The sequence below is a fragment of the Exiguobacterium sp. TDN 0502 genome (assembly GCF_050846835.1).
Taxonomy (GTDB): domain Bacteria; phylum Bacillota; class Bacilli; order Exiguobacteriales; family Exiguobacteriaceae; genus Exiguobacterium_A.
The window spans coordinates 115,344-159,672 of sequence record NZ_JBOZGJ010000008.1 but is presented as its reverse complement, the minus strand read 5'-3'; the positions used below and the strand labels follow the sequence as shown (position 1 = coordinate 159,672).

Sequence of the window (44,329 nt, the reverse complement as noted above, 5' to 3'; positions counted from 1 at the left end):
TCCGTTAGAATACAGAGCTCAAGCCGTTTAAAGAATTTTTATTATTTGTCCTGTCTACTTGACAGGGAGCAGTTCAGTCCGCTACCTTGTTCGTCGTGGTCTTATTTCGTCGAAACGGCGCAATTCGTTGCCTTCGCAATGATCTTTGAGTAGGCACGGGCACCCTTGATGTTCAAATGAACGCCGTCCGCTTCAAAGTAGGACGGATGTTTGACAGCAACAGCATGCCAGTCGATCAGTTCGACTCGTTTTCGTTTCGATGCCTCCTGTAACATCTGATTGACTTCCGTTTCCCACGGACGCGGAACACGTGTTGTGACGAGATAAATACGATCGGCATTTGCAAATTGATCGAGTAAGCTATTCAACTGATCTTTGCGGAAGCTACCATTCGTTCCGAGATGGAGAATGACTTGGCGTCCATGCTGATTGTACGCGGCATACTGCTCACTCAGCGGAATCGCCTCCCGGAGCTGTCGACCGAGTTTTGCGTCAATCGTCAATTGCTTGAGCGTACTGCCAAGGTAATCCTCGACACCGAGTAAGACCGAGTCCCCGATCGCGAGCGTCGGTCGACAGATTTTTCGTTGACCAGTTTTTGCTTTTGGTGTCGTCGGTTTAAGGATTGGCTTCGGTTTTTCTTTTGGCGCTGCTACCTTATGAAAGGCAGGTTCTGGCTTCGGATTATCGGAAACAGCAAGAATCGATAAGTTGCCGATGAAGCTGACGACGAGAACCGTCAACACGGCAACACTTGTCCATTGAACCAGTGAGAACTGTCGTAACTGTCGCGGATGTAACGATAAACGCTTCAAGTAACCAGACAGCCCATGCTGACGGATCGGACGTTCGATGAAGCGATACGATCCTTCGGTCAAGGCAACAAGCACGACGACGATCAGCACGGTCCGCAGCAACGAGAACGTACCGATCTGCTCGACCGGCGTCATCAACGTGATGACGGGAAAATGCCAGAGATATAGACCGTATGATCGTTTACCGATCGCAACAAGTGCCGGATGCGCAAACCACCGACTCCAGATCGATGCCGGATGGGCGATCGTAGCAATCAATAGTGCAACAAGGACGGCGACGAGGAAAAAGCCACCCCGGTACAAGAAGCTTCCGAACTCACTCGTGACGATCATCAGTATAAGCAAGAGTGGCAAAGTAACAGCACCGGTTTGATTCAGTAACCGGACACCGCGTTTCGGGATATCGAGTTTAAAGCGATTCGGCTGCCACGCGAAAGCGAGCAGACTACCGATCAACAAGGTGAATAACCGAGTATCCGTACCGTAGTAGACACGACTTGGATCTTCACCGGGTGTGAACTGAATCGCCATCGCGAGTACGGATGCACCAATCGCAACACCGATCAATTGCAAAAACAAACGACGATTTTTCATTCCGAACCAGAGTAAGATCGGGAACAGTAGATAGAACTGTTCTTCGATCGCGAGCGACCAAAGATTTTGGATTGGTGACGGCTTACCGAACGATTCGAAATACGAGACATCATGGAAGATATACCACCAGTTCGTCCCGTAAATGAGCGCAAAGGCACTATCTTGGCGAACCGTGTGCAACAGCTCGCGTTCAAAGACGGTCACGTACCCGAGAACGAGTAACAGCATGACGAATAGGGCTGGGAACAGGCGACGGAAGCGATGAATCCAAAATCGTTTTAAGTCGAGGCGTCCGGTCGTTTGCCACTCGCGCAACAAGAGACCGGTAATCAGGTAACCGGATAGGACGAAAAAGAGATCGACACCGAGGAAACCACCGGAGAAGAATGAAACGGATAAGTGGTAGAGAATGACAGATAGGACGGCGAAGGCACGTAAGCCATCAAGCCCTGGCATATATGTAATCGAACGAGACGAGGATTTCATAAGACACGAACAACTCCTTTAAAACGACAACTAATTTCTAACAGTCTTTAGTGTATCGAATTCCATTTTCAAAGAAGTGTCTAAGAAGTAACAACCTGACCAAAAAAGCACCCGATGCGCACATCGGATGCAGGCTTACGAAACATGTGGAAAACGACAGGTCACGATGAAGCGGTTGTCTTGTGAACTCAACACGACGCTCCCCCCATGACGTGCCATGATTTGTTGAACAATCGATAAACCGATACCAGAACCGCCGGAAGAACGCGATGCGTCAGATGTTCCGAACGGTGTCAGCCATTCGTTTAGTTCCTCTAGCGTATAGGTCGACTTAATCGCATTCGAGCAGATTAGCTGGATGCCTTCTGTTTCGTCTTTGATCGTAATCCGAAGATCACCCGTTCCGTGAAGTGTTGCATTACGAATCAGATTTTCGAGCAAGCGCCGTAAGAGCATCGGATCGGCGAAGAGAGTCGCGTGTGCAGGACCATTAACAGTAGAGGAAGTGCCAGGAAACAGCTCTAGGACTTGTTCCGTCAGTGTGACAAGATCAAGCGATCTTCGTTCGACCGGGTAATCGGTGTTCGATAATTTAGCGAGCGTGAACAGTTCATCGATCCGGGCAGCGAGCGTTTCCGACTGGCGGGTGACGATCGCTAGGAGCTCCGTCCGTTCGGTCGCAGATAACGTCTCGTGTTTTTCCGTCAGCCACTGGATGAAACCTTGGATCGAGGTCAAGGGTGTCCGTAAGTCATGCGATAGACTCGTGATCAAGCGCAACTGCTGAACGAACCGCTCCTGATCACGCATCCGTAACGTTCGAAGTTCTTGTTCGATTCGTTCGATCGATTGAGCGAACAATTTGAACTCCTTTGGTCCTTTGACGGGAGGTAACGGTGCTGTTGGCGCTGGTTCGACCGTCAATCGCTCAAGCCGTCGCTCGAGTTCGCGGAACAATCTGGCAATCCAACGCGTCAACAGTAGTAAAAAGAGGATGAACAAGACGACCTGCAAGATGAAGAACGCATTCGGATTACCGACTTGATATTCGTTCAATGTTGGCTTTTCGCTTTGTACGGTCAGGAAAAATCCAGACTCATCGTTTGGTAGGGAGATGGCTTCGATATGATGAAGAGTACGAATCGTTCCTGTATCAGAAGGATCTCGCTCCGTCGGTGTTTGCGCAGCGAGCAACCGGCTCGGCGTCAAGTCTTTCGGATACTTGTCGGATGCAGCGATGCGACGACTATCCGCTCCATAGACTGCCCATTCGTATGGGCCGTTCGGTGTTTGCCCTTTTTGATAGCGGGTGATGTCCTGTTTGACGTCCTGAATCGTTTGCGCTTCTGTCGTATAGTAATAACGAGGAATCGTGGTTGTGCCAATCGGTAATTGGCTAGACAACAACCAAGATAATGCAGTACTGAGGAGCGCAGCAAGCAGTAGCAAAACGAGCATCCAGACCGTCAGTTTGATTCGTCTCATGGCTCAACCTTATAACCGACGCCCCAGACGGTCTGGAGGTAGCGCGGTTCTTTCGGGACATCCTCAATCTTGTCGCGAAGCTTATGGATCAACACCATGACGGCGTTCGATGCGGAACCAAGTGCTTCTTCTTGCCAAACCCGCTCATAGAGATCGTCAGCCGAGAAGACACGACGGGGATGATTCAAGAAGAGTGCCAGGCAATCAAATTCACGGCGGGTCAGGGCGAGTGGCACATCGTATTTAAAGATGACGCGTTCGTCTTCTTTGAGCGTGAATGGACCGACCTGAATCGCTGAAGCCGTAGTCGGGACATGATACTGGCTGACGCGGCGCAGTAGCGCCTTAATGCGGGCGACGACTTCGAGCGGATTGAACGGTTTACCGATGTAATCGTCCGCCCCGAAGGTCAAGCCTTGAATCTTATCCATGTCTTCGCGTTTCGCTGTCAGCATCAAGACGGGTAACGTGTGACCGGCAGCACGTGCCGCTTGAACGGTCGAGAAGCCATCGCGGACGGGCATCATCACGTCGAGCAACATCGCATCGACCGGACGCGTTGCAAGAGTCGCTAATGCCTCCTCACCGTTTTCGGCTTCGAGGATCTCGTACCCCTCATTGGTTAAATACAGTCGAAGCAATTGACGGATGTCTGCTTCATCATCAACGATCAAGAGCGTGGGCATGTGTAGATTCCTCCTGTTGCACCCCCTCGAAAACATAAGCCGGGGGCAGATTGTAGAGCGTGTGCGAATAACTGTGTTCTTGAAAATAATCCCGGAACATCTTGAACCGGAACCGAGTATATTGAAAGGCGATGAAGTGACCGCCTGGTCGTAGTAATGTTTGGAACTGTGCCAATAAATCATGCCGTAACGCTGCCGGGAACGACGCGAACGGAAGACCACTGACGATGATGTCGATCTGTCCGCTCCATGAATCGGATAATCCTTGAACGTCACCAATGACGAGGGTGACATTCGTTTCTTGAGCCAGCAATTGCTCGAGTGCCGGGCGGAACGTTTCGCTCCGTTCACAAATCAAGAGATGTGTTTCCGGCGAACGAGCGGCCAGTAAAGCTTTTGTGATTGCCCCGTCACCCACTCCGACTTCAAGAATCTGGCGTGGACGATCGGCGACGGCGCGTCGTGCCATCATTTCGGCCAGGCGTGGACTGCTCGGTGCGACGGCTCCGACATGCAGTGGTGCGTGAAGTGCTGCTTTTAAAAAATCAAACATGAAAACCCTACTTTCCGTTGAGTATAGCATGTAGTATGCACGTCGTCCCTTTCGAAAACAGGTGGAGAATTCTTAACTGAATCTTAAACATATCGATGCCTGATTTTCGGCGACATGATGACCGGACAAGCCGGTATACTAAGGACAAAGGAGGGGAAGGCGATGGAACACCACACGTATTATGAAGCACTTGTTCGCCGGGACGCGACGTATGAAGGGACGTTTTTCGTCGGCGTCAAGACGACCGGCATCTTTTGCCGTCCGACGTGCCCAGCGCGAAAACCAAAAGCAGAGAATTGTGAGTTTTTCGAGACGGCGCAAGAGGCATTACTTGCCTCTTATCGACCGTGCCGTCGTTGTCATCCGCTTGCTTATCCCGGGGATCATGGTACGATTCAGCGCTTGATCGAAGCGGTCGAGGCAGAACCAGACAAACGGTTCAAGGAAGCCGACTTTCGAGCACTTGGTCTCGACGAATCAACGGCACGCCGTCAGTTCAAGAAGCGTTTCGGGATGACGTTCGTCGCCTATGCTCGGGCACGACGGATGGGGCTTGCGATGAAGGAGATCCGGACCGGTAAGCCGATCATCGAAGGACAGTTAGCTGGAGGTTATGAATCGAGTAGTGGTTTTCGTGAGGCGTCAGCACGGATTCTCGGACAGGCACCGTCGCGCTTTGACGGACAAGTCTTACGTGCGAAATGGCTTGATACACCACTCGGGTCGATGCTAGCGATTGCTGACGATCAACTCTTACATCTGCTCGAGTTCGTCGACCGACGCGGACTCGAACGGGAAATCGAACGGATGCGGCTGAAGGCGCGTGCCGTCATCGTGCCCGGGGAGTCACCGGTCTTTGAACAGATTGAAGCGGAGCTCCGTCGTTACTTCAAAGGAGAGCCGGTATCGTTTCAGACGCCACTAATGCGATACGGGACACCATTTCAACGTCGCGTCTGGGAAGAACTCGAGCGGATTCCGAGTGGAGAGACGATCTCGTACCAAGAGCTGGCGATCCGGATCGGTCAGCCGACTGCCGTTCGCGCCGTCGCACGAGCGAATGGAGCGAACCAACTGGCAATCGTCATTCCGTGCCACCGGGTCATTCGGACGAATGGCGATTTAGGTGGATACGCGGGTGGACTCGCACGCAAGGAAACATTGCTCAAACTGGAGCGCACACAGAGGGGACTGGATGAAGGATGAGTTTGATTAAAGATGTGTTTTCACCGAGTTGGCTCGACCGCTTAGGAGCAGCGGTCGACGTACCGGATTTTCGAAGGCGAGTCGAGCAGAGGGACTGGGAAGAACTCGCGTTTAAGCAACGTGTCCGTCGTGTGGCTGAGACACTCGAGACAATCTTGCCGCCGTTTCCGGACGCAGCGGGAGAACTAGAGCGGCTCGCACCGAAGTTTACCGGGCTACCGGGAATTGTTTTTCCAGAGTATGTCGAACGGACGGCAGACCTTGCTGATTGGACGCTTGCGTTAGCGACACTTGCCAAGTTGACGCCGCATTCGACGTCGGAGTTCGCCGTTCGCCGCTTTTTACTTGCTGATCAAGAACGTTATCTCGAGCAGGCGCTCCAATGGACAAGATCAGACGATGAACACGTCCGTCGTTTAGCGTCCGAAGGGACACGACCGCGTTTACCATGGGGACAAGCGATTCCGCGTCTGATTGCTGATCCGCGTCCAGCATTACCGATTCTTGACGCCTTACTACAGGATCCGTCACTCTACGTCCGAAAAAGTGTCGCCAATCATTTGAACGATATTTCAAAGACACATCCGGAATACTTGATCGAGCGAATCGAACGTCACTTAGGAACAGATTCGAACACGGACTGGATTTTACGCCATGCTTCGCGGACGTTACTGAAGCGCGGAAATCCAGAAGTGTTGCAGTTGTTCGGACACGTCACGCAAGGTGAGGTAGAGGTGACGGATTTAGTCGTCTCACCGGTGACGATTGGTCAAGAGCTACAGTTTTCGTTTCAAGTGCATAGTTCCGTTGAGCAACGTCTGCGTCTTGAATATGCGATCGATTACGTCAAACAACGCGGAACGAGTCGGAAGGTGTTTCAACTGCGGGAGCGGGAAGTTAAAGGTGTCCTGCACATTGAACGACGCCAATCATTTCGGAACATGACGACACGTGTCCATTATCCGGGAACACATACACTGACGATTTTGATTAACGGAGAGGCTTACGCGACAGCAACGTTTGAGGTCGAGGAGGGGAGCTGAATGCAAGGACGACATCCGGATTTTACGACGTCACGGCTGTTGGTCGAAGCAATGGATGAAGCATCGGGTTGTAAGTGGACGCTGCATGCGTTGCGTGAAAAAACGATCGTCGGAACGATTACCTTTACATGGAATGGATCGATCGGAACCTTACGTTATACAACGACGGATGAGGACGATCAGCACGGATACATCACAGAAGCACTGACATCGATTCTATCGTATCTCGCGCGGACGTTATTACTGACGCGTGTCTACGGCGAAGCAGGCAGTGAGACGGTCTGGCGTCGAAACGGATTTCAGTTGCAGGCGAATCGATCTGCACGCGAACTCCATCACTAAAGCCCCGCCTGCTTGAGCAGGACGGGGCTTTAGTGATTAGACCGTTGTTTTAGACCAGTTGAAATGGTCGCAAATCGCTTCAGCGCTTTCACGTGCACTTAATTGTTCCGTATCGAGGAAGAGGTAGTTGACGTCCGGTAGTTCGCCCGGCAGCGAACGTGTCCGGTATCCGTCTGCCGTCTCGCGTAAGTCTTGTTCAGAAGCAGCGAGATCACGTTTCGTTACTTTATGCGTCAATCGGTTTTCGGTCGTGTTCCGGTGCAGGCGGGTTGCGACCGGCGCATCCAGTTCAACGATATAGACGTCGGCACCTGCTTGTTCGAATAATTCGACTGTCTCTTCAATGAACTCGAGACCGCCGCCGTCGACACCGAATAGACAGAGAAATGTAAACAGGACACCTTCGAGGGAGCTGTTCGCCATTTCTTTGAACATCTCGCGCCGAATCGTATCCTTTAAGCGGTGATGTGCAGGTTCGGAGAAATCAAAATAAGGCAATAACAGATCGATCGTCTGGTGGTTATGAAAAACTTTCATCTCCGTCAACCGTTCGATTTCCTGACCAATCGTCATCTTTCCGACCGCTTGCGGACCAAGTAACAAGACAAATTTCATGAGTAGGCCTCATTTCCTTTTTCTGCTAAGAATAGCACATTCCGATGAGCGACATCACTAGAACGTTTGTTCGTAATTTGATATAATTCAAATATGAAGTCCCGTCGTGTCCTTGTCTGAAGGAGGACAACCATGCAAGAACAATGGAAAGCCGTCATCGGCTATGTAGGTATATATGAAGTCTCATCGCTTGGTCGCATAAGATCGCTCGACCGGACGATCGTGACGTGTCGCGGCGTCCGGCAACGTCGAAAAGGTGTCCTGCTCCGTCCACGGCTCAATCGGGAAGGGTATCGCAAAGTCACGCTCTATCAACGTGGTCGAGGAGAACGGATACAGGTCGGTCTACTCGTTGCGCAAGCCTTTCTGACGACAGACGTCACGGAAGCGCGACTCGTCAGGCGCAACGGCAAACGGGCTGACGATCAGTTGTCGAATTTAGAAATTCTGCCTTCAATCGATCAGCAGTATAACGAACTACTGGGTGAGTTCGATCTCTTGTTAGGTCAACATGTGACGCTGTCGCCATTTCAGATTCGAACGATTCGCGCGCAGTATGAAAAAGGGAAGACGATTCGTCAATTGGCAGAGCAGTATCAGGTGACGGAAAACCGGATCCGCAACATCATCGATAAGAAGGAAGCACGTTATATCGGCTGAGAACAGAGGAAAGGAGCGCTTACCAGAGATGGGAGGCGCTCCTTTTGTTAAGATGGCGATTCACTCGAGCGAACGGTCTGTTGCAACGAACTGATGCGAGACTCGAGTACGGCGCTATGTGTCTTCAGTTCTGTTTGCTGAATGACGTGGTGTTGCATCTGTTCCCCGAGCACCTGGCTGTAAGACGAGAGTTCTGACATCAACTGCTGAACCGACTGTAGATGTTCCTGCATGCTCAATTGGACGTCTGCGACGATCTGACGCTGGTGTTCGACAGTACCCAGTGTCGTTTCGATCGTCGTCGCTTCAGTCAGCATCTGTTTCAAGTGCCCTGTTGCCGTCATGAGCTGTTGCGATGTTGAGAGAAAACGTTCCGTCATCTGCGAGAGGGCTTGTTCAACTTGATCGAGTCCTGTCGTCCAGGTCTGATTGACCTGCCGGATATGATCTGTACTCGTTCGGATATCGATTGCGAGTTTTTCGACTTCCTTAGCGACGACCGTGAAGCCACGACCGGCTTCTCCGGCACGCGTTGCCTCGATCAGCGCGTTCAGCGACAAGCGGCGTGTCTCTTCAGCAACGCGCTGGATGTGCGAAATTGAGGTTTCCATCTGTTGCTGTAGATGTGAGGTCTGTTGCAAGATTTGTTCCGTCGTCGCGGCTTGTTCCTTTAGCAAGTGGCCTTCTTGTTGCAGTGTCTCGAGGGTCGTATGATTCGTCTCGACGGTCTGTTGAAAGCGGGTCACGGCATGTTGGCTGTTCAGAAGTGTCGTTTGCATTTCGCTTAACGCATCGTGTCCTTGTGCCGTCAAACGTGCTGATGCAACGATCGTCTGGTCCATCTGTGTTGATTGCGCAAGTAAGGAACCGGCGACTTCGTCGACGGCTTGCACCGATTGATCCATCGCGGATAACCGCGAGGAGAAGTGGGGCTGGACGGACTCGAGTTCCTGACTGGCTTGTTGCATCTCGGTCGTTAAATCTCCAATCTGTTGCATCAATTGATTGTATTGAAAAGTCAGTTGTTGTAATTCAAAAGTTGTCGTCTTGAGCGTTAACGGACGATACGAGCGCTTCGCATGCGCTTCTTCAATCTGTAGAGCGAGTTTCGATAACGGTGCCAGTTGATGTTGAATTCGCCAGCGGATTAAGAGGCTGATACTGACAAGCGTGACTACGCTCACCCAGACGAGTGTCCAAGCTAAATCTCGAGCAGGGGCGATTAATTTATCGCGATCGGTCGTCAGCAAGATGACGTCATCGAGTTCTGGAATCGTCATCGCGACAAGAAAGCGATTTTGATTGGAAAAAGCATATGTACGGGCTGTTTTTAAGTGCTCTAGTAGTTGTTTTCGTTTTGCTGGTTCGAGTGTCAACGGTCGGAACGTCGCACTCGTGTTCAGGCTTTGAAAGCGAATCGTGTAGTCGTCACGTGATAAGTCAGTTCGCTGTTGCTGTTGCAATCGTTTAATGGCACGCGAGCGGTCTGTTGCGTCATCCGGATACGCGAGAAAAGTTGCCCGGACGTTCGCGTCGAACATCGTCAATTCACGCATCAGCCGTTCCTCGGTCGCTGCGACGGACTGTCTGTAGGATGCGTAAACACTGAGTGCACTGATCACGATCAGCCCGATGGCGACGATCGGAATCAACCATCCATTCAGTTGTTGTGCCAGTAGGCGTTTTTTCGTAAGCATAAAACATCTCCTCCCGTGTACCTATCGGAAGGAGAAGAGTCAAGATGTATGAAGGTGTTGTACGGCTTCTGTAAAGGTCTTGTGAATCTACTTCACGTGAATCGGAAGGACGGTCGCAAGATGCGTCATAAGTGCTTGTGTCTCTTCTTTTGGTTCAGACGTGACGTAAATGATCAACGCAGCAGCGACGATGATAAAGATGACAATTACTAAAATAATAAAGAACGGCATCTTGCTTTTTCGTTTTTCAGCTTGACGATCCACAGCGGTTCCCCCTTTTTGATGTATACGATAGACATATTTTTAGATTCCCTTTCGAAGTATTTGAAAACCTTGGAAAAAGAGGAGAATGTGCAATCGAGAGGGAATACAGGTGATAAAAGAGTGAAAGAAAGGGGACGAAAGCATGCTCGAATTGTTCAATGCCTTATTGCTCAATTTTTCCTTGTTGATTGCCACGCTGCTGTTTGCTTTTTTGCCGTTACGGCGGATTGAAAACATCTCACCGGTCTCTCCGATACGAGTTCGTCTACTCGTCGGATGTATCGCCGGCATCATCGGGGCATTGCTTGTCTTCAACAGCATCTCGTACGATGTCGCAAAGATTGATTTGCGGCTGCCAGCGCTCGTGACGGCCTATCTCTATGGAGGGTGGGTCAGTGGGGGGATCACGGTTCTGTTTGTCATCGGGGCACGTTTTATTGTCACGCCACCCGGTGGTTACGAAGGACTCGTCTTAGCCACGTTAATCTGTGTCGCGTTACTCGTCACAGCGGAAGTCTACCGACGCTTTGCCGCCCGGCGCCTGAAGGATTATTTGATTTTGCTCGGTGTCGGAATCGCCTATAGCTTACCCGCACTGTATTTGCTGACTGATACGGTCGAACGATTTTTGAGCATGGCCTTCGTTTACATCATCGTCAACTTGGTCGGTGGATATGTGACCTATCGTTTCCTGCAGGAGTTACGGAAGCATTTCGTCTTTGTCCAAACCCAGCAGGAACTCGCCTTGACGGATAGCCTGACGCAGCTTGGCAATCGTCGGAAACTGGATGAGACATTGGCTGAATACGCCCAGCACGGAACCGCCTTTTCTGTTCTCATTCTTGATCTCGATCATTTTAAAGCGATTAACGATACATACGGACATGAAGGAGGGGATGTCGTCTTACGGCAACTGAGCCACCTGTTGGAGTCGTATCTTCCGGACAAGGGGCTCATCGGTCGATACGGGGGTGAGGAGTTCGTCTTCTTGTTACCAGATGTACCACTGAAACGGGCGGAGCGAATCGGCGAAAGGATTCGTTCTGCTTGTGCCGATCAGCATTTCGTTTATAAGGATCATCCCGTGTTTCATGTGACGTTATCACTTGGTGTCGCTTCTTCTGATCAAGCATCGACCGTCTTTGAGACCGTTCAGAAAGCGGATTTAGCTTTATACGAGGCGAAACAAAATGGGCGGAATCGTGTCGTCTGTTACCGTGATCCATCTCTCCGATGAAAAATACCCCGCTCGACCGACTGGTCTGGCGGGGTATTTTTTCATAACAAGGAAAAGACATCGTACTGTTCAAAATCAGCAAGAATGTTCGGCGCGATCAGTTGCCGGATCATTGTTTCATCCGCCCATAAATAGTCATCGTGTTCTGCCGATAACTGAACGTCTGTCTGATTCGTCGAACAGACGTACATCAAGAGGATGATTTGCCGATCGGGATGCGTCAGAAAGCCCGAGGCATAGAGCAGACGCTCCGGTGAAACCGTCAACTGTGTCTCTTCTTTAATCTCGCGGATGAGGCTGTCGAGCGGCAGTTCACCGAAATCGATCTTACCACCCGGACATTCCCATGTCCCGCCACCGAAGTCAGCAGCCGCCCGGCGGACGATCAGGAGACGTTGCTTGTGAATGATGATACCTTTGACGGCAGGAACGATTGCTGTCATACGACGGGACTCCGCAACAATACGACAGGGTCGGTTCCCTCTGTTTCAATCAGCTGCTGATTCTCGAGGTAGATCCCGCTCTCATCAGCGAGACCGAAGGCACGGCTCGTCACTTCTTCCGTAAAGGATTGCGTGAGATGAGCAGCTTCGCCCCACGTCTCGTAATGGACACAGATGACCGCGTCTTTCAGTAAGGCAAGACCAGGCAAACGAAGACGTTGATTGTCGCGTTGGTCGATCTCCGGAATCACACACCGTTCAGGCGAAACGAGGGCACCGGCTGAAAAGCTGGCGACCGGAACACCATCTGCGAAACGCGACTGAATAATGTCACCGATCGGTGTAGCGACCAAGTATTGCTGATACAATTCGGTCTCGCCACCGGAGATGATGATGCCCTGACACTGCTGTAGTTGTGCAAGTTGTTCGTCCGTTGGTGCGTCAGACAGTGGCAGATGGACGAACGACGAGATGCCATCTTCCTCTAACGGCTTCGTATAGATTGAGGAGTAGCTTGTCCAGTCCTTACCGGTCCGCGGAACGTATAAAATCGCGACCGGTCCATCATTCGTTAATGTAGCAAATCGTGTTCGTAAGTTCGGTGTAAAAGGAGGACCGCCTCCGAATAAGAATAAATGAGTACGCATGAAGTCATCCCTCCAACCAATGTAATAGAAAAAGTATAGCAGAAATCAATCAATTGGAAATGTGCTGGTAGAATGATTGTCTGCGGAACCATGTATGATGTTGTTTCCGTTCTTGAAAGAGAACAAACAGGACGAAAGCGAAAACGAGTCCGCGTCCGATCCATGGTAAAACGAGAAGACCGTAGTTCATCGCAGCAAACAGCTGGAGTAAGAAACGGCGCTTGCTCGGATCCCGCAGATACGTGATCAGCGGGAGTTGCTGGTGCGTCTGCTTGAATAATCGCAAATGAAGGAACGGACGCTTCCGGTGAGACGGCTTCGGTAAGGCACCATTCAATTCAAGGACGGTCGCCGATAAACTCGACTGTCGTTTCGTTGACAACAGGATATCCTCCGTTAATCCGTCCTCACGCCGTGACCAGTGCCGGACATGAAGAGATCCGAACAGCAACACACACAGTGCAAAGACGAAGAGGACAGGGTGTGGTTGAAGCCAAAGCAGGAGCAGGAGAGTGATGCGCCCTGCTGACAGTAAGAGGTGACCGCTCCATTTCCGTAAGAACCATTGACCAGATAACCGGTATGTCCAAAAGCTAAAGAACGGTTGGAGCAAAGAGAGCGCGAGACTAATCAGCAGTACTGTGATACTAGATTCGTCAAATCGGATGCGATGTAACGGAAAACAGAGGAGATGTAAGCCGGCAGTCATTAGAAAAATCCGCACGAAGTGATACCGAACGGAATACCACTTCATTCGAACGATCGCTCCAGGAACCGGTTTGAAGAAGAGGCGATCTGCCGGTTCGAACCAAGCGTAAAAGGCAGGCAGGAATCCATACAAGATCCAACCGAGTAAAATCCAAGTGACCGGAACCGTTTGAACCCAGTCCGCTTGACCACTTAAGATCTGAACCATCTCATAGATGATGAACAGACCGACGGGAACAACGAGATACAGCAAAATCGTCCAGTCGAAGATTTCTCGAAAGAAGCGCCGCTGTTCCGCGTGCTGTCGACGGATCCGTTGCTTCAGAAAGGTTTCAATCATGCTCGAGCACCATCGCTTCCATGATGTCAAACAAGCGGGCACCGGACTGACCAGCGGCTTCACCGATTTGAGCGAGTGTTCCTTGATGTTTGATGCGCCCCTGATCAATCCAGACGAAATCATCACACAGACGTTCTGCGGAATCGAGGACATGGGTGACAAGCAAAATCGCCACACCACGCGTTCGTTCTGATTCGAGTAAATGCAACAACCGAATCGTCGCGACCGCGTCGAGACCGACGAACGGTTCATCGATAATCAGACAGTCCGCACGTTGCATCAAGGCGCAGACAAGCATCACTTTCTGTTTCATTCCTTTAGAGAAAGAGGATACATAGTCACCTGTGACGGTATGCAGTTCGAACGTCTTTAGAAGTCGTTCCGTATAGGCATGATCCGTCTCGTGGAGCGAGGCGACCAGTTCAAGGTGCTCAGCGAGTGTCAAATATTCGTAATAGGTCGGCTGTTCCGGAATATAGGCGAGGGATACCGGTAAATCAATCTCTCCTTCGACCCAAGGTAGCGTACCGAACATCGCTTGAATCGTCGTACTTTTTCCTGCACCATTCGTACCGATCAAACCGGTGATGAATCCAGGGTGTAAAGCAAACGTAATCTCTTGCAAGACAGGCTGATCGACGTCATAACCAGCTTGGTGAATGGATACATGCATGTGAAACATCTCCTTTCACTACATCTACTGATAGAAGGAGAAAAATGTTTCACAGTCACAGAAATCAGCAGAACCGTAGTGAAAAATGTAACGGGTCAAAAATAACAAATGGGCTATAATGGAAATATCAATTTTAGAGGATGAGCGTGATGCAGACAGTCGAACGAATTTATTTTCGGGAATCCGGCATGGGCAGAGGACAGACGTTTTGGTGGGACCGTGCAAGTCGGACGGTTCGAGCGGAAGATGAGGAAGAAATATTAGCTCCATGGTTTCCATGTGGATTAATTTTACCCGACGAAATGGATCCGTTACTTATAAAACTGACGGAAGAGGATATCTATCTGATCGACATGTGGTCGGATTGGTTCGATGCCGAGAAATGGCGGAAGTACTTGAATCCTGAAAGTCTTACTATGAGGGACGGAACAGATTGGGAGATTCATGTGTCGACAGAACACGGTACAGAAAAAGTATCACGCTCAAACGTCTTTCCACCAGGGTGGGAGATGATTCGGGAACTGTTATACGGTTACTACCGTGCGGGGAGTAATCGAGAACATGAAGAAGGGGAGGATGAACAATGAAACGAGCACTATTGTATCTGATTCCGTTTGCGTGGCTCGGACCGTACCTCGATTGGAAAGAGGGTTCGATACTGGGGTATGCCTTATTTTTGTTTGGACTCGGTGTTCTATCGTATTCACTTGCGCGGAGTGGGAAACCGAAACACATCGTCATCGGCAACATAGTTACGTTTTCGATTTCCTACGGGATTGCGCTCAGCTTAGGGCAAGGGTATGGAGAAGGTTACTTCAAGCCATTGACAGCCAGTCAACTGGTGCTTGGATTGAGTGTCTTGAATCTCGTCGTGCAAATACCGATTGTGATGAATGCAATTCAAAACAAAGTGATGAAAAAGGAGTTAGAAGGACATGACGGATGAGAGCCAACAGTTACTTGATGTAATTCAGCGAATCCTAGAACGACAATCGCCACTCGACTTAATCGATATCTACCAGCGCGTAAGACAAGCAGAACATCTGGATCTATCACGCTTTACATCAGAAGCAGGACTCGAGGCACGTATTCGAAAATTGATCTACCTGCATGCGAGTGAGTGTGAATTGTACCGGGGAGAGCAGGATCTCTTTTACAGCGAGACGGGGAAAGGAACAGGACGTTGGGGATTGCGATGAAAAAAAGCTACGCAACGAGTGCGTAGCGATCAGGTCAAACGAGCCCTAAGATCTCGACTTCGACCAATGCACCTTTTGGCAGTTCCTTCACGGCGATACAAGACCGAGCTGGGAAGTGATCGTGTGGTGCGAAGTAGTCGGAGTAGATTGTATTAAAAGAAGCGAAGTGTTCCATGCTCGTTAAGTAGCATGTCGTCTTGACGACGCGGTCCGGTGTTAGTCCTGCTTCTTTCAGGATGGCATCAACGTTCCGCATGACTTGTTCCGTTTGCTCCGTGATGCCGCCTGGTACGAGTTCACCTGTTGTCGGATCAATCGGGATTTGACCGGAAGCGTAGAGTGTACCATTCGCGATGAAGCCTTGCGAGTAAGGACCGATTGCAGCAGGGGCGTTCGTTGTATCGATCTGTTTGAATGTAGACATGAAAAGAACCTCCTCTTGTAAAATACATATGTACGACACCGAGTGATTCGACTCGGAGATCCCTCAACCCTTCAAAGGAGTGAATTGATATGCCACTTTATCATAAATTAGTTCGAGACGCGATTCCAACCATCATCGACCAAAATGGGAAAAAAGCGACGTTCCGAACGTTGGATGAGAATGAATTCCTAGTGGAAGCGAAAAAGAAATTACATGAAGAACTCGCTGAATACGAGGAAGCAACGACGGACGCAGAAGCTGTCGAGGAATTAGCTGATTTACTGGAACTCATCCAAGTGTTAGCGAAGACTCATGGCGTGACAGTCAAGGAACTGGAAGCCGTCCGAGCGAAGAAACAGCAACAACGCGGCGGCTTCGAAGAACGCCTCTACCTGATCGAGGTCGAGGATTGATCCCGGAAGCGAAGCTGACGACGCATCATTTATATGACTCACTCGTCGAGGCCATTAATCAGGCAGAGGAAGTCTATATCGTCGCAGCATTTGCTCAGAAGTCAGGTGTCACCTTGCTCGTTCCAGCATTTCGTCGTGCCTTACAACGAGGAGCCGAGATTCGGCTGTTGATTGGCGACTATCTACACATCACCGATCCAGAAGCACTGGCGCAGTTGCTTGCGCTGGATGGGTTGTCAGTTCGCTTTTATCGATCAGGCGGACGCTCGTTCCATCCGAAAGCGTATCTGTTTCGAAACGCAGAGACTGGCTTATCAATCGTCGGTTCGTCGAACATCTCGAACAGTGCGCTTCGGTCCGGTATCGAATGGAACGTTCATCTACCGCAAGCTGTCGCACCACAAATCCTTGATGATGCGATTGATGCCTTCATGGATCTTTATCTCAGTGAATCGGCAGAAGAACTGAACCCAGTTGTTTTAGAGGCCTACCGTCAAGAGTACGCGGCGCGTCAATATGTGGCGGAACCAGAAGTCGAGTATGACGAAGGGAAAGTCGTCGTTGCACCAGAAATCCTGCCACACCGGGTGCAGGAAGAAGCGCTGCAAGCGTTACGGGAAACGATGGAAGAAGGACGGACACGGGCGTTGGCAGTGCTTGCGACTGGACTAGGGAAGACCTACCTGAGTGCGTTCTTTGCGGGAGACTTCACACGAGTCCTGTTCCTGGCACATCAAAAAGAACTATTACTGCAAGCGGAGCGTTCGTTTCAAAAAGTCAATCCGGCGTGGCAGACCGGCTTTTATATCGGCAGTGACCGGACCGTCACGGAGACGACGGAGATTGTTTTCGCTTCCGTCCAGACGCTGGCGCAAAAGCGTCACTTGGACCGTTTTACAACTGACCAGTTTGATCTCATCATTGTCGACGAGTTCCATCACGCGGCAGCGACGAGTTATCGGAAGATCATCGATCATTTCACGCCTCGTTTCTTACTTGGTCTGACGGCGACACCAGACCGGATGGACGGCGCCGATGTCTATGCGATTTGTCATCATAACGTTGCGTTCCAGATGCACTTCACGGCAGCGATTGCTGAAGGCTTTTTGACGCCGTTTCATTATTACGGTATTCATGACACGATCGACTATTCCCAGATTCGACGAATCGGTCGGACCTATGATGCGACGCAGCTCGAGCATCGACAACTTGATCGAGACGTCGCAGAAAATATCTATCATTCGTGGGAGAAACATCGTCAAACAAAGACAATCGGTTTTTGTTCGTCGATCAAGCAGGCGGAATATCTGGCGCAAGTATTCCGGGATAAAGGAACGACAGCATTTGCACTGACAGGGCAGACGACGAATCGTGCACAATACATGCAAGCATTCGTGCAAGGCGAAATCGACGTTCTCTTTACCGTCGATTTATTCAATGAAGGTGTCGATATTCCGAAAGTGGACACACTGCTGTTCTGTCGTCCAACCGAATCGATCGCCATCTATACGCAACAAATCGGACGTGGCTTACGTTTAGCACAAAATAAATCGCATTGCGTCATCATTGACTTGATTGGGAACTATCGCAACGTCGAGACGAAACTGAAACTGCTCGGGACAATGAAAGAATCGTTCAAGCGTGGGGAGACAAAACCGATTACGCCACCGCCAGGCTGTGTGATTCAGTTCGATACGCAAGCACTAGAATTGATTCATCGACTACGACAACCAAGTCAGCGGAAGTTACGACTGATTGAACAATATGAGCAAATCAAATACGAACTCGGTCGTCGACCATCCTATGTTGAAATCGGTGAGTATGCAGCAGTTCCACAAGGTTATAAACAAGAGTGGGGCTCTTATGTTGGTTTCTTGAAGGAGCAACAGGAGTTATCTAACGAAGAGGTCGAAGCGTACGATGCAAATCGTGAGTTGATTGAGCAGGTCGAAAAGACGATCATGAACCGGAGCTATAAGATGGTCGTCTTGTTAGCGATGCTTGAGCGGGGAGAAGAGCGCTGGATGGAACCGATTACTGCAGAAGAAGTCGCACCGTTCTTTTATGAGTATCTGCATGCGGAAAAGTATCGAGAGTTGAAGGATGCGCAAACATCAGAGTTAAAAGGACCGTTTGATTCTGCAAAAGTAGAGAAGTTATTGAAGAAGATGCCATTTCCGAAGATGGGGAAGCCATTTATATTTAGTGATAATATTCTTTCTGTGAAAATAGGAAAACGATTTCGGATGTTACACGAAATGATTAAAAGTATTATATTATTTAGGATTTATTTATATTTTTATAGCAATGACTAAATTTGTTGAATATAAAGTTGAGATTGTAATATCTATGTAAATGCATATAAATTTCAAATAGTCATATTTAAAGATTCTGATCTAGAATATTCTTTGTGTATATATTTTTAATCTATATTTAGAATAGTTGTTTAAGAACCATGATACAATTATTTTTAAGTACTAATATTTGGAGGGAACGAAGTGAATAATCAAACTTATAATCAAATTGTTAGTTTTATATGGGGCATTGCTGATGATTGTCTCCGTGACGTATATGTACGTGGGAAATATCGAGATGTTATATTGCCAATGACCGTCATTCGCCGTTTGGATGCTGTTTTAGAACCAACAAAAGGTGCGGTTTTACAGATGAAAAAAAATCTAGATGAAGCTGGAGTTATTAATCAAACAGATGCTCTGTGCAGTGTAGCAGGACAATCGTTTTGTAACACATCACCGTTTACTCTTAAAGACTTAAAGTCACGTGCTAAGCAGCAACATTTGAAAGCTGATTTTATTGCCTATCTAGATGGTTTCTCACCGAATGTCCAAGAAATACTTGAAAAGTTTAAATTTCGTAATCAGATAGATACCATGATTGAAGCGGACATCTTAGGTGCTGTTATTGAGAAATTTGTAAGTCCTACTATTAACCTAAGTCCAAAGCCAATACTAGATGATGATAATAATGTCAAAATACCAGGCCTTGATAATCATACGATGGGTGTCATTTTTGAAGAACTAATTCGTCGTTTTAATGAAGAGAATAACGAGGAAGCTGGAGAACATTTCACCCCACGTGATGTAGTAGAACTGATGGCAGACATTACTTTCTTACCTATTGCAGACAAAATCAAAAATGCACCATATCTAGTATATGATGGAGCATGTGGAACAGGTGGGATGCTGACGATTGCCGACGAACGTTTACACCAGTTGGCAAGAGAACACGATAAGGAAATCAATACTTATCTGTACGGACAGGAAATCAACCCAGAAACATATGCCATCACAAAAGCAGACTTACTGATTAAAGGAGAATCACTACAGGATGACAATGTGGCGTTCGGCTCTACTTTATCAAATGATGGCTATCCTACACTTAATTTTGATTTCATGTTATCCAATCCCCCTTACGGTAAGAGCTGGAAAACTGATTTGGAGCGATTAGGTGGGAAATCGGATATTTCAGACCCGCGTTTTATTGTAACACATAACGGAGAACCTGATTTTAAAATGATTCCTCGTTCAAGTGATGGTCAGATGCTTTTCCTTGCAAATAAATTAAGCAAGATGAAGCACGACACAGAACTGGGTAGTCGCATTGTCGAAGTACACAACGGTTCTTCTCTCTTTACTGGTGATGCTGGTCAAGGAGAAAGTAATTTAAGAAGATACATTATTGAAAATGATTGGCTAGAAGCAATCATTGCTTTACCAGAAAATATGTTTTACAACACGGGAATTGCAACATTTATATGGGTTGTAACTAATAGAAAAGCAGCTCCCCGTCGTGGAAAAGTGCAACTTATTAATTCTACCAGCCTAAAAAGTCCACTTCGCAAAAATCTTGGAAACAAAAATTGTGAGTTGACGACTGATTTACGAAAGCAGATTTCTGACATGCTAATTAACTTTGAGGAGACAGAACACTCGAAGATTTTTGATAATAAAGAATTTGGTTATAACAAAATAACTGTAGAACGTCCATTACGGTTAAGTGTGGACTTAGGAAATGAGAACTTAATGAAGTTCGAGCAAATTTGTAACCAACAAATGGATACCAAGCTTGCAACAATTATTGAAAAGGTAGCAGAAAAACACAATTATTCAGTTGTACAAAATTTCAACGAATTCATTACAGAACTAGGTGAAGTTGCAAGAGACTTAGGTGAAAAATTGCCAGCTAAGAGGGTGAACCTTATTAAAACCCATTTAGCGCAGGTTGATGAAAACGCAGACAAGGTCATAAAAAAAATATATAAGCCTGGAAAAGCTAAAACGAATCCTTTGAGTGGCTTGTTTTGTACCAAAATTTTTGGAAAAGATTGTGTGGTAGAATATGAGCCAGATACTAATTTAAGAGACACAGAACAAATTCCATTGCTATACCTCGGTGGAATAGAGCAGTTCTTTAAGGACGAGGTGTTACCCTTTGCATCAGATGCGTGGATAGATGAGGATAAGACACAAATCGGGTATGAAATTAGTTTTACTAAGTATTTTTATGAACCCGTTCAACTACGAATTCTTGAAGAAATAGCGGCAGATATTAAAGCACTTGAAGAACAGACTAAAGATTTACTAAAAGAAATCATAAGGGGGTAAGTGGGAACTATGGCAAAACTTAAGCCTTATGAGAAATATAAAGAAACAAATGTAAATTGGATGGGTAGCATGCCTTCACACTGGGAGATAAGAAAAAACTCTCTTCTATTTAGAGAGGTTACAGATACAAATCATACAGATCTAGAATTATTATCAATCATGCTAGATAGAGGTATTGTAAAGCAATCATCAACAGGAAGAAAAAAAAGAATGTCTGAAAATAATCAGTTATATAAAAGAATTTGCGTAGGTGATATCGGATATAATCTTATGAATGCATTTATGGGTTCCATTGGTGCTTCAAAGTATGAAGGGATTATAAGTCCTGCATATGCAGTATGTAGACCGAAGATAAAGTTAAATCCATGGTACTATCATTATTTATTTAGAACTCCAATGTATAAAGCAGAATTTAATAAAAATTCTTACGGAATCATGTATGAAAGAAACAGATTGTATTTTGATAGATTTAAAAGGATTTTTGCTTTTGTCCCTCCAGTATCCGAACAAGACCAGATTGTGAGATATCTCGACTATCAACTTACAAAAATTAATAAATTTATTAAAGTAAAGAGAAAGCTTATATCTTTATTAAAAGAGCAAAAACAAGCAGTAGTTAATGAGGCAGTAACTAAAGGAATAAATCGTGATGTTAAGGTGAAGCAAAGCGGAATTGATTTATTGGGGGAAATTCCAGATTGTTGGGATGTGAAACCTTTAAAATATTATGTCAAAAGCAATATAGAAACCTTAAGTGAAAATTTCGATAATGAGAATGAAATAAGATATATTGATATAAGCACTGTTGGCTTTGGTGAACTGAAAAAAAATCCTGTTAAATATAAATTTTCAGATGCACCTTCTAGGGCTAGAAGAATTATTAACTACGGAGATACTATAATCTCGACAGTTAGAACATATTTAAAATCAATGTGTTTTGTAGATAATGGAATCAGTGATTGCATTGTTTCAACTGGTTTTGCAGTCCTTACACCTAACGAACAGGTTTATCCAAAGTTATTAAACTATGTATTATCATCAAACTACTTTGTAAGTTCAGTAAGTAAAAATTCAATAGGTGTTTCTTACCCTGCTATAAGTGAAAGTAAACTTATCTCTTTAAAAATAGCATTGCCGAAAAATATCGATGAACAACGTGAACTTCTAAAATATATACATGAAAATACACAGGCAATAGATAAAAGGTTGTATGTTGCAGAAAAAGAGATAGAACTTATAAATGAATATCGTATTCGTCTTATTTCAGACGTTGTCACTGGAAAAGTAGATGTACGTAATATTGAAATACATGCTTTCCAGAATGAAGAGCAAGAAAACATTATAGATGAAGATATTTTGAAACTGGAGGAAGTCCCAGAGGGTGAGGAGTATGAGGTCAAATGGTAACTAACACCAACGAAGCAGGACTTGAGACATTAATTATCAATCATCTTGTAAAACAGAATGGATATGAGCAAGGGCAAAACAATGATTTTAATAAAGAATATGCAGTAGATGAGACAAGGTTCTTTCGATTCTTAGAGGATACTCAAAAAGAAAAGTTGGAGATGTTGGGCGTTTATAAAAGCGAAAGCAACAAAGCAAAATTATTAAACCGCTTGCAGGGGGAAATTACGAAAAATGGTGTAATTGAAGTCTTAAGAAATGGACTCAAAATTTATCCGGTGACTCTTGATTTATTTTACCTTACTCCTTCTGAAGCTAATGAGACAGCCAAAGTTCTCTATGCAAAGAATATATTCAGTGTAACGAGACAGTTGATGTATTCGAGAGATAACATGAAATTTGCTCTTGATTTTGTCATCTTTCTTAATGGCCTTCCTATTATTACTTGTGAGCTTAAGAATCAATTAACAAAGCAGAATGTTGAGGATGCGGTCTATCAGTATAAAATAGACCGTGACCCTCGTGAATTACTCTTTCAATTTGGACGATGTATGGTCCATTTTGCAGTTGATGACAATGAAGTCCGAATGTGTGCGAAACTTGACGGTAAGAAATCCTGGTTCCTACCTTTTAACAAAGGATATAAAAATGGAGCTGGTAATCCTCCTAATCCTGATGGAATTAAGACGGACTATCTTTGGAAACAAACGTTTTTGAAGAGTGAACTTGCAAATATCATTGAAAACTATGCACAAATTGTTGAGGAGAAAGACCAAGAAACGAAAAAGTTAAAGCGTAACCAAATCTTCCCTCGATATCACCAGTTAGCTGGTGTGAAATCTATACTAGATGATGTCAGTGAAAAGGGTGTTGGTCAAAAATATCTTATTCAACATAGTGCAGGAAGTGGAAAATCGAATTCGATTGCTTGGCTGGCTCATCAATTAGTTTCATTGTCAAAAGACGGGAAAAATTTTTTTGATTCAGTTATCGTTGTCACTGATCGTATTAACCTCGATAAGCAGATTAAGAATACCATTTCAGGATTTATGCAGGTATCGAATACGGTGGGACATGCAGAAAGTTCAGGAGATTTAAGGAAACTACTTCAAGATGGTAAGAAAATTATCATTACTATTGTGCATAAATTCCCTTACATTCTTGGTGACATCGGAAACGAACACAGAAAAAACAAGTTCGCTATCATCATTGATGAAGCTCATTCTAGTCAGAGTGGAAACATGTCGGCTAAAATGAATATGGCACTTTCTGACCAATATGAAGATGCAGAAAATGAAACGACAGAAGATAAAATATTAAAGATTCTAGAGGGGAGAAAAATGCTTAATAATGCGAGTTACTTTGCATTCACAGCAACCCCGAAGAATAAAACGCTTGAAATGTTTGGTGTTCCTTATGCAAAGGATAGAAAGATTAAACATCGACCGTTCCATGTCTATACGATGAAACAAGCCATTCAGGAAGGCTTCATTTTGGACGTATTGAAAGATTACACGCCAATTAAGAGTTATTACAAGATTGCCAAGATAGTAGAAGATGACCCGAAATTTGACAAAAAGAAGGCGCAAAAAAAGCTGAGAAATTATGTTGAATCCAATGAAAAAGCAATCGAACTAAAGTCCGAAATTATGGTAGACCATTTTCATGACCAAGTGATTGCAAAAGGAAAAATTGGCGGTCATGCTCGTGCTATGGTTGTAACTAGCAGCATTGAACGAGCAATCCAGTATTACTATTCAATATCTGCATATTTGGAAAAACGTAAAAGCCAGTTTAAACCGATTGTTGCCTTTTCAGGTGAGCACGAGTACGGTGGGGAAAAGATAACAGAAAGCTCAGTTAATGGGTTTCCGAGCAGCGAGATTGAAAAAAAACTAAAAAAGGACCCATACCGTTTTCTTGTTGTTGCAAATAAGTTCCAAACAGGTTACGATGAGCCGCTTCTTCATACGATGTACGTTGATAAGGTGTTGACGGACATTAAAGCGGTTCAAACCCTTTCTCGTTTGAATCGAGCTCACCCACAGAAACATGATACATTCATACTTGACTTTGCTAATGAAACGATTACGATACAAGATGCTTTTTCTAAGTATTATAAAACAACGGTACTCTCTGAAGAGACAGACCCGGATAAACTTAATGACTTAGAGAGTGACATTAGACGCTATCATGTTTTCACAGATACACATATTGATAAACTGGTAGAGTTTTATCTCAATGGGGCAGAACGTGATAAGTTAGACCCCATTCTAGATGTTTGTGCTAAGCATTATGAAGATGATTTGGATGAAGATGGCCAAATAGACTTTAAGAGCAAGGCGAAGGCGTTTGTACGAACATACGGATTTTTGGCATCCATTTTGCCTTATGGAAACTTTGAGTGGGAAAAGCTTTCAATCTTCCTAAATTTCTTGATACCAAAGCTACCTGCACCAAAAGAAGAAGACCTATCAATTGGTATCCTCGAAGCGATTGACTTAGATAGTTACAGGGCGGAAGCACAAGCTAAAATGTCCATTGTACTAGAGGACAAGGAAGAGTATGAAATTGCACCAGTACCTACATCGGCAATAGGTGGGAAATCAGAAGTAGAGTTAGATTTGCTAAGCAACATTCTTGAAACCTTCCATGACCTCTTTGGAAATATTCCTTGGAAGGATGAAGACCAGGTTAAGAAACATATTGCTTCTATTCCAGAAATTGTCGCAAAAGATAAAGATTATCAGAATGCTATAAAAAATTCTGATAAGCAAAATGCAAAAATTGAGAGCCAAAAAGCTTTAAATCGAGCTATCATTAACCTTATGTCTGATAACATGGAAGTGTTTAAGCAGTACAATGATAACGACTCTTTTAAGAAATGGTTATCAGATATGGTGTTTACACTAACATATAATATGGATGGAAATGTATATTCCGGAAAACCGCATATTTAATATGGAATTGATTATTATGGAGTCGTAAAAGCTTTTTTAGCGGAAAGTCCTTTGATCTATTAGATTAATAAATCTAATTCAAAAACATCTTTATTTTGATTTTTTAATGCAGGTATAAGATGAATTTATCTCATAACAAACTTTCATTGAATATAGTGTATTGACTTTATTCTAGAAGGTAGTTATGAGTTTTTTCGTTTTTTCAATTCGATTTCTTTTTACTACACTTTCTTTAATAAAAATGAATTATCCATGTGTGTTTTAAAATATCAAAGGAGTATATTTGAACTGAACCCCGAATGATAGACACTTGAAAAAAAGTGCATCATTCGGGGTTTTTCGCGTGCATACGAATCGCTATAATGAACCTATTCAATCAGACGGGAGAAACAATCATGAGTAAAATCATCTTCACTATGACCCAAATCAACCAGCTCGAAGAAAATCCGAACGTCGCTTCCATATCAGAACGCTCGATCCAGTACACGACCGAGTTCAATGTCAGGGCCGTACGTGAGAATATGGAAGGAAAGGGACCTCAACAAATCTTCATGGAGGCCGGATTCGACCTGACGGTGATCGGGAAACGAAAAGCGCATTCTGCGTTGATTCGCTGGCGCAAAACGTTCCGAAAAGACGGAGAGGAGGGTCTCCGGAACGATAAACGTGGAAAGGCTCTGGGAGGCGGACGCCCGAAGACAGACGAGTCGATGGAGAGACGGTTGGCGAAGGCAGAGGCACGGATCAAATACCTGACGGCAGAGAACGAGCTCTTAAAAAAGCTAGAGCAATTAGAGGGGCAGGCGAAACGTACGAACTGACACCAGCAGAGAAATATCAGGTCATCAACACCGTCATCCGCATCGCACAGATTAAGAATCTCGTCCGCCCACTATGTGAGATTGCCGGAGTGAGCCGCAGTGGCTATTACGCTTGGTTGAATCGTGCCGAGGCGGATTCCCTCCGGGAAGAGTGTGATCACCTAGATGCGACACTCCTCAAGAGCATCCATGATAGCCATAAAGGCAAAATCGGCTATCGGGGGCTGTACATGGAGGTGTTCGCCACCCTCGGTTTCCCGATCAACCATAAACGGATTCTCCGACTGATGCGCAAATTTAACATCGTGACTAAAATCCGGAGGATGAACCCGTACCGCAAGCTCTCTCGGGCGACGCACGAGCACCGCGTCGTGCCGAACCGATTGAATCGCGAGTTCCGGCAGAGCGAGCCCGGGAAGGTGTTCGTGACCGATATTACCTATCTCCCCATCGCCTCCGGCGAGAACGTCTATCTGTCTTGTGTGAAGGACGTCGCCACACGCGAGATCGTGGCATACAAACTATCCACGGATCTTCGTATGGACCTCGTCTTTCAGACGATGAAAAAGCTCGAAGAGCATCTCCAGGGGAATCGACATCCCGAGGCGATGATTCATTCGGACCAAGGCTTCCACTACACCCATCCGGGCTACCAGCGACTCATTGGCGACCTCGGATTGGTTCAGTCCATGTCCCGTCGGGGCAACTGTCTCGACAACGCACCGATCGAATCGTTCTTTGGTCATCTGAAGGACTATGTCGCCAACCGTTCGTGCGAGTCAATCGAGGAGGTCCGAGAGATGGTCGGGGACTACATCAGCTATTACAACTACGAACGCGGTCAATGGAACCTAAAAAAGAAGACCCCGAAACAATATCGGGACCATCTGATCGCAGCATAGAAAACGTGGTCTTTTTATTAAACTGTCCATTTTACGGGGCTCAGTTCAATTGCAGAAATTCTAAACTTTATTTAACGGAAGTTCTACCAGGCCCAGGCAAAACAACAACAGCTGAAGCATTAACTCGTTTACTACAAGAGAAAAAAACAAACACGCGTCTTCATATCGAAGGTGATCTCAACCATCCTGCGGATTATGAGAGTGTCGCTTACTTAACGATGGATGAATGGACGGATTTTCAAAGTAAGTACGCTTCACTCGATGTCTTACGATTTACTGAGGTGTTCAATGACTACGTACTGGTATCATATCGCCAGTGGCAGTCAGAAAAGGATATTCCTGAAGCAGAACTTGCGTTTCTGCAAGCAAGAGATATCTATGAACTACCGTTCGAGTTACATCAGTCATTGATCTTTAAAAAGTGGGAAGCGTTCGTTGCTCAAGCGTTAACGACGGATACAACGTATGTTTTTGAATGCTGCTTCTTGCAAAATCCATTGACGATAGGGCTTATCAAATACGATCTACCGGAAGCGACGTTACAAGCGTACATCGAACGCATAGCGACAATCATTACGCCGCTACAACCTGTTCTTGTCTATGTTGATCAACAGGATGTAGAGAGAAGCTTCCGTAAAGCATTACAAGAGCGTCCGGCAGAATGGGCAGATGGATTCGTATCCTATTACACCGAGCAAGCATATGGTGTGAATCGCTCATTATCAGGAGTGAAAGGGACGATTGCAATCTTAAGGGAACGAAAAGCATTGGAACATCAGTTGTTAAAAACGCTTCCCTTTAGAGTAGAAGTATTTGGAAATGAAGAGTTTTCAGTAAAAGCAAGACAAGCTTGGGTGAAGCAGTTGATTCAGTCGACTGTGCGTTCGACTTCTTTAAGCGAGAGGTAAATTAAAAGGCGATTCTAAGTCAAAGAATCGCCTCTTTATAGTGAGAATGTCTGATCAATAGTGTTTTTATCATGGTTCAATATCCAATGCTTATAATCATCGTAGAGATCACGGATAGCGTCAGGTGTTTCGCCGATCAGGTCACAGCCTCGATCATCATAGATGTGAAACAGGCTCTTTCGTCTCGGATTAAAGAAAAAGGTACGATGGATAAAAGAAGGGCGATCCGTGACATCGTGACTGCAAATATCACGGATTAAAGCTGGATAATGAATCTCCTGCCGCGTACAGGTCAAAGACAATGTGTATGTAGCATAGGGATGCTCTTCCACATATTGCGGTGTACGATCGCACCGCAGGCGATAGCGTAAAGAAGGGGACTTCAAGTACTTCACAAATCCACTATGCACAACCGGTTTCCAACCGCTTGTTCTTTTGTAGGGACTGACCTGCACGATCCATGTGATAAGATCAGATGGAGCATGAATGGCTTCGAATAAGGTTAGGGCTTTTCGATAGGCGGACTCTAGATAATTCGGATCATCTAGACCAACGTTTTTGAGCAATGTTGAATCGCCTAGCTCAAAGCGGATTCCGTTCGCATTGTGATAAAATAAGTTCGGATATAAGACGAGCTGGGGAAAGATCGTATACAGCTCTTGGTGATTCAATAGGAACCCCTCCCTTCCATGTATGGTGTGCTACACTTGTTTTTTGAATGAATAATGATCCGGCTTCTAAAAGCCGGATCATTATTCATTAGCCCATACTCGTTTCATGATTAACCTGCCATTGTACGCCAAACGCATCTTCGACAATACCGTATGCTTCACTCCAAAACGTCTTTTGAATCGGCATGATGATCTTGCCGCCTTCAGCGAGCCGCGCGAACGTTTCGTGCAATAGCTCCACATCGGCTAAGTGAAGGGCTAGCGTAATGTTTTGTCCGAACGTCACAGGGTTTTGTGGCATCGCGTCTGAGAACATGAGACATGTGCCATGGACGATAAGCTGCGCATGTAAAATCAGTGTCTGGTGCTCCGGTGGATACGGTTGACCATCCGGTCCAGGACCTGGTCCGAACTCCATGATTTCCGGCATTTCTTCCTGAAACACCTCCGTGTAGAACGTCAATGCTTCACGGGTATTTCCATTAAAGACAAGATACGGATTAATCGGCATGGAAAAGCTCCTTTCAAAAGGAAGAATGTGTTTCTTTTAGTATACCAAACATTTGTTCGTATAAAAAGAGTGGGTTGCTGATTTATTTAGTATAAATGATAACGGTTTCAATTTATCTGATTTTTATAAAAAATAGGTTGCAAGTTCCAGAAAGACTTCGTATACTAAATTTATCGAAAGCGCTTTCGATGAAATGGAGTGAGTAGTATGGGAACAATTTATGATTTAGCGAAGATGACCGGATTTTCGATCACGACGGTCTCGAAAGCCTTAAATAATTATTCAGATGTCAGTGAAAAGACGAAAGCGAAGATCGTCCAGGCAGCAGCTGAGATGGGATACTTGCCGAATGCACATGCTCAATCGCTCTCGACAAAACGTTCGTGGACGATTGGTGTCATGTTTTCAGAAGCACATGGTGTCGGCATGATGCATCCGTTCTTTAATGCGATCATTGAAAGCTTCCGGAAAGCAACGGAGCAACAAGGTTATGATCTGATTTTTGCATCACGAAATTTACGTAATCGGGACATGAGTTACTTGGAGCACTTTCGGCACCGAGCGGTTGATGGCATTGTCGTCATCTGTTCGGACCAGTTGGATCTGCACGTTCAAGAATTGATTCAAAGTACGATTCCGATCGTTGTCGTTGATATGTACAGTCCGGATTGTAGCGTCGTCTATTCCGACAATATTACGGGTGGGCGACTAGCCGTCGAGCATCTATATGAATTAGGTCATCGCCGGATTGCGCATATCGCTGGCGATACGACGACGGATGCTGGTGCAGCAAGGATCGAAGGTTATAAACAAGCAATGACTCAGTTCGGTTTGCCGATTCCGGACGGCTATATTGCAAACGGTGGGTTGTTTTCCGGAGAAGAAGGAAAACGGGCGATGCAAGATTTGCTGGCGCTACCGGATCGACCGACTGCTGTCTTTGCGGCAGGGGACCAAATGGCAATCGGTGCTATTGAAGCGATTCATGAAGCTGGCTTACAGATTCCAACAGATATCTCACTCGTAGGCTACGATGATATCGAGATGGCGAAGTATATCACACCGAAGCTGACGACTGTCCGGCAAGATACGGAAACGATTGGTCAGCAAGCGGCTTCAGTCTTGATCGAACAGATTGTCGATAAACAGCGGATGACGACACAAGACGTCATTCCCGTCGAGTTGATCGTTCGTCATTCGACAGGTCCTGCACCTGAGTGACGTGCGACGATTTCGGAATCGCTCTCGCTGGTTGTCAGGGAGAAAACGCGAGAGCGATTCCGAAATTATTTTTACGGCAGTTACGAAAGGGCTTTCGATTATTTCCTTGTCATTTTCGAAAGCGCTTTCGGATTAAACGATTAAATTGAAACCGCTTACTTAAAAACTATTAAAAAAGGATGGGATGAAATGAAAAAGGCGTTCATTAGTGCAGTCACGATTGGTGCCATGACAGCAACTGTCTTAGCGGGATGTACGGGAAGTGGCGAAGACACTACGAGTGGTGGCAAAGAGGTCTTAAAGATTTGGTCATTTACGGATGAATTAAAAAAGCCAATCAAAAAATTTGAAGAAAAGAATGGCGTCAAAGTCGAATTGACGATCGTGCCGATGGCCGACTATCCGACGAAGTTGAAACCAGCTCTTGAAAGTGGCGTCGGAGCACCAGATATCTTCACGGGTGAAATCGCCTTCTTGAAACAATGGGTCGACGCTGGCTACTGGGCAAATTTATCCGAAAAGCCGTTTAATGCAGATGACGTCGCAAAAGACTACATTCCGTATGTATTTGACATGGGGAAAGATAAAGAAGGAAACGTGCGTGCGCTCTCTTGGCAAACGACGCCAGGAGGCATTTACTACAAACGAAGCATTGCGAAAAAAGTACTTGGAACAGACGACCCGAAAAAAATCGGCGGCATGATGAATTCAATGGATGGGGTGTTTGAAGTCGCCGATAAAATGAAGCAAAAAGGCTATAAAATGTTCCCAGATGAAGGATCGATTCGCTGGTTCGTGCAAGGCAATGATCCACAACCATGGGTCAACGACAAGCAGGAGCTCGTCTTGACCGATGCGCGAAAAGAATATATGGACTACGCAAAAGAACTCCGTACGAAACAATATACTGCCCTTGCACCGGAATGGTCACCATCGTGGTACGCCGGCATGGATAAACCAGTCAAAGTCAAAGAGAATGGCAAAGAAATTCAGACAGAGGTCTTCTCGTATGTGTTACCGACTTGGGGACTGCATAGCGTCTTGAAGGAAAACGTGAAAAAATCTGCAGGAGACTGGGCTGTCACGAGCGGACCGAGTCCTTACTTCTGGGGCGGAACATGGTTAGGCGTCTACAAAGATTCGAAAAAACAAAAACTCGCGTATGATTTCGTCAAAATGATGACGCAGGACGAAGAATTCTTGACAGATTGGGCAAAGGAAACGGGTGACGTCTTAGCATTCAAGCCAGTCACGGATAAAATCAAGACTAACTTTAAAGAAGATTTCTTGGATGGACAGAACAACTACGAATTTTTCTTAAAGCAAGCAGACCAAATCAAACCAGGCATCGTTACGAAGTATGATCAACAACTTGACACGCTCTATGGAGCTGCCGTGACAGAATATGTTCGCGGAAAAAAATCAAAGGACGAAGCTCTAACGGAATTCTATAAAAAAGTCAAAAACGCGTACCCTGATGTAAAAGTACCCGAATAACGAGCAGGTGGGGCGCATCCTGCCTCACCTTTTCTCATGGAAGAAAGGAGCTTAACCTGTGAAAAAAATCGATCGCACTGGGTATCTCTTCATCGCACCGTTTTGGATCGTCTTCCTGATCTTCAGTATTTATCCGGTCGCCCTGACATTCTATTACAGCTTTACGAACTATACGGGGGCTGAAGGGGAACAAGTCGTTGGTCTTGCGAACTATACTCGGCTATTGAGTGACAGTTACTTCATCGAAGCGTTCTTTAACACGATCAAGATTTGGGCTGTCAACTTTACCTTACAAATTGGCGGAGCATTGTTGCTTGCATTGCTGTTCTCCGACCTCCAATTGAAATTGAAAGGGCTCGCGTTCTTCCGAGCGACCTTTTATCTGCCGAACTTGATTACGATCAGCTCCGTGGCGTTACTGTTTGGAATCTTGCTCGACTGGCAACATGGCTCGCTCAACATGATGTTGATGAAGATCGGTATCATTTCAGAGCCAATCAACTGGTTGACACAACCTGTTACGGCACAAGTATCTGTCTCGCTCATCCTGACATGGATGTGGCTCGGTCACTCGTTCATCGTCGTCATGGCAGGCGTGTCTGGCATCTCGAAAGATTATTTTGAAGCGGCCTTGATTGACGGAGCGACCCGATGGCAAATTTTTTCTCGAATCACTTTGCCGCTGCTCAAGCCAATCTTATTGTATATCATGATCACCTCACTGATCGGTGGTTTGCAATTGTTCGACCTGCCGATGCTGATCACAGATGGAATTGGGGCGCCGGACGGGGCACTGAATACGATGGTGCTGTATCTCTATAACCAGGCATTCAAATACAACAACTATGGCTATGCTGCAGCTGTCGCTTATGGGTTGTTTGCCATCACTCTTGTTTTTTCAATCATCGTCTTCAAAGGGATGTTCCGAAAAGAACGTTCACCGAAAGGAGCCTGACCGATGGAACGAAATGCAGAAGCACGCCGGCTCGTGCCACAAACGGAAGAACAACCAGAACGCTCGGAGCATCCGCTTCGATTGACGCCGCCTCCAAAACGGAAAAAACCATGGCTTGGAAAAACGATCATTTACCTCGCATTGATTGCCTTGACGATTGCCTGCATCATTCCATTCTTGATGATGATCGTCAACGCAACCCGGTCAAATGAAGAAGTCCTGTCCGGCTTTTCTTTGATCCCGGGCAACTCGCTTGCTGACAACTACGCGGCGCTCAGTTCATACGTCAATATCTGGTCCGGCTTTAAAAACAGCTTGATCATTGCTGTACTCGTGACCGTCTTGTCGGGATACTTTTCCGCCTTGACCGCATTCGGTTTTGCATTCTATCAATTCAAAGGAAAAAATGTCTTGTTCGTGTTCATGCTGATCATGATGATGATTCCAGGACAGCTCGGATTGATCGGTTTTTATGAGCTCAGCAAAAACTTAGGATTGCTCGATAGCTTCATTCCATTGATCGTTCCAGCAATCGCGAGTCCGTTCACGGTCTTCTTCGTCCGGCAATATGTCCAGACCGTCTTGCATCCGAGTCTGATCGAGGCAGCACGGATGGACGGGGCAAGTGAGTTCCGGATCTTCCATACGATTGCTTTACCGATGATGATGCCGGCAATCGCAACGATGTCGATCTTTACGTTCATCGGTTCATGGAACAACTACATCATGCCGCTCGTCTTACTCTTCTCCCCAGAGAAGTACACGTTACCGGTCTTGATGGGCTTCTTGAAAGGATCACAAGTCGCAGAGAACTTAGGCTCACTCTATCTCGGTATCGCGATTTCTGTCGTGCCGATCATGATCGCCTTCTTGTTCCTCTCGAAATATATCGTCAGCAGTATCTCGGCAGGTGCCGTAAAAGAATAAGTAGCTTAAAGGAGATTACCCATATGAAATTTGCACCGAACTTCGTATTCGGAACGGCGACATCGTCGTATCAGATCGAAGGCGCCCACAATGAAGACGGACGTACGCCTTCGATCTGGGATGCCTTTTGTGAGGAGGATGGCAAAGTCTTCGAGAAGCATAACGGAGATGTCGCTTGTGACCATTACCACCGTTATGACGAGGACATCCAGCATATCAAACGTCTTGGCGTCGACACGTACCGCTTCTCTATTGCCTGGCCCCGAATCTTCCCGCAAAAAGGGGTCTACAATCCGGAAGGTATGGCGTTCTACAAGAAACTTGCGACACGTCTGCGGGCTGAAGGCATCAAGCCAGCCGTGACGCTGTACCACTGGGACTTACCACTGTGGGCACATGAAGAAGGCGGCTGGGTCAACCGAGCATCGGTCGACTGGTTCCTTGACTTCGCCCGCGCTTGTTTTGCGGAGCTCGACGAGATCGTCGACTCGTGGATCACACACAATGAACCATGGTGTGCCGGGTTCCTCAGCTACCATCTCGGACAACATGCACCGGGTCATACGGATATGAATGAAGCCGTTCGTGCCGTGCACCACTTGTTGTTATCGCACGGAAAAGCAGTCGAATTGTTGAAGGGCGAGTTCCAATCGGTCACACCGATCGGTATCACGTTGAACTTGGCACCGAAGTATGCGAAGACGGATTCCGTCAACGATCAGCTAGCCATGAACAATGCAGACGGCTATGCGAATCGATGGTTCCTCGACCCAGTCTTCAAAGGGCAGTATCCGGTTGACATGATGAACTTGTTCTCGAAGTACGTCCATTCTTACGCGTTCATCGAGGAAGGTGACATGGAGACGATTTCCGTCCCATGTGACTTCTTCGGGATCAACTTCTACAGCCGTAACCTCGTCGAGTTCAGTGCTGCGAACGACTTCCTGCAGAAGGATGCGTACTCGGATTACGACAAGACAGGCATGGGCTGGGATATCGCCCCGAGCGAATTCAAGGACTTGATTCGTCGTTTGCGTGACGAGTATACGGATTTACCGATCTACATCACGGAAAACGGTGCCGCATTCGACGATGAATTAGTCGATGGTCGCGTCGCCGACCAGAACCGGATCGATTACGTCGCACAACACTTGCAAGCCGTGTCTGATTTAAACGAAGAAGGGATGAACATCCAAGGCTATTATCTTTGGTCACTGCTCGACAACTTCGAGTGGAGCTTCGGCTACGATAAGCGCTTCGGGATTCTCTACGTCGATTTCGAGACACAGGAACGGATTTGGAAAGACAGCGCCCACTGGTATGCGGGCGTCATCGAGCAACATAAGGCAACGATTCCACAAGAAGCGTGACAAAGGAGGCAAGGTCGAACATTCGTCCTTGCCTCTTTTTGACTAAGAGGAGGAAACAGACATGAAGACATGGGTAGCACTGGCGGTCGGGACGGGTTTATTGCTGAGCGGTCAAGCGGTCGACGCGAAGGCAGATAAAAAAGAGACGAAGTGGAAGCTCGTCTGGTCGGATGAGTTTCAGGCGAAACAACTCGACCGGACAAAATGGACCTATGATACGGGGAACTGGATCAAGGATGCGAACGGACAACCGGTCTCACCCGGTTGGGGCAACAATGAAAAACAATACTATACGACGAAACAGGACAACGCGTTTATTCGCAACGGGAAACTCGTCATCAAGGCGAAGCAGGAAAAGACGACGGATGATCTCGGTACATACGATTACACGTCGGCGAAGCTGAAGACGAAAGGGTTGTTCAGTAAGACGTACGGTCGTTATGAGATCAAAGCGAAGCTGCCGACCGGAAAAGGGCTTTGGCCTGCGTTCTGGATGCTACCGGAGCAAGATAAATACGGGGCTTGGGCATCGTCTGGTGAGATTGACGTCATGGAGTCATGGGGCAGTCAACCGGACAAGGTCGCCGGAACGATTCACTACGGAGAAAACTGGCCGAACAATAAATATACGGGGAAAGACTATCACTTCCCAGACGGACAGCGAATCGACCAATGGCATACGTACGCGGTCGAGTGGGAGCCGGGGGAGCTCCGCTGGTACGTTGACGGCAACCTCTATCAAACACAAAACGATTGGTACAGTAAAGGCTTGAACGCAGCAACGAACTATAGTTATCCAGCACCGTTCGACCAAAACTTCTATCTCGTCATGAACCTCGCGGTTGGCGGTTGGTTTGACGGAGAAGTCGATGCGACGACGAAGTTCCCAGCCGAGATGGAAGTCGACTACGTCCGGGTCTATGATTTGAAAAATCGAGCGTACCGTGAACCGGTCGAACCGACCTACGAAAACGTGACATTACCGGATGGAGCCAAGCAACCAATCGAGGGCAACCTCGTTTACGACACAGCATTTGAACAACCGGTCACGATGATCACCGGGAATCAGTCGTTTGATCCGCTGTACTGGAACTACGTCACGCTCCCAGACTTCGGTGGTAAAGGAAGTCTTGCAATCATCGAAAAAGAGGGGCAACGGATGGCGGACGTCACGATTGATCAGCCTGGTTCACAGACTTATTCCCATCAGTTGATTCAAAACGTCTCACTCACGCAAGGTGGGCGTTACCAAGTCAGCTTTGACGCGAGCAGCACAGCAGATCGGAAGATGATGGTCAAAGTCGGCGGTGGAGCAGAGCGTGGCTACACGAAATATTCAAATGAACAGTCGATTGCTCTGACACCAAGCGTCAAGCGACATACGTTCACGTTTGATATGGCGGCAGAGACGGATCTCGCAGCGCGTCTTGAATTCAACCTTGGACTCGAAAAAGCGAGCGTCCAGATCGGGAACGTCCGTGTCGAGCAGATTCCGCGCGGCGTCATCGATGAAGATGCAACGAAACCGGCACTACCGGACGGGAACCTCGTCTATAATGGGACGTTCGATCAAGGGGCGATGGATCGTTTGACGTACTGGCATTTCGACGGTAGCAAGCAGGCGACAGGGCTCGTTGATCCCGAGTCACGTGATTTCCGTTATGAAGGACATGGTCAAAAAACGACGGCACGCTTAACACAAAAGGGGCTTCAACTGGAAGCCGGGCATGCGTATCAGCTTCGATTCACAGCAGGTGCGAAAAAAGCCAAGTCACTTCAGGTAAAAATCACTGGGGCACAAGAGCAATTGAAACAGACGACTGTACCGTTGACGAAACAAGCAACGACTGTTGACATTCCGTTCACAGCTACACAAACGGCAGACGACAACCAGCTTGTGTTTGACTTCAGTGGACAAGCCGGAAAAATCTCGCTCGATGATGTGGAGTTGATTGATGTGACACCAGTGCCGGTCGATCCGTCACCACTGAAGAACGGTTTGTTCACAAACGGATTGACGTCGTGGTCGTCATACGTCCACTATGATGCGCAAGCCGCTATCGAAGCTGTCAATGAAGCCGCACGCATCCAGATCGGAGCGGAAGGACAAGAACCATGGAGTGTCTTGCTCGAGCAAGGAAACTTGTCACTCGCAAAAGGCAAAACATATGAATTGAGCTTCACGGCATCGTCGACCGTGCCACGTCCGATCGAAGTAACGGTCGAAAATGCTTCCTACACGCGTTACTTCAGTCAAGTCGAGCCGATCACGACGACACCGAAAACGTACAGCTATACCTTTACGATGGAACAAGCCGATACGGGGGCGTTGAAGTTCTTGATGGGACGCGCGGAAGGTTCGCCGTTCGCCGCCCATGACGTGACGATTGATGATGTGAATCTTAAAGTGAAGGAATGACTAAAGCAAGGTAATGGACGCGTCCATTACCTTGTTGTTGTGTCATCAGCTTAAACAAAAAAGCCGAACTATTTTTCGTGATGAAAAAGGAATAAAACCCATCATATGGAATATACAACGTAGAAGTGACATCTATTCGTTTTCAGAGGAGGAAACGTCATGCGTCAAAGGTACATACCGTATCGGCTCATCTTCATCATAGGTTTACTTGGCATGATCGGCATCAACGGTTGGTCTGCCTTACTTCATCCGGACGGCGCGATTAACGGCTGGCAAAGCATCGCCTCCGTCGTCTGGCTTGTCGGTCTAGTCGGATCGCTATTCTATATTAAAGAAGATAAAGCGCTTCGACTGATAGTCTGGTATATCCGGATTGGTTTTATTGCGGCATTATTCATTTACGGTGTTTCGTTACTCGAAAGCGCATTTTCTGAAACGATTTGGTTTGATGCATTGGCGAGTGTTCAGTTCGTGTTCTACTTCCTCTTCGTCGTTCCATTGTTTGGATTAAATGCCTGGACGGATGTCCTATTTGGTGAGTTTTCGTTATACATGAGTGTCCTGTACGGTATTGCGCTGATCACGCTCCACGTAAAGGTTTGGAATGATACATCACGGCGTTTGCATTATTAAGTAGAAAAGGTGAATGGTATGTTGAGTCCCGTGAATGAACGCGAAGAACGGACGGGGAAACGTGAACGCCGAAAACAACGGAAAATCGATGTGGGATGCGTCACGATCGTCGGCATTCCATTACTTTTCATCTTTCCGTTTCTGTTGATCATCCTTATCTTAATGAAGTCTGCTCCATGAAAAGGTGACCTGGTGTCACCTTTTTTTGTTGTGTCGTCAACTTTTTTCTCGACTCGCCCGTCTTAATGATGTATACACAGAACGATATCGAAAAAAGGAGCCGCGGCCTATGACCTCTCGTCAAATGAGAAAACGGGAAAAAGCATTCGTCCGTTTTTTAAAGCAATATAAACCGAATCTCTACTGGTTAGCCTACAGTTATATGAAAAATGAACAGGATAGTCTAGATGTCATACAGGACAGCATCCAAAAAGCGTTGCAGTCGCTTGATCGACTTGAGGATGAGGAACGGATGAAAGCCTGGTTCTATCAGATTTTGACGCGAACAGCGATTGATGCGATCCGGAAGCGTCAGCATAGTATCAGTTACGACACGGATCGACTGATCGAACTCGTCGCGACGAAAGAAGATACATACCCGGACTCCGATTTACGACAGGCGCTCGAGGAGCTACCGGTCATGTACCGGGAAGTCGTCATCTTACACTATTTCGAGGACTTGATCTTAAAAGACGTCGCGACGATTTTAGAGCTGAATTTAAGTACGACCAAGTCCCGGTTGTATAAAGGATTGACCTTACTGAAAATGAAATTGAATGGAGATGAGTTAGATGTCGAACAAACTTGATGATCTGAAACAGGCGTACCAACAACCACCGGTCCCAAAAGAACTCGATGCGATGATTGCTCAAGTCGAGCACCGGACGCGTCCCTCACGGACGAAACGGTCCGTGTTGATCACAGCGGCCGCCATCACATTATTCGTCGGCGGATTAAATAGTAATGCATCGTTTGCGGACGCGATGGCGAAGGTGCCGGTTTTTGGTCAACTGACGGAGATTGTGACGATCGACTGGAAAGAGACGAAGACACAACAGTCGGCTGATATCAAAGCACCTCAAGTGAAGTTACCGGACAAGGCACTCGAGCAACAACTGAACGAAAAGTATATCGCGGAAGGACAAGCGCTCTACGAAAAGTTCAAACAGGAGACGAACGGACAGGAAGGAGTATTTGCTGTCGATAGCCGTTATGACGTCAAGACGGATACGGACGACTTGTTGTCGATTAGGCGAACCGTCACCGAGACACGGGCAAGTGCATCGGAAAGCGTCCGGTATGATACGATCGATAAGAAGCAACAACTCGTCCTGACGTTACCGTCCTTGTTCAAGGATGACGGATACATCACGACGATCAGTGATTATCTAAAAGAAGAGATGCGTCGCCAAATGAAAGCCGATGAAGGGAAGGTCTACTTCGTCGAAGGAACACCGGATGTACCGGAGGATGAACAGTTTAAACACATTTCCGCGAAACAAAACTTCTATATAACGGCAGATCACAAATTAGTCCTGTCGTTTGATGAGTACAGCATCGCTCCAGGATATATGGGCATCGTCGAATTCAAGATCCCGACGTCGATCTTAAAAGACGATCTCGTCAGTTCGACCTATATTCGTTGATTGTCAGATTTTAAAAAACATTGATGTAAAAATGAAAAAAGGAAACAATTTCTAAAAATGACCTCTTATAATCAAAAGACGAATCGTTGTTTTTTGAAAAAGGAGGAAGCCCTATGAAAAAATGGAGTCGGCTCGTACTCGCGGGTGTCGTCAGTCTCGCCTTGCTTCATGTTCCAGCAGCCAGTGAAGCGGCGACGAAAGCCAAAGCCTTTAAGAACTGTACGGAAATGCAGAAGAAGTATAAAGGTGGCGTCGCAAAAAAAAGCAGGACTGAAGAATCGGACCGGATATGACAAGAATGGAAAACCGATCTACAAAGCGACCAAGTACAAAGCATACGTGAGTCTTGCGACATATAAACTGAACACGAAGAGTGACCGGGATAAAGACGGCATCGCGTGTGAACGTTAAATAAGCAAAAGTAGTCTTTCTCGAGCGGGAGAAAGACTACTTTTTTGTAGATGTTGGTTGTTCCTTTCAATTATGTAATCCTTAGAAAGCATTATGTATGGTAGTGTTGTAGCGACGAAAGACGACAAATACGTGTTGAGTAGGAGGACTACGATGCGAAAACGAGATTATCTAATTTTCTTCATTCTATTTTTTATTTTGAACCTTATTAATTTCTTAGGATCACTAGGTATGCAGGATATTTTAGCGATTGTAGTCGTAGCCCTGATCGAAGCAGCTATAGCTGGAACGATTACGAATCTGTTCACCCGTATCTTTTTTAAGAAAAGTTGAGACGGATTGAAGTAGCACTCCAAATCAGATCGATACATAAAAAATAACCTGACGCTGCGGCGTCAGGTTATTTTTGCTTAGTTGAAGTTTTGCTTTAGGAATGCTGTAACTTCTTCTGGTGTTTTAGCATTTGCACTGTGCAAATGCGCTAGTTTTTCATTGTTTTTGAAGACGAGCAAGCTTGGGATTCCCATGACATCGTGGTTCGATGCGATTTCAGGGAACTCATCCTTGTCGATCGTATGGATTGGTAAGTGGTCGAATTGTGACTCGACGTCCGGCATGAAGTAATCCATCCGTTTGCAGTCCGGGCACCAGTCTGCTTCGAACTTGATGATGACTGGTGCATCACTTGAAATCAATTCCTTGAATGTTTCTTCACTCTTAATGAATTCTGCCATTGTGAGAACTCCTCCTCTTGGTGTTGTACCTTTAGTCTACCGATTCCCTTCAGAACTTGCACGAATTATGTTCGTCAAAGAGTCTGACAAGTCAAAAAAGTTGGTTGCTCTTTAAGATAATGCTACCGATTTTCTTTAAAAGAGCCACATGACTCAATCAAATTCAGTTTGGTATAGGGAAACATTATTGCGCTTTTGTTAATTACCTAGTTCGAAACAAAATGATTTCTCTAGACCCACTCGATTTCCGACTGGTACGATGAGGTTTGCTAATCGCAGAGAAAGTGGGGGCGACGAGAATGGAACAACAAAAATACGATAATCTAAAACGCGGTGAACGCGGTGCGATGATCAGTATCACAGCCTATATCTTGTTATCATCTTTAAAATTAATCATTGGCTATACAGCAGATTCTGCCGCACTCCGGGCGGACGGTTTGAACAACGCGACCGACATTATTGCATCGATCGCCGTCTTGATCGGCTTACGGATTTCGCAACGTCCGGCAGATGACGATCACAAATACGGACACTGGAAAAGTGAGACGATTGCCTCGCTCGTAGCTTCCTTCATCATGATGGCAGTCGGTCTTCAAGTCTTGATCGATACAATCTCGACGTTGTTCGAAGGCAAACAGGAGTCACCTGATATCCTCGCGGCATACGTCGGAATCGGTTCAGCCCTCGTGATGTACTTCGTCTACCGCTACAATAAAAAGTTATCCGAGGAGATTGAAAGCAAAGCCGTCATGGCAGCGGCGAAAGATAATCTATCGGATGCTTGGGTCAGTGTCGGGACGACGATCGGGATCGTCGGATCACAGTTCGGCATGCCATGGCTCGATGTCGTGACCGCGATCATCGTCGGCTTCTTGATCTGTAAGACAGCATGGGACATCTTTACGGAAGCGTCACACGAACTGACGGATGGCTTCGATGAGAAGAAGCTGAAGATGTATGAAGATGTCATTTTCGATCTCGAAGGTGTCAAAGGCATCAAGTCAATCAAAGGACGCAACTATGGAAACAATGAAGTCGTCGATGTCGTCATCCTCGTCAACTCCACATTGAATATCCATCAGGCGCACGATATTGCGACACGTGTCGAGGATACGCTGACAGAAGAATATGGTGTCTACGATATCCATGTTCACGTCGAACCGGAATGAATTGAAAAACGTCTTTTCTACTGTAAGCGTAGAAAAGACGTTTTTTTATGGTTCTAATACGATCGTCAGAGCCAGTGCCCCGTACTGTTGCTCGGCTTCTTTTGAATAGATCGTATAAGTCGACGTCACGAGTTCGTCGAGCGACCAACCGACACAATCGATATCTTCATTTGGGATCTGTTCGTAGAGCGCTCGGAAATCAGGAAAGACTTGTCGTTTTGTTACACGAACAAGTAGTGTCTCGCTCGTTTCCGTATGGGTGAACTGAATCTGATCACCGACGTATATCTGTTGTCGTTTTGGGTCATTCAATCGAATCTCGACGATCTTGCGTTCCTGCTCGATCGAACGAAACGGAACTTCATACAACCCCATTTCATGTCTCATCTATGCTCACTCCTTATCTATTGAATCATAGCAAAACTATGTGATTTTTCACATTGCCTTTTCGTTGACAATTAAAAATAATCGGCGTAATTTAATTCATATAAGTAATTGTTCCTTTTGGAACGATTTGAAATGGAACAAGGAGGCGAAACAAGATGGATCAAACGGAAACGACCCGTTCGACTGCGATGATGCAGTCGTTTTGGAACGTGCAACGGCACCTCGTCCGGGCAGCACACCAGACGGCACAAGAAAACGGACTCAGTTTACCGCAATTTCATAGCTTGATGACGATTGCACCGCGTGGACCGATCTCACAAAAAGAGCTCGCTGCGCATACACATTTACCGAAAAGCACGCTCAGTCAGTCGATTGAAGGTCTCGTCCAATCGGGCTGGGTCATTCGGGAGACGAATCCCGACAATCGACGGGAAGTCGTCTTAAAGCTTAGTGATCAAGGTCAGCAATTCGTCACTGACATCAAGGAACAAGAGAAGGGGATGCAACGTCAACTGGAGCAAGTGCTTGCGACTATTGACCCGGACGTATTCGAACAGATGCTTGAAACACACGCAGTGATTGCAGAGGGAATCGGTCAGATTTTACGTCCAGATCTGAAAGGAGGATGTTCGGATGATTAAGTTACTCAAACGGTTGACGGTCTATAAATGGGCGGTCTTTGCTGTGCTTGTCCTTGTATTTGCACAATCGATGTCCGATTTGTATTTACCGACACTGATGGCGGATATCATCGATAAAGGCGTCGTTACCGGCGATACCGCGTATATCTGGAAAATTGGTGCCGTCATGCTGGGGATTACCGGTATCGGAGCGTTAGCTGCCGTTGCCGCCAGTTATTATTCATCGAAGGCGTCGATGGGGCTCGGACGGGATATCCGTCGCCAAGTCTTTAACCATGTCGAACGTTTCTCCCTGCAAGAGTTCGACCAGGTCGGAACGGCGTCACTGATTACGCGGACGACGAACGACATCACACAAGTCCAACAAGTCGTCATCATGATGTTGCGGATGGTCGTCAGTGCACCAATCATGTTCATCGGTGGATTGATCATGGCCGTCTCAAAAGATGCCAAACTATCGCTCGTCATCGTCGCGGCGATGCCGGTCCTTGTTATTTCGATCCTGTTGATTCTGTGGAAAGGCGTTCCGTTGTTTGGGAAGGTTCAAAAACGACTCGACCGTCTGAACCTCGTCTTGCGGGAGAACTTGACCGGGATCCGTGTCATCCGTGCCTTTAACCGAGAACGCGATGAACAAGTCCGGTTAACGAAAGCGAACGCCGATTTGACAGAAGTCTCGATCAAGGTCAATAAGATCATGGCGTTCTTAATGCCTGTCATGATGCTCGTCATGAACTTGACGGTCGTCGGTGTCATTTGGTTCGGGGGCATCCGGATCGATAATGGTGGCATGCAAATCGGGGATTTGATGGCATTCATCCAGTACGTCATGCAAATCATGTTCGCGCTCGTCATGGCGTCGGTCATGTTCGTCATGATTCCGCGAGCAGCTGTCTCGGCGAAACGGATCAATGAAGTTCTCGAGATGACACCAACGATGACAGATGAGGGTACACAAACCGCTGACCGTGAAAAAGGAACGCT

The 44,329-nt window shown here is 46.5% G+C and carries 45 protein-coding genes and 1 pseudogene (1 of these 46 running past the window's edge); 30 read left to right on the top strand and 16 right to left on the bottom strand.

All coding sequences use genetic code 11. From position 1 onward, the window contains the following. Positions 1 to 101: 101 nt before the first annotated feature. The 4 genes from ACRPK8_RS10435 to ACRPK8_RS10420 form a co-directional block, all read right to left on the bottom strand. Positions 102 to 1,895: an acyltransferase family protein gene (locus ACRPK8_RS10435; RefSeq protein ID WP_432238166.1), complete on the bottom strand. Its 1,794-nt coding sequence runs from the start codon at positions 1,893 to 1,895 to the stop codon at positions 102 to 104. A 135-nt stretch (positions 1,896 to 2,030) separates the two neighbouring features. Next, entirely contained in the window at positions 2,031 to 3,380 is a 1,350-nt protein-coding gene (locus tag ACRPK8_RS10430; protein ID WP_432238165.1) for a sensor histidine kinase, read from the bottom strand. After that, positions 3,377 to 4,066 carry a response regulator transcription factor gene (locus tag ACRPK8_RS10425; RefSeq protein ID WP_432238164.1) on the bottom strand — a complete coding sequence of 230 codons (690 nt, stop codon included), beginning with the start codon at positions 4,064 to 4,066 and terminating at the stop codon, positions 3,377 to 3,379. Before ACRPK8_RS10425 ends, ACRPK8_RS10430 begins: the two co-directional genes overlap by 4 nt. Further along, positions 4,044 to 4,619: a class I SAM-dependent methyltransferase gene (locus tag ACRPK8_RS10420; RefSeq protein ID WP_432238163.1), complete on the bottom strand. Its 576-nt coding sequence runs from the start codon at positions 4,617 to 4,619 to the stop codon at positions 4,044 to 4,046. Before ACRPK8_RS10420 ends, ACRPK8_RS10425 begins: the two co-directional genes overlap by 23 nt. 162 nt (positions 4,620 to 4,781) lie before the next feature. On the opposite strand from ACRPK8_RS10420, the gene ACRPK8_RS10415 reads away from it, so the two are divergent. Genes ACRPK8_RS10415 through ACRPK8_RS10405 form a run of 3 tightly spaced genes read left to right on the top strand, consistent with a single transcriptional unit; the run spans position 4,782 to position 7,210 of the window. Continuing rightward, on the top strand, positions 4,782 to 5,825 hold the full coding sequence (locus ACRPK8_RS10415; protein WP_432238162.1) for a bifunctional transcriptional activator/DNA repair enzyme AdaA: 1,044 nt from the start codon (positions 4,782 to 4,784) through the stop codon (positions 5,823 to 5,825). Then, positions 5,822 to 6,868 carry a DNA alkylation repair protein gene (locus ACRPK8_RS10410; protein ID WP_432238161.1) on the top strand — a complete coding sequence of 349 codons (1,047 nt, stop codon included), beginning with the start codon at positions 5,822 to 5,824 and terminating at the stop codon, positions 6,866 to 6,868. The genes ACRPK8_RS10415 and ACRPK8_RS10410 overlap by 4 nt, the downstream gene beginning before the upstream one ends. Continuing rightward, positions 6,869 to 7,210, top strand: a complete 342-nt coding sequence (locus ACRPK8_RS10405; protein ID WP_432238160.1) for a GNAT family N-acetyltransferase — start codon at positions 6,869 to 6,871, stop codon at positions 7,208 to 7,210. It abuts the gene before it with no gap. 36 nt (positions 7,211 to 7,246) lie between these two features. On the opposite strand, the gene ACRPK8_RS10400 is transcribed toward ACRPK8_RS10405, so the two are convergent. Then, on the bottom strand, positions 7,247 to 7,825 hold the full coding sequence (locus ACRPK8_RS10400) for a shikimate kinase (protein WP_432238159.1): 579 nt from the start codon (positions 7,823 to 7,825) through the stop codon (positions 7,247 to 7,249). Between the two features lie 132 nt (positions 7,826 to 7,957). Here ACRPK8_RS10400 and ACRPK8_RS10395 point away from each other — a divergent pair, with 132 nt between their 5' ends. Next, a complete protein-coding gene (locus ACRPK8_RS10395; protein WP_432238158.1) occupies positions 7,958 to 8,485 on the top strand; it encodes an NUMOD4 domain-containing protein in 528 nt (175 codons plus the stop codon). A gap of 47 nt (positions 8,486 to 8,532) precedes the next feature. On the opposite strand, the gene ACRPK8_RS10390 is transcribed toward ACRPK8_RS10395, so the two are convergent. Then, positions 8,533 to 10,182: a methyl-accepting chemotaxis protein gene (locus ACRPK8_RS10390; RefSeq protein ID WP_432238157.1), complete on the bottom strand. Its 1,650-nt coding sequence runs from the start codon at positions 10,180 to 10,182 to the stop codon at positions 8,533 to 8,535. Positions 10,183 to 10,269: 87 nt separating this feature from the next. Continuing rightward, positions 10,270 to 10,446: a hypothetical protein gene (locus tag ACRPK8_RS10385; protein ID WP_432238156.1), complete on the bottom strand. Its 177-nt coding sequence runs from the start codon at positions 10,444 to 10,446 to the stop codon at positions 10,270 to 10,272. A gap of 142 nt (positions 10,447 to 10,588) precedes the next feature. On the opposite strand from ACRPK8_RS10385, the gene ACRPK8_RS10380 reads away from it, so the two are divergent. Then, positions 10,589 to 11,683: a diguanylate cyclase gene (locus ACRPK8_RS10380; protein WP_432238155.1), complete on the top strand. Its 1,095-nt coding sequence runs from the start codon at positions 10,589 to 10,591 to the stop codon at positions 11,681 to 11,683. Positions 11,684 to 11,724: 41 nt separating this feature from the next. Here ACRPK8_RS10380 and ACRPK8_RS10375 read toward each other — a convergent pair whose 3' ends face one another. Genes ACRPK8_RS10375 through ACRPK8_RS10360 form a run of 4 tightly spaced genes read right to left on the bottom strand, consistent with a single transcriptional unit; the run spans position 11,725 to position 14,494 of the window. After that, on the bottom strand, positions 11,725 to 12,126 hold the full coding sequence (locus tag ACRPK8_RS10375; RefSeq protein WP_432238154.1) for an NUDIX hydrolase: 402 nt from the start codon (positions 12,124 to 12,126) through the stop codon (positions 11,725 to 11,727). Beyond that, the gene (locus ACRPK8_RS10370) at positions 12,123 to 12,773 is read right to left on the bottom strand and encodes a Type 1 glutamine amidotransferase-like domain-containing protein (protein ID WP_432238153.1); all 651 of its coding nucleotides are present in this window, start codon (positions 12,771 to 12,773) and stop codon (positions 12,123 to 12,125) included. Before ACRPK8_RS10370 ends, ACRPK8_RS10375 begins: the two co-directional genes overlap by 4 nt. 49 nt (positions 12,774 to 12,822) lie before the next feature. Then, a complete protein-coding gene (locus ACRPK8_RS10365) occupies positions 12,823 to 13,821 on the bottom strand; it encodes an ABC transporter permease (RefSeq protein ID WP_432238152.1) in 999 nt (332 codons plus the stop codon). Beyond that, positions 13,814 to 14,494: an ABC transporter ATP-binding protein gene (locus ACRPK8_RS10360; RefSeq protein ID WP_432238151.1), complete on the bottom strand. Its 681-nt coding sequence runs from the start codon at positions 14,492 to 14,494 to the stop codon at positions 13,814 to 13,816. The genes ACRPK8_RS10365 and ACRPK8_RS10360 overlap by 8 nt, the downstream gene beginning before the upstream one ends. 149 nt (positions 14,495 to 14,643) lie before the next feature. On the opposite strand from ACRPK8_RS10360, the gene ACRPK8_RS10355 reads away from it, so the two are divergent. From ACRPK8_RS10355 to ACRPK8_RS10345, 3 genes are read left to right on the top strand one after another with little or no spacing between them, the layout of a single operon-like run. Beyond that, positions 14,644 to 15,081, top strand: coding sequence for a hypothetical protein (locus tag ACRPK8_RS10355; protein ID WP_432238150.1), 438 nt, complete (start codon positions 14,644 to 14,646; stop codon positions 15,079 to 15,081). Next, positions 15,078 to 15,440, top strand: coding sequence for a hypothetical protein (locus tag ACRPK8_RS10350; protein ID WP_432238149.1), 363 nt, complete (start codon positions 15,078 to 15,080; stop codon positions 15,438 to 15,440). The genes ACRPK8_RS10355 and ACRPK8_RS10350 overlap by 4 nt, the downstream gene beginning before the upstream one ends. Further along, positions 15,430 to 15,693, top strand: a complete 264-nt coding sequence (locus ACRPK8_RS10345; RefSeq protein WP_238238602.1) for a hypothetical protein — start codon at positions 15,430 to 15,432, stop codon at positions 15,691 to 15,693. Before ACRPK8_RS10350 ends, ACRPK8_RS10345 begins: the two co-directional genes overlap by 11 nt. 34 nt (positions 15,694 to 15,727) lie before the next feature. Here ACRPK8_RS10345 and ACRPK8_RS10340 read toward each other — a convergent pair whose 3' ends face one another. Continuing rightward, positions 15,728 to 16,117, bottom strand: a complete 390-nt coding sequence (locus ACRPK8_RS10340) for a RidA family protein (protein WP_432238148.1) — start codon at positions 16,115 to 16,117, stop codon at positions 15,728 to 15,730. An 89-nt stretch (positions 16,118 to 16,206) separates the two neighbouring features. On the opposite strand from ACRPK8_RS10340, the gene ACRPK8_RS10335 reads away from it, so the two are divergent. The 7 genes from ACRPK8_RS10335 to ACRPK8_RS10305 all read left to right on the top strand — a co-directional run bounded on the left by ACRPK8_RS10335 (position 16,207) and on the right by ACRPK8_RS10305 (position 28,153). Continuing rightward, positions 16,207 to 16,530 carry a nucleoside triphosphate pyrophosphohydrolase gene (locus ACRPK8_RS10335; protein WP_432238147.1) on the top strand — a complete coding sequence of 108 codons (324 nt, stop codon included), beginning with the start codon at positions 16,207 to 16,209 and terminating at the stop codon, positions 16,528 to 16,530. Further along, the gene (locus ACRPK8_RS10330; RefSeq protein ID WP_432238146.1) at positions 16,527 to 18,845 is read left to right on the top strand and encodes a DEAD/DEAH box helicase family protein; all 2,319 of its coding nucleotides are present in this window, start codon (positions 16,527 to 16,529) and stop codon (positions 18,843 to 18,845) included. Before ACRPK8_RS10335 ends, ACRPK8_RS10330 begins: the two co-directional genes overlap by 4 nt. A gap of 183 nt (positions 18,846 to 19,028) precedes the next feature. After that, positions 19,029 to 21,155, top strand: a complete 2,127-nt coding sequence (locus tag ACRPK8_RS10325; protein ID WP_432238145.1) for a type I restriction-modification system subunit M — start codon at positions 19,029 to 19,031, stop codon at positions 21,153 to 21,155. 9 nt (positions 21,156 to 21,164) lie between these two features. After that, positions 21,165 to 22,562, top strand: coding sequence for a restriction endonuclease subunit S (locus tag ACRPK8_RS10320; RefSeq protein WP_432238144.1), 1,398 nt, complete (start codon positions 21,165 to 21,167; stop codon positions 22,560 to 22,562). Next, complete coding sequence (locus ACRPK8_RS10315; RefSeq protein WP_432238143.1) at positions 22,556 to 25,522, top strand: type I restriction endonuclease subunit R; 2,967 nt, start codon at positions 22,556 to 22,558, stop codon at positions 25,520 to 25,522. Before ACRPK8_RS10320 ends, ACRPK8_RS10315 begins: the two co-directional genes overlap by 7 nt. Before the next feature lie 395 nt (positions 25,523 to 25,917). Next, a protein-coding gene (locus tag ACRPK8_RS10310) for an IS3 family transposase (protein WP_432238142.1) occupies positions 25,918 to 27,245 on the top strand; the annotation gives its coding sequence in 2 pieces (ribosomal slippage) (positions 25,918 to 26,287 and positions 26,287 to 27,245; 1,329 coding nt in all). Further along, complete coding sequence (locus tag ACRPK8_RS10305) at positions 27,188 to 28,153, top strand: hypothetical protein (RefSeq protein ID WP_432238141.1); 966 nt, start codon at positions 27,188 to 27,190, stop codon at positions 28,151 to 28,153. The genes ACRPK8_RS10310 and ACRPK8_RS10305 overlap by 58 nt, the downstream gene beginning before the upstream one ends. Positions 28,154 to 28,188: 35 nt before the next feature. On the opposite strand, the gene ACRPK8_RS10300 is transcribed toward ACRPK8_RS10305, so the two are convergent. Further along, positions 28,189 to 28,824, bottom strand: a complete 636-nt coding sequence (locus ACRPK8_RS10300; protein ID WP_214856136.1) for a DUF3885 domain-containing protein — start codon at positions 28,822 to 28,824, stop codon at positions 28,189 to 28,191. Positions 28,825 to 28,912: 88 nt separating this feature from the next. Continuing rightward, positions 28,913 to 29,335, bottom strand: coding sequence for a VOC family protein (locus ACRPK8_RS10295; RefSeq protein WP_432238140.1), 423 nt, complete (start codon positions 29,333 to 29,335; stop codon positions 28,913 to 28,915). Between the two features lie 207 nt (positions 29,336 to 29,542). Between ACRPK8_RS10295 and ACRPK8_RS10290 the strand changes: the two genes are divergently transcribed. The 12 genes and pseudogenes from ACRPK8_RS10290 to ACRPK8_RS10235 all read left to right on the top strand — a co-directional run bounded on the left by ACRPK8_RS10290 (position 29,543) and on the right by ACRPK8_RS10235 (position 40,747). Then, positions 29,543 to 30,556 carry a LacI family DNA-binding transcriptional regulator gene (locus tag ACRPK8_RS10290; RefSeq protein WP_432238139.1) on the top strand — a complete coding sequence of 338 codons (1,014 nt, stop codon included), beginning with the start codon at positions 29,543 to 29,545 and terminating at the stop codon, positions 30,554 to 30,556. A 189-nt stretch (positions 30,557 to 30,745) separates the two neighbouring features. Next, positions 30,746 to 32,053, top strand: a complete 1,308-nt coding sequence (locus ACRPK8_RS10285; protein WP_214729860.1) for an ABC transporter substrate-binding protein — start codon at positions 30,746 to 30,748, stop codon at positions 32,051 to 32,053. A 58-nt stretch (positions 32,054 to 32,111) separates the two neighbouring features. Further along, complete coding sequence (locus ACRPK8_RS10280) at positions 32,112 to 33,008, top strand: carbohydrate ABC transporter permease (RefSeq protein WP_035411191.1); 897 nt, start codon at positions 32,112 to 32,114, stop codon at positions 33,006 to 33,008. Positions 33,009 to 33,011: 3 nt separating this feature from the next. After that, positions 33,012 to 33,935, top strand: a complete 924-nt coding sequence (locus tag ACRPK8_RS10275) for a carbohydrate ABC transporter permease (protein WP_432238138.1) — start codon at positions 33,012 to 33,014, stop codon at positions 33,933 to 33,935. A gap of 23 nt (positions 33,936 to 33,958) precedes the next feature. Then, a complete protein-coding gene (locus tag ACRPK8_RS10270) occupies positions 33,959 to 35,305 on the top strand; it encodes a GH1 family beta-glucosidase (protein WP_432238137.1) in 1,347 nt (448 codons plus the stop codon). Between the two features lie 61 nt (positions 35,306 to 35,366). Then, on the top strand, positions 35,367 to 37,724 hold the full coding sequence (locus tag ACRPK8_RS10265; protein ID WP_432238136.1) for a carbohydrate binding domain-containing protein: 2,358 nt from the start codon (positions 35,367 to 35,369) through the stop codon (positions 37,722 to 37,724). A gap of 159 nt (positions 37,725 to 37,883) precedes the next feature. Next, entirely contained in the window at positions 37,884 to 38,357 is a 474-nt protein-coding gene (locus ACRPK8_RS10260; RefSeq protein WP_432238135.1) for a hypothetical protein, read from the top strand. Between the two features lie 30 nt (positions 38,358 to 38,387). Beyond that, entirely contained in the window at positions 38,388 to 38,537 is a 150-nt protein-coding gene (locus ACRPK8_RS10255; RefSeq protein WP_432238134.1) for a hypothetical protein, read from the top strand. A gap of 124 nt (positions 38,538 to 38,661) precedes the next feature. After that, on the top strand, positions 38,662 to 39,165 hold the full coding sequence (locus ACRPK8_RS10250) for an RNA polymerase sigma factor (RefSeq protein ID WP_064300640.1): 504 nt from the start codon (positions 38,662 to 38,664) through the stop codon (positions 39,163 to 39,165). Next, positions 39,149 to 40,003: a DUF3298 domain-containing protein gene (locus ACRPK8_RS10245; RefSeq protein WP_432238133.1), complete on the top strand. Its 855-nt coding sequence runs from the start codon at positions 39,149 to 39,151 to the stop codon at positions 40,001 to 40,003. The genes ACRPK8_RS10250 and ACRPK8_RS10245 overlap by 17 nt, the downstream gene beginning before the upstream one ends. Before the next feature lie 113 nt (positions 40,004 to 40,116). Then, positions 40,117 to 40,414: pseudogene (locus ACRPK8_RS10240) on the top strand (excalibur calcium-binding domain-containing protein). 153 nt (positions 40,415 to 40,567) lie between these two features. Then, positions 40,568 to 40,747 (top strand): hypothetical protein, encoded by a 180-nt coding sequence (locus tag ACRPK8_RS10235; protein WP_023466922.1) that lies wholly within the window; start codon positions 40,568 to 40,570, stop codon positions 40,745 to 40,747. A gap of 77 nt (positions 40,748 to 40,824) precedes the next feature. On the opposite strand, the gene ACRPK8_RS10230 is transcribed toward ACRPK8_RS10235, so the two are convergent. After that, a complete protein-coding gene (locus tag ACRPK8_RS10230) occupies positions 40,825 to 41,148 on the bottom strand; it encodes a thioredoxin family protein (protein ID WP_023466923.1) in 324 nt (107 codons plus the stop codon). A 299-nt stretch (positions 41,149 to 41,447) separates the two neighbouring features. Between ACRPK8_RS10230 and ACRPK8_RS10225 the strand changes: the two genes are divergently transcribed. Continuing rightward, on the top strand, positions 41,448 to 42,317 hold the full coding sequence (locus tag ACRPK8_RS10225; RefSeq protein WP_432238132.1) for a cation diffusion facilitator family transporter: 870 nt from the start codon (positions 41,448 to 41,450) through the stop codon (positions 42,315 to 42,317). Positions 42,318 to 42,362: 45 nt separating this feature from the next. Here the strand turns inward: ACRPK8_RS10225 and ACRPK8_RS10220 are convergent, their stop codons facing one another. Further along, positions 42,363 to 42,704, bottom strand: coding sequence for an ASCH domain-containing protein (locus tag ACRPK8_RS10220; protein WP_133208309.1), 342 nt, complete (start codon positions 42,702 to 42,704; stop codon positions 42,363 to 42,365). 155 nt (positions 42,705 to 42,859) lie between these two features. Between ACRPK8_RS10220 and ACRPK8_RS10215 the strand changes: the two genes are divergently transcribed. Together ACRPK8_RS10215 and ACRPK8_RS10210 are read left to right on the top strand one after the other, a co-directional pair. Further along, the gene (locus tag ACRPK8_RS10215) at positions 42,860 to 43,345 is read left to right on the top strand and encodes a MarR family winged helix-turn-helix transcriptional regulator (RefSeq protein WP_029343299.1); all 486 of its coding nucleotides are present in this window, start codon (positions 42,860 to 42,862) and stop codon (positions 43,343 to 43,345) included. Further along, positions 43,338 to 44,329: the 5' portion of an ABC transporter ATP-binding protein gene (locus ACRPK8_RS10210; protein ID WP_432238131.1), read on the top strand. It continues 733 nt past the right edge of the window; 992 of the gene's 1,725 nt are visible here — the first part of the coding sequence; the start codon lies at positions 43,338 to 43,340; its stop codon lies off the right edge, out of view. The genes ACRPK8_RS10215 and ACRPK8_RS10210 overlap by 8 nt, the downstream gene beginning before the upstream one ends.

Bases quoted from the DNA above. Each gene is read 5' to 3' on its own strand.
- ACRPK8_RS10435 (WP_432238166.1), bottom strand. From the start codon at position 1,895: ATGAAATCCTCGTCTCGTTCGATTACATATATGCCAGGGCTTGATGGC.
- ACRPK8_RS10430 (WP_432238165.1), bottom strand. From the start codon at position 3,380: ATGAGACGAATCAAACTGACGGTCTGGATGCTCGTTTTGCTACTGCTT.
- ACRPK8_RS10425 (WP_432238164.1), bottom strand. From the start codon at position 4,066: ATGCCCACGCTCTTGATCGTTGATGATGAAGCAGACATCCGTCAATTG.
- ACRPK8_RS10420 (WP_432238163.1), bottom strand. From the start codon at position 4,619: ATGTTTGATTTTTTAAAAGCAGCACTTCACGCACCACTGCATGTCGGA.
- ACRPK8_RS10415 (WP_432238162.1), top strand. From the start codon at position 4,782: ATGGAACACCACACGTATTATGAAGCACTTGTTCGCCGGGACGCGACG.
- ACRPK8_RS10410 (WP_432238161.1), top strand. From the start codon at position 5,822: ATGAGTTTGATTAAAGATGTGTTTTCACCGAGTTGGCTCGACCGCTTA.
- ACRPK8_RS10405 (WP_432238160.1), top strand. From the start codon at position 6,869: ATGCAAGGACGACATCCGGATTTTACGACGTCACGGCTGTTGGTCGAA.
- ACRPK8_RS10400 (WP_432238159.1), bottom strand. From the start codon at position 7,825: ATGAAATTTGTCTTGTTACTTGGTCCGCAAGCGGTCGGAAAGATGACG.
- ACRPK8_RS10395 (WP_432238158.1), top strand. From the start codon at position 7,958: ATGCAAGAACAATGGAAAGCCGTCATCGGCTATGTAGGTATATATGAA.
- ACRPK8_RS10390 (WP_432238157.1), bottom strand. From the start codon at position 10,182: ATGCTTACGAAAAAACGCCTACTGGCACAACAACTGAATGGATGGTTG.
- ACRPK8_RS10380 (WP_432238155.1), top strand. From the start codon at position 10,589: ATGCTCGAATTGTTCAATGCCTTATTGCTCAATTTTTCCTTGTTGATT.
- ACRPK8_RS10375 (WP_432238154.1), bottom strand. From the start codon at position 12,126: ATGACAGCAATCGTTCCTGCCGTCAAAGGTATCATCATTCACAAGCAA.
- ACRPK8_RS10370 (WP_432238153.1), bottom strand. From the start codon at position 12,773: ATGCGTACTCATTTATTCTTATTCGGAGGCGGTCCTCCTTTTACACCG.
- ACRPK8_RS10365 (WP_432238152.1), bottom strand. From the start codon at position 13,821: ATGATTGAAACCTTTCTGAAGCAACGGATCCGTCGACAGCACGCGGAA.
- ACRPK8_RS10360 (WP_432238151.1), bottom strand. From the start codon at position 14,494: ATGCATGTATCCATTCACCAAGCTGGTTATGACGTCGATCAGCCTGTC.
- ACRPK8_RS10355 (WP_432238150.1), top strand. From the start codon at position 14,644: ATGCAGACAGTCGAACGAATTTATTTTCGGGAATCCGGCATGGGCAGA.
- ACRPK8_RS10350 (WP_432238149.1), top strand. From the start codon at position 15,078: ATGAAACGAGCACTATTGTATCTGATTCCGTTTGCGTGGCTCGGACCG.
- ACRPK8_RS10345 (WP_238238602.1), top strand. From the start codon at position 15,430: ATGACGGATGAGAGCCAACAGTTACTTGATGTAATTCAGCGAATCCTA.
- ACRPK8_RS10340 (WP_432238148.1), bottom strand. From the start codon at position 16,117: ATGTCTACATTCAAACAGATCGATACAACGAACGCCCCTGCTGCAATC.
- ACRPK8_RS10335 (WP_432238147.1), top strand. From the start codon at position 16,207: ATGCCACTTTATCATAAATTAGTTCGAGACGCGATTCCAACCATCATC.
- ACRPK8_RS10320 (WP_432238144.1), top strand. From the start codon at position 21,165: ATGGCAAAACTTAAGCCTTATGAGAAATATAAAGAAACAAATGTAAAT.
- ACRPK8_RS10315 (WP_432238143.1), top strand. From the start codon at position 22,556: ATGGTAACTAACACCAACGAAGCAGGACTTGAGACATTAATTATCAAT.
- ACRPK8_RS10305 (WP_432238141.1), top strand. From the start codon at position 27,188: ATGGAACCTAAAAAAGAAGACCCCGAAACAATATCGGGACCATCTGAT.
- ACRPK8_RS10295 (WP_432238140.1), bottom strand. From the start codon at position 29,335: ATGCCGATTAATCCGTATCTTGTCTTTAATGGAAATACCCGTGAAGCA.
- ACRPK8_RS10290 (WP_432238139.1), top strand. From the start codon at position 29,543: ATGGGAACAATTTATGATTTAGCGAAGATGACCGGATTTTCGATCACG.
- ACRPK8_RS10285 (WP_214729860.1), top strand. From the start codon at position 30,746: ATGAAAAAGGCGTTCATTAGTGCAGTCACGATTGGTGCCATGACAGCA.
- ACRPK8_RS10275 (WP_432238138.1), top strand. From the start codon at position 33,012: ATGGAACGAAATGCAGAAGCACGCCGGCTCGTGCCACAAACGGAAGAA.
- ACRPK8_RS10270 (WP_432238137.1), top strand. From the start codon at position 33,959: ATGAAATTTGCACCGAACTTCGTATTCGGAACGGCGACATCGTCGTAT.
- ACRPK8_RS10265 (WP_432238136.1), top strand. From the start codon at position 35,367: ATGAAGACATGGGTAGCACTGGCGGTCGGGACGGGTTTATTGCTGAGC.
- ACRPK8_RS10260 (WP_432238135.1), top strand. From the start codon at position 37,884: ATGCGTCAAAGGTACATACCGTATCGGCTCATCTTCATCATAGGTTTA.
- ACRPK8_RS10250 (WP_064300640.1), top strand. From the start codon at position 38,662: ATGAGAAAACGGGAAAAAGCATTCGTCCGTTTTTTAAAGCAATATAAA.
- ACRPK8_RS10245 (WP_432238133.1), top strand. From the start codon at position 39,149: ATGTCGAACAAACTTGATGATCTGAAACAGGCGTACCAACAACCACCG.
- ACRPK8_RS10235 (WP_023466922.1), top strand. From the start codon at position 40,568: ATGCGAAAACGAGATTATCTAATTTTCTTCATTCTATTTTTTATTTTG.
- ACRPK8_RS10230 (WP_023466923.1), bottom strand. From the start codon at position 41,148: ATGGCAGAATTCATTAAGAGTGAAGAAACATTCAAGGAATTGATTTCA.
- ACRPK8_RS10225 (WP_432238132.1), top strand. From the start codon at position 41,448: ATGGAACAACAAAAATACGATAATCTAAAACGCGGTGAACGCGGTGCG.
- ACRPK8_RS10220 (WP_133208309.1), bottom strand. From the start codon at position 42,704: ATGAGACATGAAATGGGGTTGTATGAAGTTCCGTTTCGTTCGATCGAG.
- ACRPK8_RS10215 (WP_029343299.1), top strand. From the start codon at position 42,860: ATGGATCAAACGGAAACGACCCGTTCGACTGCGATGATGCAGTCGTTT.